The 57,342-nt window shown below is 57.9% G+C and carries 54 protein-coding genes and 1 tRNA gene (1 of these 55 only partly in view); 20 read left to right on the forward strand and 35 right to left on the reverse strand.

Annotation, left to right across the window (positions count from 1 at the left end; translation table 11 throughout):
• Positions 1-175: 175 nt before the first annotated feature.
• The 11 genes from J7394_RS16870 to J7394_RS16920 form a co-directional block, all read right to left on the reverse strand.
• Positions 176-1,405, reverse strand: coding sequence for an acyl-CoA dehydrogenase (locus tag J7394_RS16870; protein WP_209254702.1), 1,230 nt, complete (start codon positions 1,403-1,405; stop codon positions 176-178).
• Positions 1,406-1,531: 126 nt separating this feature from the next.
• Entirely contained in the window at positions 1,532-2,221 is a 690-nt protein-coding gene (phoB, locus tag J7394_RS16875; protein ID WP_209254704.1) for a phosphate regulon transcriptional regulator PhoB, read from the reverse strand.
• Positions 2,222-2,233: 12 nt separating this feature from the next.
• A complete protein-coding gene (gene phoU / locus J7394_RS16880; protein ID WP_209254707.1) occupies positions 2,234-2,941 on the reverse strand; it encodes a phosphate signaling complex protein PhoU in 708 nt (235 codons plus the stop codon).
• A 16-nt stretch (positions 2,942-2,957) separates the two neighbouring features.
• Entirely contained in the window at positions 2,958-3,755 is a 798-nt protein-coding gene (gene pstB, locus J7394_RS16885; protein WP_209254708.1) for a phosphate ABC transporter ATP-binding protein PstB, read from the reverse strand.
• A 13-nt stretch (positions 3,756-3,768) separates the two neighbouring features.
• Positions 3,769-5,100, reverse strand: coding sequence for a phosphate ABC transporter permease PstA (gene pstA / locus J7394_RS16890; RefSeq protein WP_209254711.1), 1,332 nt, complete (start codon positions 5,098-5,100; stop codon positions 3,769-3,771).
• Positions 5,097-6,569 (reverse strand): phosphate ABC transporter permease subunit PstC, encoded by a 1,473-nt coding sequence (gene pstC / locus J7394_RS16895; protein ID WP_209254713.1) that lies wholly within the window; start codon positions 6,567-6,569, stop codon positions 5,097-5,099. The genes pstA and pstC overlap by 4 nt, the downstream gene beginning before the upstream one ends.
• A gap of 87 nt (positions 6,570-6,656) precedes the next feature.
• On the reverse strand, positions 6,657-7,697 hold the full coding sequence (locus J7394_RS16900) for a substrate-binding domain-containing protein (RefSeq protein ID WP_209254716.1): 1,041 nt from the start codon (positions 7,695-7,697) through the stop codon (positions 6,657-6,659).
• 184 nt (positions 7,698-7,881) lie between these two features.
• Positions 7,882-8,928: an ATP-binding protein gene (locus tag J7394_RS16905; protein WP_209254718.1), complete on the reverse strand. Its 1,047-nt coding sequence runs from the start codon at positions 8,926-8,928 to the stop codon at positions 7,882-7,884.
• Between the two features lie 21 nt (positions 8,929-8,949).
• Positions 8,950-9,474 carry a gamma carbonic anhydrase family protein gene (locus tag J7394_RS16910; RefSeq protein ID WP_209254720.1) on the reverse strand — a complete coding sequence of 175 codons (525 nt, stop codon included), beginning with the start codon at positions 9,472-9,474 and terminating at the stop codon, positions 8,950-8,952.
• The gene (gene gmk, locus J7394_RS16915; protein ID WP_209254723.1) at positions 9,471-10,112 is read right to left on the reverse strand and encodes a guanylate kinase; all 642 of its coding nucleotides are present in this window, start codon (positions 10,110-10,112) and stop codon (positions 9,471-9,473) included. The genes J7394_RS16910 and gmk overlap by 4 nt, the downstream gene beginning before the upstream one ends.
• Before the next feature lie 17 nt (positions 10,113-10,129).
• Positions 10,130-11,020, reverse strand: a complete 891-nt coding sequence (locus tag J7394_RS16920; protein WP_209254726.1) for a YicC/YloC family endoribonuclease — start codon at positions 11,018-11,020, stop codon at positions 10,130-10,132.
• A gap of 242 nt (positions 11,021-11,262) precedes the next feature.
• On the opposite strand from J7394_RS16920, the gene J7394_RS16925 reads away from it, so the two are divergent.
• Positions 11,263-11,949, forward strand: coding sequence for a PAS domain-containing protein (locus J7394_RS16925; protein WP_209254730.1), 687 nt, complete (start codon positions 11,263-11,265; stop codon positions 11,947-11,949).
• 54 nt (positions 11,950-12,003) lie between these two features.
• On the opposite strand, the gene J7394_RS16930 is transcribed toward J7394_RS16925, so the two are convergent.
• A complete protein-coding gene (locus J7394_RS16930) occupies positions 12,004-13,374 on the reverse strand; it encodes a class II 3-deoxy-7-phosphoheptulonate synthase (RefSeq protein WP_209254733.1) in 1,371 nt (456 codons plus the stop codon).
• A gap of 168 nt (positions 13,375-13,542) precedes the next feature.
• On the opposite strand from J7394_RS16930, the gene J7394_RS16935 reads away from it, so the two are divergent.
• On the forward strand, positions 13,543-14,547 hold the full coding sequence (locus J7394_RS16935; protein ID WP_209254737.1) for a GlxA family transcriptional regulator: 1,005 nt from the start codon (positions 13,543-13,545) through the stop codon (positions 14,545-14,547).
• 6 nt (positions 14,548-14,553) lie between these two features.
• On the opposite strand, the gene J7394_RS16940 is transcribed toward J7394_RS16935, so the two are convergent.
• Positions 14,554-15,081 (reverse strand): GNAT family N-acetyltransferase, encoded by a 528-nt coding sequence (locus J7394_RS16940; protein WP_209254741.1) that lies wholly within the window; start codon positions 15,079-15,081, stop codon positions 14,554-14,556.
• Between the two features lie 80 nt (positions 15,082-15,161).
• Positions 15,162-16,262 (reverse strand): PQQ-dependent sugar dehydrogenase, encoded by a 1,101-nt coding sequence (locus J7394_RS16945; RefSeq protein WP_209254744.1) that lies wholly within the window; start codon positions 16,260-16,262, stop codon positions 15,162-15,164.
• A gap of 151 nt (positions 16,263-16,413) precedes the next feature.
• On the opposite strand from J7394_RS16945, the gene J7394_RS16950 reads away from it, so the two are divergent.
• From J7394_RS16950 to J7394_RS16980, 7 genes are all read left to right on the forward strand, one after another.
• Entirely contained in the window at positions 16,414-17,595 is a 1,182-nt protein-coding gene (locus tag J7394_RS16950) for an ABC transporter substrate-binding protein (protein ID WP_170487138.1), read from the forward strand.
• A 127-nt stretch (positions 17,596-17,722) separates the two neighbouring features.
• Complete coding sequence (locus J7394_RS16955; protein ID WP_170458187.1) at positions 17,723-18,511, forward strand: ABC transporter ATP-binding protein; 789 nt, start codon at positions 17,723-17,725, stop codon at positions 18,509-18,511.
• Positions 18,508-19,338: an ABC transporter ATP-binding protein gene (locus J7394_RS16960; protein WP_209254747.1), complete on the forward strand. Its 831-nt coding sequence runs from the start codon at positions 18,508-18,510 to the stop codon at positions 19,336-19,338. The genes J7394_RS16955 and J7394_RS16960 overlap by 4 nt, the downstream gene beginning before the upstream one ends.
• A 2-nt stretch (positions 19,339-19,340) precedes the next feature.
• Positions 19,341-19,796 (forward strand): hypothetical protein, encoded by a 456-nt coding sequence (locus J7394_RS16965; protein WP_209254750.1) that lies wholly within the window; start codon positions 19,341-19,343, stop codon positions 19,794-19,796.
• Positions 19,796-20,806, forward strand: coding sequence for a branched-chain amino acid ABC transporter permease (locus tag J7394_RS16970; RefSeq protein WP_209254754.1), 1,011 nt, complete (start codon positions 19,796-19,798; stop codon positions 20,804-20,806). The genes J7394_RS16965 and J7394_RS16970 overlap by 1 nt, the downstream gene beginning before the upstream one ends.
• Positions 20,803-22,116 carry a branched-chain amino acid ABC transporter permease gene (locus J7394_RS16975; RefSeq protein ID WP_170548748.1) on the forward strand — a complete coding sequence of 438 codons (1,314 nt, stop codon included), beginning with the start codon at positions 20,803-20,805 and terminating at the stop codon, positions 22,114-22,116. The genes J7394_RS16970 and J7394_RS16975 overlap by 4 nt, the downstream gene beginning before the upstream one ends.
• Positions 22,117-22,294: 178 nt before the next feature.
• Positions 22,295-22,552, forward strand: coding sequence for a hypothetical protein (locus tag J7394_RS16980; protein ID WP_247748278.1), 258 nt, complete (start codon positions 22,295-22,297; stop codon positions 22,550-22,552).
• A 32-nt stretch (positions 22,553-22,584) separates the two neighbouring features.
• Here the strand turns inward: J7394_RS16980 and J7394_RS16985 are convergent, their stop codons facing one another.
• Positions 22,585-24,132: a helicase HerA-like domain-containing protein gene (locus J7394_RS16985; RefSeq protein WP_209254763.1), complete on the reverse strand. Its 1,548-nt coding sequence runs from the start codon at positions 24,130-24,132 to the stop codon at positions 22,585-22,587.
• 447 nt (positions 24,133-24,579) lie between these two features.
• Here J7394_RS16985 and J7394_RS16990 point away from each other — a divergent pair, with 447 nt between their 5' ends.
• Entirely contained in the window at positions 24,580-25,185 is a 606-nt protein-coding gene (locus J7394_RS16990) for an invasion associated locus B family protein (RefSeq protein WP_209254764.1), read from the forward strand.
• Between the two features lie 57 nt (positions 25,186-25,242).
• Here J7394_RS16990 and J7394_RS16995 read toward each other — a convergent pair whose 3' ends face one another.
• From J7394_RS16995 to J7394_RS17010, 4 genes are read right to left on the reverse strand one after another with little or no spacing between them, the layout of a single operon-like run.
• A complete protein-coding gene (locus tag J7394_RS16995; protein WP_170479505.1) occupies positions 25,243-26,451 on the reverse strand; it encodes a beta-ketoacyl synthase in 1,209 nt (402 codons plus the stop codon).
• Between the two features lie 9 nt (positions 26,452-26,460).
• On the reverse strand, positions 26,461-26,718 hold the full coding sequence (locus tag J7394_RS17000) for an acyl carrier protein (protein ID WP_170373697.1): 258 nt from the start codon (positions 26,716-26,718) through the stop codon (positions 26,461-26,463).
• Between the two features lie 32 nt (positions 26,719-26,750).
• Positions 26,751-27,842: a UDP-3-O-(3-hydroxymyristoyl)glucosamine N-acyltransferase gene (lpxD, locus tag J7394_RS17005; protein ID WP_209254767.1), complete on the reverse strand. Its 1,092-nt coding sequence runs from the start codon at positions 27,840-27,842 to the stop codon at positions 26,751-26,753.
• A 37-nt stretch (positions 27,843-27,879) separates the two neighbouring features.
• A complete protein-coding gene (locus J7394_RS17010) occupies positions 27,880-29,484 on the reverse strand; it encodes a murein L,D-transpeptidase (RefSeq protein ID WP_209254773.1) in 1,605 nt (534 codons plus the stop codon).
• 356 nt (positions 29,485-29,840) lie between these two features.
• On the opposite strand from J7394_RS17010, the gene J7394_RS17015 reads away from it, so the two are divergent.
• Both J7394_RS17015 and J7394_RS17020 read left to right on the forward strand, forming a co-directional pair.
• Positions 29,841-30,410, forward strand: coding sequence for a DUF882 domain-containing protein (locus tag J7394_RS17015; RefSeq protein WP_209254774.1), 570 nt, complete (start codon positions 29,841-29,843; stop codon positions 30,408-30,410).
• Between the two features lie 300 nt (positions 30,411-30,710).
• On the forward strand, positions 30,711-31,292 hold the full coding sequence (locus J7394_RS17020; RefSeq protein ID WP_209254775.1) for a hypothetical protein: 582 nt from the start codon (positions 30,711-30,713) through the stop codon (positions 31,290-31,292).
• Between the two features lie 114 nt (positions 31,293-31,406).
• Here J7394_RS17020 and J7394_RS17025 read toward each other — a convergent pair.
• The 9 genes from J7394_RS17025 to J7394_RS17065 form a co-directional block, all read right to left on the reverse strand.
• Positions 31,407-31,483 (reverse strand) — tRNA-Arg (locus J7394_RS17025).
• 66 nt (positions 31,484-31,549) lie between these two features.
• On the reverse strand, positions 31,550-32,770 hold the full coding sequence (locus tag J7394_RS17030; RefSeq protein ID WP_209254777.1) for a cysteine desulfurase: 1,221 nt from the start codon (positions 32,768-32,770) through the stop codon (positions 31,550-31,552).
• An 11-nt stretch (positions 32,771-32,781) separates the two neighbouring features.
• Entirely contained in the window at positions 32,782-33,342 is a 561-nt protein-coding gene (locus tag J7394_RS17035) for a Yip1 family protein (RefSeq protein WP_209254778.1), read from the reverse strand.
• Positions 33,339-33,824 carry a YIP1 family protein gene (locus tag J7394_RS17040; RefSeq protein ID WP_170373691.1) on the reverse strand — a complete coding sequence of 162 codons (486 nt, stop codon included), beginning with the start codon at positions 33,822-33,824 and terminating at the stop codon, positions 33,339-33,341. The genes J7394_RS17035 and J7394_RS17040 overlap by 4 nt, the downstream gene beginning before the upstream one ends.
• 1 nt (position 33,825) lies before the next feature.
• A complete protein-coding gene (sufD, locus tag J7394_RS17045; protein WP_209254779.1) occupies positions 33,826-35,106 on the reverse strand; it encodes a Fe-S cluster assembly protein SufD in 1,281 nt (426 codons plus the stop codon).
• On the reverse strand, positions 35,106-35,861 hold the full coding sequence (gene sufC / locus J7394_RS17050) for a Fe-S cluster assembly ATPase SufC (RefSeq protein WP_170641573.1): 756 nt from the start codon (positions 35,859-35,861) through the stop codon (positions 35,106-35,108). Before sufC ends, sufD begins: the two co-directional genes overlap by 1 nt.
• Before the next feature lie 72 nt (positions 35,862-35,933).
• A complete protein-coding gene (sufB, locus tag J7394_RS17055) occupies positions 35,934-37,454 on the reverse strand; it encodes a Fe-S cluster assembly protein SufB (RefSeq protein ID WP_170373688.1) in 1,521 nt (506 codons plus the stop codon).
• An 18-nt stretch (positions 37,455-37,472) separates the two neighbouring features.
• Entirely contained in the window at positions 37,473-38,516 is a 1,044-nt protein-coding gene (locus J7394_RS17060) for a cysteine desulfurase family protein (protein ID WP_209254780.1), read from the reverse strand.
• Between the two features lie 51 nt (positions 38,517-38,567).
• Positions 38,568-39,026, reverse strand: coding sequence for an Rrf2 family transcriptional regulator (locus tag J7394_RS17065; protein WP_170373686.1), 459 nt, complete (start codon positions 39,024-39,026; stop codon positions 38,568-38,570).
• A gap of 175 nt (positions 39,027-39,201) precedes the next feature.
• Between J7394_RS17065 and J7394_RS17070 the strand changes: the two genes are divergently transcribed.
• The 6 genes from J7394_RS17070 to J7394_RS17095 all read left to right on the forward strand — a co-directional run bounded on the left by J7394_RS17070 (position 39,202) and on the right by J7394_RS17095 (position 44,740).
• A complete protein-coding gene (locus J7394_RS17070) occupies positions 39,202-39,855 on the forward strand; it encodes an alpha/beta hydrolase (RefSeq protein ID WP_170373685.1) in 654 nt (217 codons plus the stop codon).
• Positions 39,855-40,100, forward strand: a complete 246-nt coding sequence (locus J7394_RS17075; protein ID WP_170373684.1) for a hypothetical protein — start codon at positions 39,855-39,857, stop codon at positions 40,098-40,100. Before J7394_RS17070 ends, J7394_RS17075 begins: the two co-directional genes overlap by 1 nt.
• Complete coding sequence (locus J7394_RS17080) at positions 40,097-41,254, forward strand: HD domain-containing protein (protein ID WP_209254781.1); 1,158 nt, start codon at positions 40,097-40,099, stop codon at positions 41,252-41,254. Before J7394_RS17075 ends, J7394_RS17080 begins: the two co-directional genes overlap by 4 nt.
• Before the next feature lie 373 nt (positions 41,255-41,627).
• Positions 41,628-41,963: a multidrug efflux SMR transporter gene (locus J7394_RS17085; protein ID WP_170373682.1), complete on the forward strand. Its 336-nt coding sequence runs from the start codon at positions 41,628-41,630 to the stop codon at positions 41,961-41,963.
• A 76-nt stretch (positions 41,964-42,039) separates the two neighbouring features.
• Positions 42,040-43,857 carry a translational GTPase TypA gene (gene typA / locus J7394_RS17090; RefSeq protein ID WP_170373681.1) on the forward strand — a complete coding sequence of 606 codons (1,818 nt, stop codon included), beginning with the start codon at positions 42,040-42,042 and terminating at the stop codon, positions 43,855-43,857.
• A gap of 289 nt (positions 43,858-44,146) precedes the next feature.
• A complete protein-coding gene (locus tag J7394_RS17095; RefSeq protein ID WP_209254782.1) occupies positions 44,147-44,740 on the forward strand; it encodes a hypothetical protein in 594 nt (197 codons plus the stop codon).
• A 123-nt stretch (positions 44,741-44,863) separates the two neighbouring features.
• Here the strand turns inward: J7394_RS17095 and J7394_RS17100 are convergent, their stop codons facing one another.
• The 4 genes from J7394_RS17100 to recA form a co-directional block, all read right to left on the reverse strand.
• Positions 44,864-45,487 (reverse strand): transglutaminase-like cysteine peptidase, encoded by a 624-nt coding sequence (locus J7394_RS17100; RefSeq protein WP_209254783.1) that lies wholly within the window; start codon positions 45,485-45,487, stop codon positions 44,864-44,866.
• 339 nt (positions 45,488-45,826) lie between these two features.
• Positions 45,827-46,114, reverse strand: coding sequence for a DUF1330 domain-containing protein (locus J7394_RS17105; protein WP_170705000.1), 288 nt, complete (start codon positions 46,112-46,114; stop codon positions 45,827-45,829).
• On the reverse strand, positions 46,115-48,787 hold the full coding sequence (gene alaS / locus J7394_RS17110) for an alanine--tRNA ligase (protein WP_209254784.1): 2,673 nt from the start codon (positions 48,785-48,787) through the stop codon (positions 46,115-46,117). It abuts the gene before it with no gap.
• A gap of 177 nt (positions 48,788-48,964) precedes the next feature.
• The gene (recA, locus tag J7394_RS17115; RefSeq protein WP_170373677.1) at positions 48,965-50,032 is read right to left on the reverse strand and encodes a recombinase RecA; all 1,068 of its coding nucleotides are present in this window, start codon (positions 50,030-50,032) and stop codon (positions 48,965-48,967) included.
• Positions 50,033-50,224: 192 nt separating this feature from the next.
• Between recA and J7394_RS17120 the strand changes: the two genes are divergently transcribed.
• On the forward strand, positions 50,225-50,818 hold the full coding sequence (locus J7394_RS17120) for a sulfotransferase family 2 domain-containing protein (RefSeq protein ID WP_209254789.1): 594 nt from the start codon (positions 50,225-50,227) through the stop codon (positions 50,816-50,818).
• Between the two features lie 3 nt (positions 50,819-50,821).
• On the opposite strand, the gene J7394_RS17125 is transcribed toward J7394_RS17120, so the two are convergent.
• The 3 genes from J7394_RS17125 to guaB all read right to left on the reverse strand — a co-directional run bounded on the left by J7394_RS17125 (position 50,822) and on the right by guaB (position 55,905).
• On the reverse strand, positions 50,822-53,113 hold the full coding sequence (locus J7394_RS17125) for an ATP-binding protein (RefSeq protein ID WP_209254791.1): 2,292 nt from the start codon (positions 53,111-53,113) through the stop codon (positions 50,822-50,824).
• 110 nt (positions 53,114-53,223) lie between these two features.
• Positions 53,224-54,381, reverse strand: a complete 1,158-nt coding sequence (locus tag J7394_RS17130; RefSeq protein ID WP_209254793.1) for an RsmB/NOP family class I SAM-dependent RNA methyltransferase — start codon at positions 54,379-54,381, stop codon at positions 53,224-53,226.
• Between the two features lie 75 nt (positions 54,382-54,456).
• On the reverse strand, positions 54,457-55,905 hold the full coding sequence (guaB, locus tag J7394_RS17135) for an IMP dehydrogenase (RefSeq protein WP_209254930.1): 1,449 nt from the start codon (positions 55,903-55,905) through the stop codon (positions 54,457-54,459).
• A 219-nt stretch (positions 55,906-56,124) separates the two neighbouring features.
• On the opposite strand from guaB, the gene J7394_RS17140 reads away from it, so the two are divergent.
• Positions 56,125-57,342 carry the 5' portion of an ASKHA domain-containing protein gene (locus J7394_RS17140; protein WP_209254795.1) on the forward strand. Its footprint extends 831 nt past the window's final position, so only the first 1,218 of its 2,049 coding nucleotides appear in the window; it begins with the start codon at positions 56,125-56,127; the stop codon falls past the right edge of the window.

The following is a 57,342-nucleotide window of genomic DNA, read 5'->3' on the forward strand; positions in this document are numbered from 1 at the left end:
CCCGCAAAGCCAGCCAGGGCTGCGATATATGAGGTCTCCGCCCTGCCAGGCTTTGCTCTCCTCAGCGCAGTATAAGTGACATTTCTAATTTGCAGACCGGGTGACATTTCTACTTGGTTGCAACACGTATTAGTGTTGCCCTAGATCAAACCCTACACCTAACCGCCTTTAAGACCTAGAAAAAAGCCTGCAGCCCGGTTTGCGCACGTCCAAGGATAAGAGCGTGAACGTCATGAGTGCCCTCATAGGTGTTCACAGTCTCCAGATTGACCATGTGGCGGATGACCTGGAATTCCAGCGAGATCCCATTGCCGCCGTGCATGTCACGGGCCATGCGCGCGATGTCCAGCGCTTTACCGCAGTTGTTGCGTTTCACGATTGAGACCATCTCGGGCGCCGCTTCAGCCTGATCCATCAGGCGACCGACGCGCAGGCTTGCTTGCAGAGCCAAGGCGATTTCGGTCTGCATGTCGGCCAGTTTGCGCTGGTACAGCTGTGTTTGCGCAAGCGGTTTGTTGAACTGCTTTCGGTCCAAACCGTATTGCAGCGCTGCATGCCAGCAATGTTCGGCTGCACCCATCACGCCCCAGCTAATGCCATAGCGCGCGCGGTTCAGACAGCCGAACGGACCCTTCAGCCCTTGCACATGAGGTAGCAAAGCGCCCTCGCCCACCTCGACGCCATCCAGCACGATTTCTCCGGTGATCGAGGCTCGCAGGCTGAGTTTGTTTTCAATCTTCGGCGCAGAAAGACCGGGCTGACCCTTGTCCAAAACGAACCCGCGGATCTTGCCGTCATGCGCGTCCGATTTGGCCCAGACCACGAAGACATCCGCAATTGGCGCGTTCGAGATCCACATCTTGGTGCCGGTCAGGCGGTATCCGCCGTCGATCTTTTCGGCCCGTGTTTTCATGCCTGCGGGGTCAGACCCGGCGTCAGCTTCGGTCAGGCCGAAACAGCCGATCCATTCGCCCGAAGCCAGTTTCGGCAGGTATTTGCGGCGCTGCTCCTCGGACCCGTAGGCATAGATCGGGTACATCACCAGCGAGCTTTGGACCGACATCATCGAGCGATAGCCGGAGTCCACGCGCTCAACCTCGCGCGCGACCAGGCCGTAGGACACGTAGCCGCTGCCGAGACCGCCATATTCCTCGGGGATCGTGGTGCCCAGAAGGCCCATCTCGCCCATTTCACGGAAGATCTCGGGGTCGGTTTCTTCGTTCTGAAACGCGGCGGTGGCGCGCGGTTGCAGCTTTTCCTGCGCATAGGCGCGTGCGCTATCAGCGATCATGCGTTCATCTTCTGACAGCTGGTCGGACAGACGGAACGGATCGTCCCAGGAAAACTTACCCAGATCCGGCGCATCTTTTGCGCGCAAAGTCGGTTTGGTGGCAGGGGCGTTCATCGGGTGTCTCCGGTTTGTCTGAAGTCGCTCGCACAGTAACGTGGCACTTCACGGAAAAACAGCAAGAGTTTGACACCCGATTATGAGTAAATGTCATGGGTCAGGGGCCGGCACCCCCTTCCCTTTTTATCCCAAGGCGTACCCTGCCCCGCGCACAGTCCGCACAGGATCATTGCCGCCATGCTGGGTCAGCGCTTTGCGCAAACGGCCGATATGCACATCGACCGTACGGGTGTCGACATAGATGTCGCGGCCCCAGACCCGGTCCAGCAATTGCTCGCGGCTCCAGACCCGGCCGGGTTTTTCCATAAAGGTGCTTAGAAGGCGGAATTCGGTCGGTCCCAGTTTCAGCGAATGGCTGCCACGGCTGACCTTGTGGGTCTCGGAATCCAGTATGATATCGTCGAATTCCAGGCGAATACCCACCGTCGCTGGGCGTACACGGCGCAATTGGGTCCGCACCCGAGCCATGAGTTCCACGACTGAGTATGGCTTGACCACATAATCATCCGCGCCGGTCTCAAGCCCACGCACCTTGTCGACCTCTTCCGACCGCGCTGAGAGCATGATGATCGGAATAGAACGGGTGTCGGGCCGCGTTTTCAGACGTCGGCAGACCTCGATCCCGCTGAGGTTGGGCATCATCCAGTCCAGAACGATGATGTCCGGGCTGTCCTCGTCTACCAGCAACAGCGCCTCGTCACCGCTGGCCGCCTTTGAGACCCGAAAGCCTTCGGCCTCGAGGTTGTAGGCCAGCACTTCACGCTGGGCGAGCTCATCTTCGACCACCAGAACCGTTGGTTGATCTACAGACATGGGAGGCGTCTCCTAGGCGGTTTGCGACGTTATGTCGGCCTTGGGGCGCGACTCGGTCGGGCGCTCGCCGGTGACCAGATACACCACCTGTTCGGCAATCGCGGTTACATGGTCGCCCATGCGCTCGATGTTCTTTGCGATGAAATGCAGGTGCATGCAGGACGAAATGCTACGCGGATCCTCGGCCATGAAGGTCAGGAATTCGCGGAACAGGCCGTTATACATCTGGTCCACCTCCTCATCGCGGTCGATGACATCGGCGGCCAGTTCGGCGTCCCGTTGAATATAGGCATCCAGCGCGTCGCGCAGCATGACCTCAACCTCGCGCGCCATCCGGCGCAGCGCCGAGGCACTCCCGTTGATCTCGCCCGAGTTCACCAGCACCGTGGTCCGCTTGGCGATGTTCTTGGAATAGTCGCCAATCCGTTCCAGGTTGGCCGATACCTTCAGTACCGACAGCACCAGCCGCAGGTCGCTTGCCGTCGGTGCGCGCAGAGCGATCAGGCGGGCGGTTTCCTCGTTGATGATATCCTCGAGCGCGTCGATGGCTTTGTCGCCCTGACGCACCTGCTGGGCGAGTTCCTCGTCCCGCGTTTCTAGCGAGCGGGCGGCGCCCATGATCGCGGCTTCGACCAGACCGCCCATCTTCATGATATGTGCCTGGATCGCTTCGAGATCGCGGTCGAAGACAGAGGCAATATGTTGTTCTGAATCGTTCATGTCGGAATACCTGTGCTCAGCCGATCCGGCCGGTGATGTAGCTTTCGGTGCGCGGGTCCACCGGGTTGGTAAAAATCTGTCCTGTTTCGCCGAACTCGACCAGGTTACCTAAGTGGAAAAAGGCTGTTTTCTGGCTGACACGCGCGGCCTGCTGCATTGAGTGAGTCACGATGACCACCGAATACTGAGCGCGAAGTTCGTCAATCAACTCTTCGACCTGGGCAGTCGCAATCGGGTCCAGCGCCGAGCAAGGCTCGTCCATCAGAAGAACTTCGGGTTCTGTCGCCACGGCACGGGCAATGCACAGGCGCTGCTGCTGACCGCCAGACAGGCCGGTGCCCGGAGCGTCCAGACGATCCTTAACCTCTTCCCAGATCGCACCGCGACGCAGGGATTTCTCGACGATCTCATCCAGTTCTGCTTTGTTCTTGGCGAGACCGTGAATGCGCGGGCCATAGGCGACATTGTCATAGATTGACTTCGGGAAGGGGTTGGGTTTCTGGAACACCATCCCGACCTTGGCGCGCAGTTGAACCGGATCAACGCGTTTGTCGTAGATGTCTTCGCCGTCAAGTTTGAAGCTGCCCTGTACCCGAGCAACATCGATTGTGTCGTTCATCCGGTTCAGACAGCGCAGGAACGTGGATTTACCGCAGCCCGACGGACCGATGAAGGCTGTGACAGTCTTGTCTTCGATATCGACATTCACATCTTTGATGGCGTGAGTGTCACCGTAAAAGACTTGGCAGTCCCGGCACTCCAGCTTGATTTCATTGGTATCCACTTGTCTCTCCACTCGTGACATGTCGTTCATGGGTCTGCCCTTCTTACCAGCGGCGTTCAAAGCGGCGGCGCAGAATGATTGCGATGATGTTCATTGTCAGCAGGAAAATCAAAAGGATGATGATCCCGCCCCAAGCTTTTTCGTAGAACCCAACGTCTGCGCGCGCGGCCCAAGTGTAAATCTGGGCGGGCATGGCTGAGTTTGGTTCGGTGAACCCGGCAAGAAATCCGTCTGGGTAGCCACGGGCAACAAAGCCCACCATTCCGATAAGCAACAGCGGAGCGGTTTCCCCCAGCGCCTGCGCCAGTCCGATAATGGTACCGGTCAGGATACCGGGCGCGGCCAGCGGCAGAACGTGATGGAACACCGCCTGCATTTTGGAAGCCCCTACCCCAAGTGCGGCATCACGGATCGACGGCGGAACCGCCTTCAGCGACGCCCGGGTCGAGATGATGATCGTCGGCAAGGTCATCAAGGTCAGTACCAGACCACCGACCAGCGGTGCCGATTGCGGCAGGTGCATGAATTGAATGAAGACAGCCAGACCAAGGATACCAAACACGATGGAAGGAACCGCAGCGAGGTTCGAGATATTCACCTCAATCAGATCGGTAAACTTGTTTTGCGGCGCGAATTCTTCCAGATAGATCGACGCGGCCACGCCAATTGGCAGCGAAAGCGCCAGAACCACCAGCATCATGAAGAACGATCCGACAACCGAAGCACCGATGCCGGCGCCGCCAGGGTTGTCCACGCCCGAGTCTGCCCCGGTGATGAACGGCCAGTTGAATACCTGTTTGATGATACCCGCTTCCTTAAGTGCATCGACCAAATCCAGATCGCTTTTTTGGAGGAAGCGACTATCCTGAATGGTGTCGCGCGACACCCGGCCCTTAAAGTATCCATCGACGCGGCTTGAGGCTGCTAGATCAAACTCGATAGGTTCGCCCAGTTTGTCCGGGTTATCCGCATAGAAGGTTCGGATGGTTCCGCCAACTTTACCCAGTAGACGCTCAATTGCCGCTTCGTCGAAATCGACTTGGAGACCGCTTTCATCAAGCTCCTTGTTCAGAGCAGCAATGAACAGGTCCGAATAGGCTTTGGTCTTGAACAGCGTGCTTTCGGCCTCTTCCTGCTCTTGCTGGGTCAAGGTGAAGTCAACGCTGACAACAGTCCGGGTGAAGGCAGGAATACCCTCGGACAGGATCGATGCGAACAGGACGATCAGGAAGAACAGACCGGTCGCGATGGCAACGATACCATAGGCACGGAAGCGTTTTTCTGCCTTTGCGCGTTTTCGGGTCCGCGCATCATATGCAGTCAGGGAAACAGCTTGGCGACCCGTTTCTGGGGTTTGCATGCTTGTGTCGGTCATTCGTACTGCTCCCGGTACTTGCGCACGATGTAAAGGGCAAAGACGTTCAGGCCCAGCGTGACAACGAACAGTGTCATGCCAAGCGCAAAGGCAACCAGCGCTTCTGGCGAGGCAAAGTCTGCGTCGCCGGTCAGCTGGCTTACGATTTTTGCGGTTACGGTTGTCATCGCCTCAAACGGGTTCAGGCTAAGCCGAGCGGCTGCCCCTGCCCCCAGAACCACGATCATGGTCTCACCAATAGCACGTGAGGCTGCCAGCAGGATCGCACCCACGATGCCCGGTAGCGCGGCAGGCAGAACCACCTGACGAATGGTCTCGGACTGCGTAGCGCCCAGGCCGTAGGACCCGTCACGCATCGCTTGTGGTACAGCGTTGATGATGTCGTCTGACAGCGACGAGACAAACGGGATCAGCATGATGCCCATCACCAGACCGGCCGTCATTACGGCCGTACCAGCCTTCATCCAGCCTAGGCCACCATCCCCGAACACACCCAACAGAAGTGGGCCGACAGTCAACAAGGCGAACAGGCCGTAAACGATCGTTGGGATACCAGCCAGAACCTCCAGCAAAGGTTTGGCAAAGGCACGCACTGCGGGTGAGGCATACTCGCTGAGATAAATCGCAGCAAACAGGCCGATTGGTACAGCCACCAGCAAGGCGACAACCGAAATATACAACGTGCCCCAGAGAAGCGGGAGGATACCAAGATCTGACGCCCCACCCCGGCCCGAGAAACTGGGAGCCCATGTGGTGCCGAAGAAAAAGTCAGATGCTGGGTAGAGCCGGAAGAATTCCCATGTGTTGAAGACCAAAGACAAGACGATGCCGATCGTTGTCAGGATCGCGATAGATGCAGCCGCAAGTAGCAGAACGCGAATGCCCTGCTCGACCACATTGCGTGCGCGATAATCAGCGTTGGTTTGCACCAAGCTGATGGCGGCCCCCGCCAAAGCAACAAGGATCACGGCAATTGACATGATCCGATAGCCGCTCGAATTCATGATCCGGTAGCTTTGAGCCCCGCGGAGAACCGTTTGTGTGATATTCGATGTTACAACTTGACCCGCGTCTTTTAGGCGCTGCGTCATATCCGTAAAATCTGCGCGCGCGTTACGGGCCACATCCTCGGTCAGCGCGCCCTGCGCGACCGCGTTGTCCAGACCCGTCGCCGTCCGGCGGACTTCGGCCAGCACCAGACCCCGAGACGATCCTTCTTTGATCGCGGTGTCGGGGATCATACCAGAAACCTGAGAGTTCACGTAGATAGGTTGAACTAATAGCCAGATCACCAGCAAACCAAATGCTGGAACAATTACTTTAAGCGCTACATTCGCGCCGTAAAATGCAGGAAGGGAGTGCAGGTTTCGGCTGTCGCCGCCAGCGCTTTGAAGCGCGCGAGATCGGCCCAGCACATAACCGACCAAAGCGATCGCAACAACGATCAAGAAAAGCCAAAGTATCGGCATATCACCCCCACTGGTCCGCTTGGGAATTCAAAAGTAGCAAGGGGGCGGCGACAATGGCCGCCCCCGGCATTTAGACCGATGTCAGGCTTAGCTGCCCGAACCCATGGTAACTTCGTTGGCAATCGCTTCCTGAGTTTTTGCCAGCTCAGGGTCAGCAACGAGGCCGTAGTTTGCCAGCGGGCTTGTCGGACCGGCGATTTCGTCAGCGACGAAGAACTGAGCGTATTCTTTCAGGCCAGGGATCACGCCGATGTGGGCTTTCTTCACGTAGAAGAACAGCGGACGCGATACAGGGTATTCACCGGTCGAGATGGTCTCGGTCGACGGTGCGATACCGGACATGGTCGCAACTTTCAGCTTGTCTGTGTTGTTCTCGTAGAATGCCAGACCGAAAACACCGATACCGTTCGGGTTGGTGTCGATACGGGCCAGGGTCTCGGTGTAGTCACCGTCGATATCGACCGATTTACCATCGGTGCGCACATCCAAACATGCATCTTCTGCGTCATCTTCGCTCATGCCGCCAGCAATCATTGCTTCCATCGCGCCAGTTGCTTCACAGCCGATCAGCAGAACTTTTTCTTCGAACACTTCACGGGTGCCGTGCTTGGTGCCGGGGATGAAGCCCGCGATTTCAACGTCAGGCAGGTCGCCGTTGAACTCGGCCCAAGTGTTGTATGGGTTGTCGACGATCTCGCCGTCTTTCAAAACCTTCGCGCCCAGAGCGTTGAAGATGTCCGAAGGCTCGAACGCGTTGAAGGCAGGGCCAGACTGCTGGCTTGCAAAGACGATGCCGTCGTAACCGATACGGACTTCCATGATGTCGGTCACGCCGTTTTCGGCACAGGCTTTGATTTCTTTCTCACGGATAGCGCGCGACGCGTTTGCAACGTCGATGGTGTTCTCGCCAACGCCTTCGCAGAAACGTTTCAGGCCAGCCGACGAACCGCCGGATTCAACAACAGGTGTCGGGAAGTCGGTGTTTTCACCAAACAGTTCCGCAACGATCGAGGCATAAGGCAGAACGGTCGACGAACCGGCAACCTGAACGTTGTCACGCGCAGCAGCAGCAGTGGCCGAGACAGCAGCGATAGCCAGCGCAGAAGCCGACAGTTTTACAAAGGACATTTCAGTCTCCCTGAGGATTGGGTTTTCGATCACCCCCATGATGATCTTGCGCGAACCACTAGGCCCCGTGCGTAAGGCTTTTGTGACAGGTACGTAACAGTTTTATGACAAGCTGCGTTTTTCTTGCGTCCTGCCGTCATAATTCTTTTGGCTCGGCCGTGATGACTTTACGGATACCCGCCCTTCAGCGCGGTAAAATCACCGTAAAAACAGTACCTTTACCCAAATCGCTTTCCACCCGAAGCCGTCCACGGTGACGGTTAACGATATGCTTCACAATCGCGAGTCCAAGCCCGGTTCCGCCCAATTGGCGCGATCTGTGACTGTCGGCGCGATAGAACCGCTCGGTGAGTCGCGGCAGGTGAACGGAATCAATGCCGGGGCCATGGTCGATGATCTGCACCCGTACGGCAGGCCCACGCATGGCCGTGTCCCTCTCTGAGGCTGTCACGCGCAACTCGACACTGCCGCCGCTGCCACCATACTTGATCCCGTTCTCGACCAGGTTGGTAAACACCTGACGCAGCTGATCGCTGTCGCCGGTCATGGTCACCGGATCCTCAGGCGCATCAAGCGTCAGCACAACCTCGGCGTCATCGGCCAGAGGGCGCAAAGAGTTCAGGGTGGATTGCAGCAGGCCGGTCAGTTCCACTTCCTCTTTCGGGCGCACGCGTTCTTCGCTTTCGACCCGGTTGAGCGACAGCAGATCGCCGACAAGGCGGTTCATGCGGTTTGCCTCATCCGTCATGATCTGCAGAAATCGCTCACGTGCGGCGGCGTCATCTCGCGCCGGGCCGCGCAGGGTTTCGATGAAACCCATCAAAGCGGTCAGAGGGGTGCGCAGCTCATGACTGACATTGGCGACGAAATCGCGGCGCATCTGGCTGGCTTGTTCCAAATGCGTGATGTCCTGAAAGATCGTCAGCACCGCCCCGCCCGACACCGCGCCAATGCCCTTCATATAGCGGCAGATCACCTCGAATGTCATATCCTGCGCGCCATCGTTCGAAAGGTGCCGCGTTTTGGCCGGACCCTTGCTGCGCAGGCTTTGTTCGATCGCTTCAATGACCTGAGGCTGCCTGAGGATCGTCGCAAAGTGGCGGCCCGTGATGTTCTGGCTCAGCAGGGTTTTGGCGTCGGTATTGGCGGCGATGATCCGCTCGGTCTGGTCGACCAGAAGCGCGGGCATCGGAATGGCCGATACATATTCTTCCAGAAGGTTCTCAGCCATGTTCGTTTGGTTTCCTGCCGCTTAAGCCAACGGTTTCAGGGTATCCCTGAATTTGCGCATGTTCTGCTGGTAATGCAGCGCGCTGAGTGTGATCCGCTGGGCCGCGGCCTCATCCAACTGCCGCACCACCTTTCCCGGAGATCCCATGACCAGCGAGTTGTCGGGGATCTCTTTATTTTCCGTGATCAGCGCCCCTGCCCCGATCAGGCAGTTCTTGCCGATCTTCGCGCCGTTCAGAATGATCGCCCCCATCCCGATGAGAGAGTTCTCACCGATCGTGCAACCATGCAGCATGACCTTGTGCCCGATTGTGCAATTCGCCTCGATGGTCAGCGGAAAACCAGGGTCGACATGCATGACGCAGTGTTCTTGTACATTGCTACCCGCGCCGACGTGGATTTCTTCGTGTTCGGCCCGGATCGTGCAGCCAAACCAGACCGATGCGCCCTTTTCCAGCACCACCCTGCCGATCAGATTGGCGTCCGGCGCAACCCAGGTGTCTTCGTGGATTTGGGGTGTGTGATTTCCCAGCGCGTAGATGGTCATGACTGCTCCTCGAATTCCATCTGCAGGGTGCGGACGTGGTTTTGCAGTTTCGGTTGCTGAATACGACGCATCCGTTCGGCGCTGACGATGGTTTTCAGTTTTTCCTCTGTCGAATCCAGATCGTCATTCACCAGCACATAGTCGTAATAGCCCCAGTGGCTGATCTCATCCCAGCTTTTCAGCATGCGCTTGCCGATCACATCGGCGCTGTCCTGAGCCCGGCTCTCCAACCGGCGGCGCAGTTCGGGGATCGAAGGCGGCAGGATGAAAATCGACAGCGCGTGTTTGCCGAGGTCCGAGTTGCGGATCTGCACCTCGCCCTGCCAGTCCACGTCAAACAGCACATCCTTCCCGGAATCGATGGACTCGCGCACCGGTCCGGCGGGAGAGCCATAGAAGTTGCCGAAGACATGCGCGTGTTCCAGCATTTGCCCATCGGCCACCTGCTGTTTGAATTCGTCTTCCGACAAGAAGTAGTATTCGCGGCCATGTTCCTCACCCGGTCGCGGCGCACGGGTCGTGGCCGAGACCGAGAATTCGAGGTCGCTATCCCAGGCCATCAGCCTGCGGGCCAAGGTGGACTTACCCGCGCCCGAGGGGGATGACAGGATGATAAGGAGGCCTCGGCGATCTGCCATGTCAGTTCTTCCTACTGTTATTCAACGTTTTGTACCTGCTCGCGCATCTGGTCGATCACCGCCTTCAACTCCAACCCGACCGATGTCAGATCGGCGCTTTGCGCCTTGGAGCAAAGGGTGTTTGCCTCGCGGTTGAACTCCTGCATCAGGAAATCCAGCTTGCGGCCAACCGCGCCATCCTGCGCCAGAAGGTCCCGCGCGGCGGTGACATGGGCGCTGAGACGGTCGATCTCTTCGGTGATGTCGGCCTTGACGGCGATCAGGGCGAGTTCCTGCGCCACTCTCTCTGGCTCAACCCCTTGGGCGTTGTCCAGCACGCGGGCGAGGTTTTCGCGCAGCGCCTCGGCCATCTTGTCTTTGCGCTGTTCCGCCAGTTCGGCGGCCTTCGCGGTCAATTCCGCGACCTGATCCAGCTGAGAGGCCAGGATCGCGGCCAGAGCTTCGCCCTCGGTCTGGCGCATGTCGAGAAACGCCGCCAGAAGTGGCGTGAATTCGGTGGTCATCTGCGCGACCAGCGGGGCTGGATCGTCTGCCTCGGCCCCCGCATCCAGCATGCCTTTGAGAGTCAGCAGATCACTCGCCTTGGAGGGGGCCAGTGCTATCCCCTTTGCCGCGGCCATGGCCTGTGTCTGTTGCAAGGCATCCAAGGCTGCCGACATCGCAACCGTGTTCAAGGCTAGATCCGGCTGGGATTCGTCCCGGCTGATCCGCAATGACAGGGTCACATTGCCCCGGCTCAGCGATTTGGACAGAACGGCCCGCAACGCGGCCTCAAGCCCGGTCAGCCAGTCGGGCACGCGGATGCGCATGTCCAGCCCCTTGCCGTTCACGCTGCGCAGCTCCCATGTCCAGCTATGGGGGCCGAACTCTCCCTTGCCCGAGGCGAACCCGGTCATGGATTTGATCATCACTGCCCTTTCCATCGCTGTCTGTCTTCGTGTCTGCCGCACCTAATGCCATTGCCCGGTGCAGAGCAAGAGTTTGCTGAGACCGCCTCTGTCCGACAGAAGTTAACCATTCGTTAAAGAATTGCTCCAAAATTGACTCAACCCGTGTCAATCATGTGTCTAGCTCGGTCGTTTGGCCGAAAATGCCTCCGATATGTTGCATTTTATGAAAATGACGGTGATTAGGCGCTAGGGTGATGAAAATGAAAACCTTTTTTGGGACTGGCTCGAAGTCCAAACTTGGAAAGATTGTCGCAATGGATCGCTTTGACAGCGGGCGCAGCCTCTCACCGATCCGTCAGGCCGAGGCCTACTGGACCGCGTTGCTTGACGGAAATGGGGTGCCTATGCGGTCGCAGATTGATCCGCGCGGGCTTGAGAATATTCTGGAATTTACCTTCATCCTTGAGCGGATTGCGCCCGGTCTGGCCCGGTTTCGCCTTGCGGGTAGCCACCTGAATAAGCTGGCCGGGATGGAGGTGCGCGGCATGCCTCTGACCGCGTTTTTCGATCCCGAGGCGCGTAAGGCAGCCACGAATGCGCTGGAGCAGGTCTTTGCCAACCCCGCCATTGCCGAATTGGATATGGTGTCGAGCGGTGCATTTGGGCGCGCCCGGATGCAGGCGCGGATGTTGCTTTTGCCGCTGAAAAGCGATCTGGGGGATGTCAGCCGCGTTATGGGCGTCATGGTCAGTGACGGCGCGATCGGAGCGACACCGCGCCGATTCTCGATCCAAGACACCCGGATCAAACCGGTGAGCGAGGTTCAGGTCCCGGCCAAGCCAAAGCTGGAAGTCACAGACGGTTTCGCTGAGGGCTTTGCTGAAGACAAGGCCGAGTTCCAGCGCCCCAAAGGGCACCTCAGGCTGGTTGCATCGCGCGACGATTGATCCAAAGAAAAACGGCGGGCCAAGGACCCGCCGTTTTCTTTGATCTTATAGACCTCAGCTTGCTTCGCGCTTGGTACGATCGCGGCGCAGGTTGGTCAGTTCTTCGGCGACCAGGAAGGCCAACTCCAGCGATTGCGACGCGTTCAGACGCGGGTCGCAGGCAGTGTGGTACCGGTCCGAGAGGTCCTCTTCAGTCACGGCACGTACGCCACCGGTGCATTCAGTGACGTCCAGACCAGTCATCTCGAAATGCACACCGCCGGGGATGGTGCCTTCGGCCTGATGCACACCAAAGAAGTCGCGCACTTCGCGCAGAACCGAATCGAACGGGCGGGTTTTGTACCCGGTGGCCGATTTGATCGTGTTGCCGTGCATCGGGTCGCAGACCCAAGTGACCTTGGCGCCCTCTTCCTTGACCGCTTTGACCAGGCGCGGCAGATGCTCGCCCGCCTTGCCTGCACCGAAGCGGGCGATCAGGGTCAGACGACCCTCTTCGTTTTCGGGGTTCAGTCTGGACATCAGAACCTTGAGGTCCTCGGCCGTTGTGGTCGGGCCACATTTCAGACCAATCGGGTTCTGAACGCCCCGGCAGAATTCCACATGCGCGCCATCGGGCTGACGGGTGCGGTCGCCGATCCAGATCATGTGACCGGAACCTGCCAGCCAGTTGCCCGAGGTCGAATCCAAACGGGTCAGCGCCTCTTCATATTCCAGCAGCAGCCCTTCGTGGCTGGTGTAGAACTCAACGGTCGAGAACTCATGCGTCGTCTCGGCGGTGATGCCCGCCGCGCCCATGAAGTCGATCGTGTCCTGAATGCGGTCGGCAATCTCGGAGTATTTCTGAACGTCCTGTTCATCCGTGAAGCCCAGCGTCCAGGAATGCACACGGCTCATGTCTGCGAAACCACCGGTCGAGAACGCACGCAGCAGGTTCAGCGTGGCGGCTGCCTGCGTGTAGGCCTGCAGCATCTTGGACGGATTCGGAATCCGCGCCTCGGGCGTGAAGGCCAGCTCGTTGATGATGTCACCGCGGTAGCTGGGCAGTTCAACGCCATCTACAACCTCGGTCGGTGCGCTGCGTGGTTTGGCGAACTGGCCGGCCATGCGGCCCACTTTGACCACCGGCACCTTGGCGCCATAGGTCAAAACCATCGCCATTTGCAGCATCACTTTGAACGTGTCACGGATCGCATCCGCGCTGAATTGTTCAAAGCTTTCAGCACAATCCCCGCCCTGCAACAGGAAAGCCTCGCCGCGACCGGCGGCACCCAGATGTTGCTTGAGACGCCGCGCCTCTCCGGCAAAGACCAGCGGGGGATACTGCGAAAGCTGCGCCTCGACTTTGGCAAGTGCTGCCGCGTCGGTATAGTCTGGCATCTGAACCCGGGGCTTGTTGCGCCAGTTCGATTTTTGCCATTCGGTCATAGCCTTGATCTCCGCTGATAGTATTCAGGTGGTCTCTATACAAAAAGCCGGGAAGAGAGACCATATCCGATTTGCGGCTCTTGACGTCGTAAACAAGCTTTGATCATGGTATCTGTCAAATCATGCGCGCCTAGGGCGCATCGGCCACCGAATCAAGGACAAAAACCCATGCAAGAACAACGCCAAGTTGTCAAAGTCGACGGTAACGTCGACAAGCCGATCAATTTTGTATTTGTGTTATTGGATGGATTTTCGCTTTTGTCCTTTGCGTCGGCTTTGGACAGCCTGCGCATTGCCAATCGTATGGCTGATAGGCCCGTCTATACATGGTCCCTGATCGGTGAAGGTGGTGACATGATATCGTGTTCCGCGGGCACGAAGTTCAAGCTGGACCAGGACCTGATCGAGCTGCAGCGTGATGACATCGTTCTGATCTGTGGCGGGGTCGAGGTTAAGACCGCAACCACCAAGAAGATCCTGAACTGGATGCGGCGCGAGGCCCGCAAAGGGCTGCGGATCGGTGGCTTGTGTACGGCAGCCTATTCGCTTGCCAAGGCGGGGCTGCTGGAGGGTAAGCGAGCGACCATCCACTGGGAAAACTCGGACAGCTTCATTGAAGAGTTCGACAATGTGGAACTGACTAAATCCGTGTTTCAGGTCGACGGCAACCGGATGACCACCGCGGGGGGCACCTCATCCATTGATCTCATGCTGAAGCTGATCGCGAATGACTATGGCGAGGGTCTGGCCAGCGCCGTAGCCGATCAGATGATCTATTCTTCAATCCGCACGGATCAGGACACACAGCGCTTGTCGACGCCCACTCGGATTGGGGTCCGACATCCGAAGCTGAGCCAGGTCATCCTGATGATGGAAAAGAACATCGAAGAGCCGATCTCGCCTTCGATTCTGGCCAAGGATGTCGGCATGTCGACCCGGCAGCTGGAGCGTCTGTTCCGCCGCTACCTGAGCCGCTCACCCAAGCGCTATTATATGGAGTTGCGACTGCACAAAGCCCGCAACCTGCTGATGCAGACGGATATGAGTGTGATCAACGTGGCTCTGGCCTGCGGTTTTGCCTCGCCCAGCCATTTTTCGAAATGCTACCGCGCGCACTACAACACGACGCCCTATCGAGAGCGTGGGGCACAGTCGGGGCGGCTGTCCGTCTGACGCGGACTAAAGGGTCTTTTCAAAATAGTGCAGATGGGGTCTCAGCATCGGCTGATCCAGATAAGTCGTCGTCTCAATGGGTTCGGACAGTTCGACAAATCCCAGTTTCGGATAGAGGTCCCGCATTTCGACATTTGGCGTAAGCGTATCGGCCACAAGGCGCTTTAACCCCAGTGCGCGGGCCGCCTCCTCTCGGGCTTGTATCATGGCTCGCCCCGCACCCGTGCCGCGCGCGGCTTCGGTCACGAACACGCGTTTCAATTCGCCAGTGTCCTGATCCAGCCGTTTCATCATGCCACAGCCGATGATCTTAGCCGCGCTGTCTCGTGCCAGAACCAGGCACCCGTTTGGCGGCAGATAGTCTTTTGAGTGCGCCCAAAACTCGGCCAGCGCGCTTTGCGGTGCAGCCTGGTCGATGTCAAACCCCATGGCTGTCATGCGCTCTACGATCAACGCATAGTATTGGGACAGGATGCCGTTCAACTCATCCTGATCCGGCAGCGTGTCACACATTTCAATCGAAAAGTCGGACAATGGATCGTACCCTCAGATGGTTTCTTGACACAGGATCAAGCTCGGTTAGGCGGCAACAGTCAAGGAGGGCGAGCACTGACCTACCTATCCGGGGAAAGCCGGAAAACCGCGCCATTGCCTACGGAAATGAACCAGATCGACCCGTCCGGGGCCTCAACGATGTCCCGGACCCGTTCAGTTTCGGGGCCTTTGATCTGTTCGACCTCGCGCAGTGGGTTGCCGTCAAGCCGGGAGATATAGTCAAACTTCAGCGATCCCACGAAGATGTCGCCCCTCCATTCCGGCCAGAGCGCACCGGAATAGACCATCAAGCCCGAGGGCGCGATGGAGGGGTCCCAGTAGTGGCGCGGCTGTTCCATCCCTTCTTTGGCAGTGCCTTCGCCTATCGCTTTGCCCGAGTAATGCTTGCCATAAGAAATGACGGGCCAGCCGTAGTTCAGCCCCGGTTGCACGAGGTTGACCTCATCCCCTCCGCGCGCGCCATGCTCGGATGTCCAAAGACGCCCCTGCGCGTCCAGATCGGCGCCCTGAGGGTTGCGGTGCCCGTAGGACCAGATCTCGGGCCGAATATCCGCCTGTCCGACAAACGGGTTGTCTGCAGGAACCGAGCCATCGCGGTTGATGCGGATAATCGACCCGATTGGGTTTGAGCGGTCCTGAGCCTGCGGTCGATCCCCCCGATCCCCGATGGTGACAAACAAGCTGCCGTCTTCCGCCTCAACCACCCGGGAGCCAAAGTGACGCCCGCCCGAGCCTCCGGGCGTGGCCTCGAACAGGATGCGCGTGTTGGTCAGGCGTTCGCCGTTCTCAGACAGGCGCGCGACGGCCAGTGCGGTGCCAGCCCCAGTGCTCTGAGGTTTCGAGAAGGTCAGGAAGACCTCGCGCGTCTGTGGGAAATCCCTCGGGATGGTCACATCCAGCAAACCGCCCTGCCCTCTGGCGGCTACTTTCGGAACCCCCTTCACGGTTTGAGATTTCCCGTCCGACACATAAAGCAGATCGCCATCCCGTTCGGTCACCAAAAACGATCCATCGGGCAGGATGCCAACGGCCCATGGCGCATCCAGCCCTTCGATCATAGGGTCGATCTGAACCGGGCCTTGGGATGTCTCAAGCTCTTCTGCGCAGACGAGACCCGCGCTGAACACCAAGGCAAGAATCGCAAAGGGTCTGGGCGTCATGGAACTTCCTTTCGGACTGACAGCGTTATCACCATGAGAACAAATAGGATTGTGGAGCGTAAAAACACGATTGCGTTAGGACTTTTCTTTTCCGGATTGCTTGCCTAGGGTCATGCGCAGAACGAATACGTTCACAATAGGGAGTAACCATATGAAAAAGCTGCTGACTGCAACTGCAGCCTCCGCTCTGCTGGCGGGTACCGCAATGGCCGATGACGTCAAGCTGGGCGTTCTGTTCGGCTTCACCGGCCCGATTGAATCGCTGGCACCTGCCATGGGTTCGGGTGCCGAGATGGCGATGGCCGAAGTCACCGAATCCGGCAAGCTGCTAGACGGCGCAACCGTGACCGCAACACGCGCGGATACCGGCTGTATCGACAACGGCCTGTCCACGTCGAACGGCGAGCGCATGATCGCTGACGGCGTTGCTGGCATCATCGGCGGTGACTGCTCGGGCGTCACCGGCGCGATCCTGCAGAACGTCGCGATCCCGAATGGCATGGTGATGATTTCGCCATCGGCCACCTCGCCCGGTCTGTCGACCATGGAAGACAATGGCCTGTTCTTCCGCACCGCGCCGTCTGATGCGCGTGAAGGTCAGGTGATGGCCGACATCCTGAACGACCGTGGCATTAGCTCAATCGCTCTGACCTACACCAACAACGACTACGGCAAGGGTCTGGCGGATGCGATCCAGTCCTCGTTCGAGGCTTCGGGTGGCGAAGTGACCATCGTCGCAGCGCACGAAGACGGCAAGGCCGACTACTCGGCTGAAGTTGGCGCTCTGGCCTCGGCCGGTGGCGACATTCTGGTTGTCGCGGGCTATCTGGACCAAGGCGGCCTGGGCATCATCCAGTCGGCTCTGGACAGCGGCGCGTTTGACACGTTCGGTCTACCGGGCGGCATGATCGGTGACTCGCTGCCTGCCAATGTCGGTCCGGACCTGAACGGCTCGTTCGGTCAGATCGCTGGTTCGGGTGGTGAAGGTGCTGAGAAGTACTTTGCCATGGCCGAAGCGGCGGGTTTCGACGGCTCTTCGCCCTACTCGCCTGAATCCTATGACGCTGCTGCCTTGTTCATGCTGGCCATGCAGGCCGCAGGTTCGACCAACCCAGCGGACTATGGCTCCAAGATCATGGACGTCGCCAACGAACCTGGTGAGAAGATCTATCCGGGTGAGCTGGCCAAGGGTCTGGAACTGCTCGCTGCTGGTCAGGAGATCGACTATGTCGGTGCCTCCGGTGTTGAGCTGATCGGCCCCGGTGAAAGCGCGGGTTCTTACCGTGAGATCGAAGTCACCGACGGCGAGAACAAAACCGTCAACTTCCGTTGATCCAAGGTAAACAGTCATAAAAACAAGCAGCCCGGGCCTTGTGTCCGGGCTGTTTCAATGACAAAAGCCCGCACCATTCGCACAGGGATGTGGCAACAACGCCGGAAAACGGCGGCTAGGGGAAAAGATGATCGTCGTCGAAGACGTGCATAAGCATTTCGGCGGGTTTCATGCGGTGGACGGGGCATCGCTGGAAATCCAAAAGGGCTCGATCACCGGTCTGATCGGACCGAACGGGGCCGGAAAAACCACTTTGTTCAATGTGATCGCGGGCGTCTTGCCTCCAACCAGCGGCAAGGTGGTGATGGATGGTGAGGATATCACCGGCCTGCCCCCGCATGAGCTGTTTCACAAGGGCCTGCTGCGTACCTTCCAGATCGCGCATGAGTTTTCCTCGATGACCTGCCGCGAGAACCTGATGATGGTGCCCGGTGCGCAATCCGGGGAATCGCTTTGGAACACATGGTTCGGTCGCAAACGGATTGCTGACGAGGAACGCGCGCTGCGAGCCAAGGCTGATGAGGTGCTGGAGTTCCTGACCATCGAACACCTGGCCGATCACAAGGCGGGTCAGGTCTCGGGCGGGCAGAAGAAGCTGCTGGAGCTTGGTCGCACCATGATGGTCGATGCCAAGATCGTGTTTTTGGACGAGGTCGGCGCGGGTGTGAACCGTACCCTGCTGATGACCATTGGCGACACGATCCTGCGTCTGAACAAAGAACGTGGCTATACTTTCGTCGTTATCGAGCATGACATGGATTTCATCGGCAAGATTTGTGACCCCGTCATTTGTATGGCCGAGGGCAAGGTGCTGGCCGAGGGGACATTGGACGAGATCAAAGCCAATGAACACGTGATCGAGGCCTATCTGGGCACCGGCCTGAAAAACAAAGACAAGCTGGAGGCCGGGGCGTGAGCGACAATCCTTATCACGACGACAAGGGCAACAAAGACGCGTCGATCACGAACACGCATGGCGTCGGCACCATGACCCCGGCCCATCGCAAAAGCGGCGCAACACAAAAGGTCGATGGTGGGCCGTTTCTGATCGGCGACACGATGACAGGTGGTTACGGCAAGGGGCCGGATATTCTGCACGACTGCACCATCGCCGTCGACAGGGGCGAGATTGCAGTCATCGTCGGGCCCAACGGCGCGGGCAAGTCAACTGCGATGAAGGCCGTTTTCGGAATGCTGGATGTGCGTTCGGGCGCGGTTCGGTTGGACGGCGAGGATATCACCGCGCTCACGCCACAGGATCGGGTGATGCGTGGGATGGGTTTTGTGCCGCAGACCTCGAACATCTTCACCTCGATGACGGTGGAAGAGAACCTTGAGATGGGTGCCTTTATCCGCCGGGATGATTTCTCGGACACGATGGAGCAGGTCTACGAGCTGTTCCCAATCCTACGCGACAAACGCGATCAGGCGGCCGGAGAGCTGTCGGGCGGTCAGCGCCAACAGGTCGCTGTGGGCCGCGCGCTGATGACTCAGCCTAAGGTTCTGATGCTGGATGAGCCGACCGCGGGTGTCTCGCCCATCGTGATGGATGAGCTGTTTGACCGGATCATCGAGGTCTCGCGCACTGGGTTGCCAATCCTGATGGTTGAACAGAACGCCCGTCAGGCCTTGGAGATCGCGGACAAGGGATATGTGCTGGTTCAGGGGCGGAACGCCTATACCGGCACGGGCAAAGAGCTGCTGGCCGATCCTGAGGTTCGTAAGAGTTTCTTGGGGGGGTGAGGATGAAACTAACCTCCTTCAAGTTATTCCTCACGTTCGCTCTTTCGCTGAATCTGATGTGGCAAAACCCTACGCAAGCCGCCTCGTTTCCTAAGACCTACTGCGAAATGAGAATGTGTGAAGTTAGAGCGATGTGCATGGGTGCCGACTGTCCTGCCACGGACTGTTCAGAAGGAAGCTTTTGGCTGGAAATCTCAATGGACGACGGTGAACTACAAGCTTACGCGGTTCCGTCGACCAAGGACTCTAGAGTTCATTTCGGAGATTTTCAGGCTGACAGTAGACTCTCAAACGATCGCGCGATTGTGGCGAACAGTGTTGTTGAGAACACCCTGACCAATGCGGTCGTTGAATTGTGGACCGACGGCGAACCAAGTGGCATCGCTTTGACCATACAGAGGCTCCCTCATTCTCATTTTGTTGAAGTGGTATACGGCTTCTGCGGAGAAGAAAACTAATGGACTTCCTCAACGCCCTTGTGGCGCTCTCCAATTTCGTCCTTGTTCCCGCAATCGCCTATGGCAGCCAGTTGGCGCTGGGGGCTTTGGGGGTGACGTTGATCTATGGCATCCTGCGGTTCTCGAACTTTGCGCATGGCGACACGATGGCTTTTGGCGCGATGATCGCCGTGCTGGTCACGTGGGGCCTGCAAGCGGCAGGGGTCAGTTTCGGGCCGCTGCCGACCGCTCTGCTGGCCCTGCCCTTCGCCATTTTGGGCTGTATCGTTCTGGTGCTGATCACCGACCGGCTGGTCTATAGGTTCTACCGCGAACAAAAGGCCAAGCCGGTCATTCTGGTGATCGTATCGATGGGTGTCATGTTTATCATGAACGGGCTGGTACGGTTCATCATCGGACCGGATGACCAGCGGTTCTCGGACGGCGCGCGGTTTCTGATCAAGGCGCGGGATTTCAAGGAATGGACCGGGTTGAACGAAGGGCTTGCGATCAAGACCTCTCAGGCCATTACGGTCGTTGTGGCGGTGATCGCCGTGGCCGCTCTGTTCTGGTTTTTGAACAAGACCCGCACCGGTAAGTCGATGCGCGCCTATTCGGACAATGAAGATCTGGCGCTGCTGTCCGGCATCAACCCCGAGCGTGTAGTGATGATCACCTGGATTATCGTGGCTGCACTGGCGACTACGGCGGGCGTGCTTTATGGCCTCGACAAGAGCTTTAAGCCTTTTGTCTATTTCCAGCTTCTGCTGCCGATCTTTGCCTCGGCCATCGTTGGAGGTTTGGGGAACCCTCTGGGCGCCATCGCGGGTGGGTTCATCATCGCGTTTTCCGAGGTGACCATCACATACGCCTGGAAGAAGGTGCTGACCTATCTCGCTCCGGAAAATCTGGAACCGTCGGGATTGGTTCAGTTCCTCTCTACCGATTACAAATTCGCCGTCAGCTTTGCCATCCTGCTGATTGTGCTTCTGTTTAAGCCCACGGGCCTGTTCAAAGGAAAATCGGTATGAGCGAGGTCACCAAGAACACCCTGCTTTTCGTCACAGTTGGCGCGCTGATCCTTTTGACCGGGTTCACGCAAAGCTGGAACGCAGCGATCCTGATCCTGAACATGGGGCTGATCTCGGCCATCATGTCGATCGGTGTGAACCTGCAATGGGGATTTGCTGGCCTCTTCAACGTTGGCGTCATGGGCTTTGTGGCTTTGGGCGGACTGGCGGTCGTCTTGATCTCGACCCCGCCGACGCCCGGGGCATGGTCCGAGGGCGGATATGGCGTCATTCTGGCGCTGCTGTTGGGGGCCGCGACCGTTGTTGCGACCGTCATGGTCGCGCAGAAGATGCCTAAAGGGCGCGCGCGGACGCTGGCTATTGTCGGGATTCTAATCGTCGGGTTCTTTGTTTACCGCGCGATCTTTGATCCGAACGTCGCCGCAATTGAAGCGATTGATCCGGCCGTTGCTGGCAATATCGGTGGTCTGAACCTGCCGGTCTTGCTCGCCTGGCCAGCCGGAGGGTTGCTGGCCGCAGGGGCCGCGTGGCTGATCGGCAAGACGGCTCTGGGTTTGCGTTCGGACTATCTGGCGATTGCGACCCTTGGTATTGCCGAGATCATCATTGCCGTCATGAAGAACGAGGACTGGCTGGCCCGTGGCGTCAAGAATGTCTATGGCATCCCGCGCCCCTCGCCCGTGGTGGGCTATGAAGTTGAGCTGCAGCAAGACCCCTCGTTCCTTGCGCGGGCGGATTGGCTGGGGCTTGATCCGGTGATCGCCTCGACCCTTTCGGTCAAGCTGGGCTATTCGCTACTATTCCTGATCGTTCTGCTGGTGCTGCTGTGGATGGCACAGATGGCGCTGAAAAGCCCATGGGGCCGGATGATGCGTGCCATTCGCGACAATGAGGTCGCGGCTGAGGCGATGGGTAAAGATGTCACCCGCCGCCACCTGCAGATCTTTGTGCTTGGCTCTGCCATTTGCGGTATCGCCGGTGCGATGATGACGACGCTGGACGGTCAGCTGACGCCGGGTACCTACAACCCCCTGCGCTTTACCTTCCTTGTCTGGGTGATGGTGATCGTCGGTGGCTCGGGCAACAATTTCGGTGCCGTGCTGGGGGCCTTCCTGATCTGGTTCCTGTGGGTCCAGGTCGAACCAATGGGCCTTTGGCTGATGAACCTGATTACCTCGGGCATGCCGGATGGCAGTGCGCTGAAGGCGCATCTGATCGAAAGTGCTGCGCATATGCGGTTGTTTACGATGGGACTGGTCTTGCTGATTGTCCTCAGATTCAGCCCCCGAGGGCTGATCCCCGAGAAATAGTCGCATCGCGATCACAATACCGAAGCTGCGCCCCTCATCCGGCGCGGCTTCTTGATTTTTAAAGAGGTTTCTGAGTACACGAGACTACCGCTCGTTGTTCGGACCTTTTGGGTCCGGCCTATGCTCAGAAGAAACCCGACCGATCTTTGCGATCATTCGCACTATGAGAGTATCAGACTTGACCAAGAAAACACTGATCACCAAAGCCGTTGTCATGCTGCCGGTTCTGGCCGCGCTGACGGCCTGTATTCCGTCGCCCGAAGACCTTGAGACCACTCCTGTTCAGGTCAACACTCCGCATGGCGTCGTGACCTGTCAGCTTTATCGCCAAGATCGCGTGACCTGGGACCGTGCGATTGATTTCCCGGCCACCAAGATGTCGGTCAAGCAGGCCGATGCCTATTGCCGTCAGGAAGGCCAGCGCCGCCTGAAGTAAGCCGGTTGGCGCCCTGTGCTGGGCGCCTCCGATCAGCGATTTCGGAACAACCCGCCCAGGATTCCCCGCACGATGCGACGGCCGGTTGTTCCCTTCAGCTCTTTGATGACGGCCTCACTCATAGCCGTTGCAAACGTATCTTTCTTACGCACCACGCGAGAGGTTGAGCGCCCGACCCGGCTGCCGGAATACCGGCGGGCCGAGCTGTATTCACGCTCCATTGGGGTCTGTTGTTCGATGATCTCTTCCGCCTCCGCGGCCTCGGCCTCTTTGGCGGCAGCCTCCGCACGGGCTTGCAGGATTTCAAAGGCTGATTTGCGATCGACCGGTGTGTCATATTTCGCCGCCATCGGTGAGGCTTGCAGAATACGCTGACGCTCAGGTTCCGAAATTGGCCCAAGCTGCGATCCCGGTGGGCGAATCAAAGTCCGCTCGACAATCCCCGGCACGCCTTTCTTCTGCAGCATTGAGGTTACGGCCTCACCGACGCCGACCTCGCGGATCGCGGCCTCGGTATCGAAGGCGGGATTCTCGCGGTAGGTTTCCGCCGCCATACGCAGGTTCTTTCGGTCCCGCGCGGTGAAGGCGCGCAGGGCATGTTGTACCCGGTTGCCCAACTGTCCCAGAATGTCTTCGGGAATGTCGGCGGGGTTCTGCGTGATGAAGTAAACTCCAACCCCCTTGGAGCGGATGAGGCGTGCGACTTGCTCGACCTTGTCGACCAGAACTTTGGGCGCATCATCAAACAGAAGATGCGCTTCGTCGAAAAAGAACACCAGCTTGGGTTTTTCCGGATCGCCGACTTCGGGCAGTTCCTCGAACAGCTCACTCAGCAGCCACAAAAGGAACGTGGCATAAAGCCGAGGCGCGCCCATCAACTTGTCCGAGGCCAGTATGTTCACCATCCCCTGACCGTTTTCGTCGGTTCGCATCAGATCAGCCAGATCCAGAGCGGGTTCCCCGAACAAATTGGTGCCGCCTTGGTTTTCCAATACCAGAAGACGGCGCTGGATAGCTCCGATAGAGGCCGTTGAGACATTGCCATAACGCAGTGACAGCTGCGCCCTATTCTCACCAATCCACACCAGAAGCGCCTGAAGGTCTTTGAGATCCAGAAGCGGCATTCCCTCTTCATCAGCGACCCGGAAAGCGATGTTGAGAATCCCCTCCTGCGCCTCGCTAAGTTCCATAAGGCGCGACAACAGCAGAGGTCCCATTTCGGTCACAGTGGTACGGACCGGGTGCCCCTGTTCGCCGAACAGGTCCCAGAACGTGACCGGACATGCGGCGTAGGAGAAATCGGTAAAGCCAATCCGTTCGGCGCGCTCGGTAAACGCTTGATGCAACTTATGGGTTTCGCTGCCTGCCAAGGCCAGGCCAGACAAGTCGCCTTTGACGTCCGACAGGAAAACAGGAACGCCCGCTTGCGAAAAACCTTCGGCCAGGATCTGAAGAGTGACCGTCTTGCCCGTCCCCGTAGCCCCTGCGATCAGGCCGTGGCGGTTCGCATATTTCAGCGTCAGACCCTGCGGCGTTCCGTATCCCTCGCCCGCACCGCCCAGAAAAATCTCTTTACCCATGTAATTGCAGCCTTTTTTCACTGATCCGCAACCAGCATACAAACTTAACCTTTGGCTGCCATAGTCTATTCGTTCCCTTTGTGGCCCCGGGTTGCGAAGGGGACACTTCCTCCCTGTCGACTGGCCGTGCCTTCGGGCACGGCTTTTTTCAAGGAAGTGAGCGATTGGAACTGTGCTGATTAGTGCATTAAATTTTTCTGTTAGCGGTTGACCCTTGCTTCCCCCTTTCGTAACGTCTGCGCATAACTAAGTCGGCCAGTCCGACGGGGAGAAAAATTTTGGAAAGAGGGCTGCTCCACCAGCCCTCTTTTCTTTTGCCCGTATGGGTTTTTGAGCGAGGTTTGGCTCAAGAAAACGGTCACATTGACCTCAGTCATTCGGTTAACGACTGACAGCCGCGGCGAAGGATGCTAGACGAGGCAAAACAAACAGCAAACCGAGGCATTCATGTTCAAGAAACTCCTCTCGTTTAATACTCTGGCAGCCGTTCTGATGTGCGGAGCGGTTAGCGCGCAGGAAACGACTTCCGAAGGCACGACCGCTGAAGGCACAGGGGCCGATGTGGGCGCAGGCCTCGATTTGGGCCAATCCGGCCCACGTGTGGGTGAGCAATACGTTAAAGAGGAATCCGGCGATTGGGATATCTCCTGCATCAAGGCGCAGCAAGGCGAAGACCCCTGTGCGATCGTTCAGATTCTGAACGGCGCTCAGGGTGATCCAATAGCTGAAGTGTCCATCGGCAAGCTGCCCGAAGGCGGAGCGGCTGTTGCATGGGCCAATGTGATCGTACCGTTGGAAACCTTGCTGCAGGCGCAACTGGCCCTGTCGATCGACGGCGCGCCGCGCAAGCTTTACAACTACCACCACTGTCTGCCCGTTGGCTGTGTTGCGCAGTTGGGCCTCAGCCAGGGTGACGTTGACGCGATGAAGGCAGGCAGCAAAGCGACCTTCTCGCTTGTTCCCGCGCGCTTTCCTGATCAGGTTTTGAACATGGACATGTCCCTGTCGGGCTTTACCTCGGCGTATGAAGGGCTGACCGTCAACGTCAACTAAGACCGTCAAAAATTGAGATCGCCGCCGCAGCTTTGTGGCGGCGTTTTTCTTTGCGGATCAGACGCTTTTAAGCGCCAAGACCGCATTCAACCCGCCAAACGCAAACGCATTGCTGAGCGCTACGTCGACCTTGGCTTCACGCGCGACGTTTGGCACCACGTCCAGCGCACATTCCGGGTCGGGTTCTTCATAACCGATGGTGGGCGCGATCACTCCGTCCCGCAGCGCCATGATGCAGGCCAGAAGCTCCACCGCTCCGGTGCCTCCGATCAGGTGGCCGTGCATGGATTTCGTCGATGAGATCATCAGATCATCCGCATGCGGCCCGAACACATCCGCCACGGCGGCACATTCCGTTTTGTCATTCGCCGCAGTACCTGTGCCATGCGCATTGATGTAGCACACATCGCTAGCGTTCAGCTTGGCATCTGCCAACGCGCCTGCCATAGCTCGTGCGGCACCCTGCTTGCTGGGCATCACGATATCGGACGCGTCCGAAGACATGGCGAATCCCACAACCTCGCACAGGATATCTGCGCCGCGCGCTCGGGCATGTTCGTATTCTTCGAACACGAAGACACCGGCACCCTCGCCCTGCACCATCCCGTTGCGGTTGGCGCTGAAGGGGCGGCAGGCATCCTTGGACATCACGCGCAGACCTTCCCAGGCCTTCACACCACCGAAACATAGCATGGATTCCGATCCACCGGTGATCATGGCAGGCGCGGCACCGCTGCGCACCATCTGAAACGCCTGCGCCATTGCATGGTTCGAGGATGCACAGGCCGTCGAAACCGTAAAGCTGGGGCCTTTAAGGTTATGCTCCATCGAGACATGGCTGGCCGCTGCGTTGTTCATCAGCTTGGGCACAACAAAGGGATGTACCCGGTTCTTGCCGTCCTCATAGACCGAGCGGTAATTGTCATCCCAGGTCGAGACCCCTCCGCCCGCCGTGCCCAGAACCACACCGGATCGTGCCGCGAGCTCGCCGTGGAACTGAATGCCCGACTGGTCGATCGCCTCTTTCGCGGCCGTTAGGGTGAACTGTGTGAACCGATCATAGAGAGACATCTGCTGGCGGTTAAAGCGCCCTTCGGCCTCGAACCCCCGCACCTGACCTCCGATCTTGATCGCCAGACGGTCGACATCGCGGAATTCCAGATCCGAGATACCGCAACGCCCTTCGCGCATGGCCTCGAGCGTGTCGGGGACCGAATGACCCAGCGAGTTGATAGTACCCGCTCCGGTAATGACAACCCGTTTCATTGTTTCGGGTCAGACCTTTTCCGACACAAGCTGTTCGATGCCCGCAATGATCGCGGCCACGTTCGAGATATCGAAATCATTGGCCTCGGGTTCATTGGCGTTGAAGGGAACCGAGATGTCGAACTCTTCCTCGATGGCGAAGATGCTTTCGACCAGGCCCAGGCTGTCGATGCCCAGATCCGCAAGTGTGCTGTCGGGTGTGACATCCGATGGCTCCAGAACGGCCTGCTCTGCAATGATTGCGATGACGCGGTCGCTGATGCTCATGTTGATCCCCTGGCTATCAATCTGAGGATGATTTAATCGCTCGGAGACTGTTTGGAAACAGCCTTTTTCAATGCCTCAACGTCGCGGGCCATGCGCGGCAAGCGGCGCTGCGCCTTGTAGATCTCGGTATGGGTTTCCATCTTGACGCCCGGATAGCCCATGATCACCCGGCCGGCGGGTACGTTGGATAGAATTTTGGTGCCGCCGCCTGCAATCACGCCGTCGCCGATGAAGATATTGTCGACCACGCCGGTCTGGCCGCCAAGCACCACGTTATTGCCGATCTCGACCGAGCCGGACACGCCGGTCTGCCCACATAGAAGACAATCGCGCCCAACACGCGTGTTATGCCCTACATGCACAAGGTTATCGAGCTTGGATCCATCGCCAATCCGCGTGTTTCTGATCGTGCCATTGTCGACGGTGCAGTTCGAGCCGACCTCGACATCGTCGCCGATTTCCACCGCGCCCAGAGAATGAATGCGCAGCCAGCTTTGCGCTTTGGCTTCCCCCTGATCACCCATGGTTTTACGAGCGTTTTCGGCCCCTGACACCTCAGGCGTGACAAAGCTGAACCCGTCGCCGCCAATACGCGCGCCGGGTTGGGCGACAAAGCGGTCTCCGATTTGCGCGCTGGCACCGATGCTGACCATTTCACGAAGCAGGGCTTGCGCGCCCAGCACCACGTCCATTCCGATTGTGCAATGCGGACCGATCACCGATCCCGCGCCAATCTTCGCCCGCGCGCCGATAACCGCCAGCGGACCGATCGAAACACCCTCAGCGATTTCGGCCGTCGGATCGATGACAGCCGAGGGATGAACGCCCGGTTCAACACCCTGCCCCCGGTCCAGCAGTGTCGTGATACCCGCCATCGCCATGCGGGGACGCGTGACAAAAATCGCAGCGCGCAGGCCCATTGCTTGCCAATCCGCGCCTTGCCACAGCACGGCTGCACGGGCCTCACCGCCCGAAAGCGTTTCAGCATATTTGGGGGACATTGCCATCGCCAGATCGGTTGGTCCGGCATCACCCGGTTCAGCGGCCCGCAGAATTGTCAGGTCCGTTTCACCCTGACATTCGGCCCCAAGGCTATCTGCGATCTGTTGGATGGTGAACTGCATGGCGGGCGTCCTCTTGGGCAGGATTTACCCTGAGTGCTTACCCCTGAACGTCCGGCAGGGCCACCCCTGCCTTTTGCAGCGCGTCCCAAATCTTGGCATCGCGGTTATAGACGTCGCGGCGATACTGAACCTCACCCTTCGGGCCGATATAGGCGGTGCGGTAGATCAGGTGGACGGGCACTTTCTTGTCCAACTTCACCGTCGTCTCCTTGCCGGTATTCAATACACGATGGAAGAACGCCTTGGGGTCCTCCTCCTGTTTGGCCAGCAGCGCATAGGCGAACTCGAAAGGTTGCGCCAGGCGGATGCACCCGTGCGAGAACGCCCGCACCTCACGCGCAAACAGAGATTTCTGAGGCGTATCATGCAGATAGATGTTGTACTTGTTGGGGAACATGAACTTCACCAGCCCCAGTGCATTGCTTTTGCTGGGGGGCTGACGCATCGCGAACGGGAAGTTGCGTGCGGTAAACTGGGTGAAGTCGACGGCCCCTCGATTGACCTGACGACCACTGCGATCCGTGATCTGGATATGGCCCACCGCGTTCGGGTTCGATTGCAGTTTGGGCAGGTATTCCTTGGTGATGATCGAGCGTGGCACATACCAGCTGGGATTGATCACCATATGCTCCATTTCATCCGAGAATTCGGGGCTGCGGCGATCATGCACGTTTTTGCCGATCACGGCGCGGGTCTCGAACGTGACCAGCCCGTCATCCACGATCTTTGCCGAGAAGTCGGCCTGATTGACCAGAATGTGCCGCTCGCCCCGCTCACGCGGCAGCCAACGCTCCCGCTCCAAGGCGACATAGACGGCCTTCAAGCGATCCGAGGCAGGTCGGTTCAGCTCGGTGATTGTGCCTTGCCCGGCTACCCCGTCCGAGGCCAATCCGTGCGCTGTTTGGAATGCCTGAACAGCCGCAAGCAGGGCGTCGTCAAATTCCGGGCTGGCGGTGGGCTTAAGGTAACCCATCGCAACAAGCCGGTTGCGCAGTTTGATCACATTCGGACCGGTATCGCCGTATTCCAGTTTGGTGACCGGAACTGTCGGCCCCCACCCGCCCTGACGGATCAGGTTCTCCAACGCGATCTTTTGCTTCATCAACGCGCGATATTGGGCGGTTTGCGGGATCAGAGTTTCAAAATACGCCGCACCCTGGGTGTTCAGCGCCTCAAGATGCTGGTTTGCATCGCGGCGTTCAACCTTGCGCACAAGGCCATCGTCAATACTGGCGGGCCGCAGGGCACCGGAATAGATGTCATCTGCATAGCTTAGGAAGATACGCGTCAACTGCGCCTCGACCGTGCCCAAATCGCGAACCGAACGTGCCTCAGCCATCTGATCGACCAAGGCCTGCACGTCATACGCGGCGGGCAATCCATGGCGCTCGGTCTCGGAAAGGGCTTTGATCAACGCTGCGCGGCGTTTTGCGTGTTCCCGCGTATCGCCGACCCACAGAGGGGTAAAGCCATTGCTGCGGTAAAATTCCGAAATCTGATCAGAGGCAGAGGTATTTTCGGCAACCGCCATCCGAAATGCCGTGTTTGAACCCTCGCCTGATGACGCGTTCGCGATGGATGCCGTCGCCAGAAAACAGGCGGTGAAAACAAAACTGGTACTGGTCCGTAACACTGAGAGCATGGGATGGCCTTGGTTCTTCAATAACTTATGCGATGTCTGCCGGAGCTTTATTTATATATGGTTTTCAGCCATCGGGCATGTCTATTCACAAATACCTTACTTGTTTCCTTCTTTTGCACCCTGATGCGCGTTTGCATCTACCCGATGCCGAAACTCCTCAGTTGCTTAATAAAATGACTCATTTGCATCACCTGCGCAAAAAACTGCCGAAAATTCCCCCTAACAAAGGTGCATTCCAAAGACTTCTTGGCCGACGATTCCAACTGTGCCATACATTCGCCATCTGGGATGGGAAAAAATTAAGATAGCGCGCGTAACATCGTGTGCAGGCAGGAACAGTACGGGACGATACAAAAATGACCAAGAGCAGTACTTCGGGTATGACCCGTCGTGCCCTTCTGGGCGCATTCGCGGCAACGGCCGTGGCGGCAGCACCGACCTATTCCAACGCAGCAGGCTTCCTTCGTGGTGGTGGTGATATTCGCCGCATCCGCATGTATTCCGGTCGCACGGGTGAGCGGATTGATATGGTTTACTGGGTCGATGGCAAATATATCAAAGACGCCGTGAAAGAGGTGAACCACTTCATGCGCGACTGGCGTACCGATCAGTCGAAAGCGATGGACCTGCGCACAATCGACATCATGGCCGCGTCGCACAACCTTTTGGATGCTGATGAGCCGTATATGCTCCTTTCGGGGTATCGCTCGCCACAAACCAACGCCATGCTGCGGTCCAAATCGCGACGGGTGGCGCGGAACTCGCTCCATATGCAGGGACAGGCGGCTGACCTGCGCCTCGCATCCCGTTCGGTCTCGCAGATGGCCAAAGCGGCCATGTCCTGTCGCGCAGGCGGTGTCGGACAATACTACCGCTCGAACTTCGTCCACATGGATTGCGGCGTCGTTCGCACGTGGCGCGGCTAAGTCGCGACCCATTCCAATGTGAGTGCGTATGGCAGGCCGATTGGTCTGCCCAATCCCTTTTTCAGCGCGAAATCTAGCAAAATCCCAATTCCCTGCCCACTCCTGCTATTTTGAGACGCATAGCCATGCTGTTCAACTGTCGCTAAACTGTTTCTGGTAAATTGGATCGCATGTCTTTTGCCCTGAACCATCAGCCTATCTTGTGCTGCGAATAGCCGTCATTGCAGGTTAAGAACGGGTCGGTTTTGAGCCGATTAATTGTGACAGACCGACGATTCCACTGATCGCAGAGGGCAAAAGATGTTCATCGATGGGGACGGAAATGAGCATCTTGTAGGTAGTGCCTACGAGATCGAGCCACTTATAACCGGCAAGGAGAAAAGCTATGTGAGCCGTACTGGTCTGACTTTCTGGTTCGATTTGAACACCAGAACTGTTTGGACAGATCGCGATGACGTTTTCTTACATGAGCACGAATCCTATGACCGAGATGAACCTGGGTTTGTGTTCATTCTACACATTGAGGGGCGCTCAATCGCATTTTCCAAGTCATCCGAGCAAAGGTTCATGCTTACTTCAAGTGTTCGCGAGGATGGGTCAAGGTACTGGGAATTCGGGCAAATTGGTGCGCAATATGAGAACCTTGCCAAAGTCCTGACCAGACCACTTTCACAAACCTTTAAAATGACCAACGCAAAACAGTTTGCGAACGCGACACAGCAAGAGTTCGCGCTCACTTTGGTCGAAGATATTCTTTCACATTTCATGGGAAATTGGTTGGGACTTGCGCATGGTAAAGAGCAATCTGCCGATGTTATTTTTACCAAAGAGCTACAACAAAGAATTGCGCGCGGTGAACTTGTAGAAGACGCCAAGCAATGAAAAATCTTCAGACTTTTTGACCGATATTGAGACAGCATGGAGCAACCAATCTGTCGCTCATCAATGCGTAGAAGCTGCGTAAACTTCTGTATTCTAAAATCTTTCAGGAATTTATGGCGCACCTGAGAGGATTCGAACCTCTGGCCTCTGCCTTCGGAGGGCAGCGCTCTATCCAGCTGAGCTACAGGTGCCTTGGCCGTTAGCTAACCTTGTTCCGAGCTGGGTGCAACTGGAAAACGGCCCGCCTCAACTGAGATTTAGGCAAAGAGATCATGCGCCAGTTCAAGCGCGTCTATCAGGGTGTCGACCTCATCCGTGGTGTTATAGAGGCCAAAGCTGGCACGACAGGTGGCCGTCACCCCAAGGTGATCCATCAAAGGACCGGCGCAATGGTGACCGGCGCGAACCGCGACGCCTTTCTTGTCCAGAATCGTCGAAACATCATGCGCATGCCCCGCCCCATCCAACGTGAAGCTAAAGATCGCGGCCTTGTCTGGCCGTGTGCCCTGAACCTGTAGCCAGTTTAGACCGGTCAGACGCTGCATGGCATAATCGCGCAGATCCGCTTCGTGACTGGCGATATTCGCCATCCCCAGATCCATCATGTAGTCCAACGCAACGCCCAGTCCGATGGTTTGGACGATGCCCGGCGTGCCAGCCTCAAACTTCATTGGCGGATCATTGTAGATGACCTGATTCTTGCTGACCTCTTTGATCATGTCGCCGCCGCCGATGAAGGGGCGCATTTCGGCCATACGCTCGGATTTGATATAGATAGCGCCGGAACCGGACGGCCCATAGAGCTTGTGCCCGGTGATGGCGTAGAAATCGCAACCGATATCCTGAACGTTGACCGGCATGTGAACCGCACCTTGGCTGCCATCGACCAGAACCGGCACGCCCTTGGCATGCGCGCCCTCCGTGATGGCCTTCACGTCGACCACGGTGCCCAAAACGTTCGAACACTGCGTGACTGCGACCAGCTTGGTCTTTGGCCCGATCGCGTCAATCACGGCCTGCGGATCAAGCCCGCCATCCGCATCGACATCGACCCATTTCAGCACCACGCCCTGACGCTCGCGGAGGAAATGCCAGGGCACGATGTTGGCGTGATGCTCCATCACGCTGAGGACGATCTCATCCCCGGCTTCAAGCCGTGGCATGGCCCAGCCATAGGCGACCAGATTGATCCCCTCGGTCGTGCCGGAGTTCAGAACAATCTCATCCTCATCCGCAACACCTAGAAAGCGCGCAACAGTGCCGCGCACGGATTCATATTTTTCGGTCGCGAGGTTCGAGAGGTAGTGCAACCCGCGATGCACGTTAGAGTATTCCTCGGCATAGGCACGCGTTACGGCATCAATCACGACCTGAGGTTTCTGCGCCGACGCGCCATTGTCCAGATATGTCAGGGGTTTGCCGTTCACCTGCCGCGACAGGATCGGGAAATCAGACCGGATTTTCTGCACATCATACATGAGAGATCTTTCTAGACAGGACCCAACGGGTTGAGAATTAGGACAATGGGAACCGCCAGCAATGCCGACAATAAGATGACGCCAAAGGACTTGCCCAGAGATCCAAGCTTGTGCGCCTCATTCAGAAAATGAAGCGTTATGTAGAGGCTGTAGATCGCCGTTGCCAGGATCAAAGGGGCCATAAAAGCTGCCGCGATCAAGCTCAGCGCGAGGGTCGCGACCAGTGCTGCAATTTGCAGGAACTGCAGCCAAATCGTCAGGATCATCAGATCTTCAAAACGCCCCGTTCCGCCCAGAAAACGCCCGACATAGAGAAAGGCCAGAATGCTGAACAACATGGTTCCTGCGGATCGGATCAGCACAACCGGAATCGATTGAGATACGGTTGGGCCACCCGATGCGGCGATGGACAAATCTAAGCCCATCTGCGCAATGCAATTGAGGACAACGGCCAGAAAGAACGCCAGCCACAAAACCTCTCGCCCCGGGTTGAGGGCCAAAATCTGTCGCGCCGCTTCGGCAGGCTTTCTGAGCGTCAGGCTCGCCAGTGGGCCCAGAGGGGGTATCGTCATTCAGCCGACCTTTGTGCTTGTCGCAATCCGGATAACCAGAACCAGACAAAAACGGCAACCCAAATCAATCCGACCAAAGTTTGTGTCGGACCGGGGCCTATGAACCCGGCGACCAGTCCGTTCAGCAAAACCAAAGGTGCTGAGGACAAGAGCGCCCAGAATAATGCCAATCTGGCACCATAGGCACTGCCCTGCCCGCCCACCAGGCGCGCGGCCCAATGTGACACCAAGGCCAGCGTGTAGAAGAACAGTGGCAGGATGAAGACCGAGCCCAAAAGCGCTCCGCCCAAGAGCATGTTCAACTCAACCTGCTCAAGATGCGCGCGGCGGGCTAAGCTGGGCATTTGCGCGATGAAGGCCACCACGCAGAAGGCCATGACGAAGATCAGCGCCCGGTCTTCGCGCGGCCCCATGTCCAGAAGCCGACGCACAACGCGCCCCGGCCCCCGGTATGTAGCGACGATATCTGATGAGACCGGCATATCAGCTGTGACGCGAAAGCCAGCCTTCCAGACGGGTCACGATCTCTTCGGCCAGTGTCTCGTCCTCGATCTCATCCACCGCCTCGGCAAGGAAAGCCAGCGTCAGCATGTTGGTGGCGTCCTTCGTCGGAACCCCGCGCGAGCGCAGGTAAAACAAGGCGGTCTCATCAATCGCGCCCGAGGTCGACCCGTGCGAACAGGCGACGTCATCGGCGTAGATTTCAAGCTCGGGCTTGGCGAGGAACTGGCTGTCATCGTCCAGCAAAAGCGACTGGCTGATTTGGTAGCCATCGGTTTTCTGCGCGCCTTCCTTCACAAGGATCTTGCCTTGGAACACGCCTGTCGCGCCGTTGCGCAGGACCTTCTTGAACACCTGACGGCTTTCGCAATTTACCGCGTCATGGGTGACAAAAACGGTGTCGTCGTGGTGGAAATCACCGTCTCCGACGCAAGCACCAGCCACATGGGCCACGGCATCGTCTCCGGTCAGCTCTACCACCTGCTCGTTACGGGTCAGCACGCCATTGGCTGTCAGAGTGAACGACTTGTAAGTCGATTCCTGACCAAGACGCGTGAACATATGGGTCACAGCCCGGCGTTCATGATCGCGGCCCTGCGCCCGGACGTGGTGCAAGGTCCCGTTATCGGCGATGTCGATCTCCATACACTTGTTGAAGCGCGACGCGGCGGGACCGGCCTCGAGGATCGTGGCCTCGGCATCGCTTTCAACACGGATCACGTGGTGCAGGATCGCGTCGGAATCCTCGGACTCGTGACGGTACACCAGATTGATCGGCTTCGACGGTTTGCCAGTCACATGGATGGCAACGCCGTCAGTCGCAAACGCGGTGTTCAAAGCGGCCAGAGGACGCTGAACCGGGGTTTGGCCCCGCTCCTCGAGCTTGCCGTAGAGATCCTTGGCCCAGTGGATATCCTTGCAGCAAATATCCTCCAGCCGGTCGATCTTGACGCCTTCGAGGCTCAGGTCATCCGAGGCTTCGGCATCGAACACACCATCGACGAACACGATCTGCAGCCGATCGACATCGTTGAACACCATCGGCTCGCCCGACTCGAAAATCGCAGCCTTGGGCGCATCGGCCGAGACCAACGTATCCGGACGCGTGTATTTCCAGTATTCGTCGCGTCGGCTTGGCAGCCCCATTTCACGAACTCGGGCCAAAGCCCCTTGGCGCGCGGCTTTGGTGCATCCGGGATCAGGCATCGTCAGCGAGGCCAGACGCTCTTCGGTTGCGGTCTGTTTTGCTTGCGGTAAGGCCATCAGTTCACCTCGGCAAGAATGTCGGAGTAACCATTGTTTTCAACTTCCAGCGCCAGCTCAGGACCGCCCGATTTCACGATGCGGCCATCGGCCATGATGTGAACGACATCCGGTTTGATGTGGTCCAGCAGGCGCTGGTAGTGGGTGATGACCAAGAAGCCACGCCCCTCATCCCGCAGCGCGTTCACGCCTTCGGAGACCAGCTTCATCGCATCCACGTCGAGGCCCGAGTCGGTCTCGTCCAGAATGCACATTTTGGGCTCCAGCATCGCCATCTGAAGGATTTCATTGCGCTTTTTCTCACCGCCGGAGAATCCGACATTGACCGGACGCTTCAGCATGTCCGCGTCGATCTTCAGCGATTTGGCCTTTTCGCGCACGAGTTTCAGGAAGTCAGCGGCCGACAGTTCCTCTTCTCCACGTGCTTTGCGTTGCGCGTTCACAGCGGTTCGCAGGAAGGTCATGTTGCCGACGCCTGGGATCTCAACCGGGTATTGGAACGCGAGGAACACACCAGCCGCGGCGCGCTCTTCCGGCTCCATCTCGAGCAGGTCTTCGCCGTCCAGAGTGGCCGAGCCTTCGGTGACCTCATAGCCATCGCGCCCCGAAAGCACATAGCTGAGCGTCGACTTGCCCGAGCCGTTCGGCCCCATGATCGCATGCACCTTGCCAGCTTCGACCTTAAGGTCGACACCTTTGAGAATTTGCTTGTCTTCTTCTTCAAGCTGTACGTGCAGGTTCTTGATTTCCAGCATGTTTTGTCCTTTTGCGTATCGCAAGAGGGCGCGCGGCCCCCGCGTAAATTCTGATTTCAGAGAAGCTTGGGTTTAACCCACAGACCCTTCAAGCGAGATAGCCACCAACTGCTGTGCCTCCATCGCAAATTCCATCGGCAGCGCCTGCAGCACGTCCTTGCAGAACCCGTTGACAACCAGCGCCACGGCCTCTTCTTCGTCCATGCCACGTTGACGGCAGTAGAACAGCTGATCGTCATCCACTTTCGAGGTCGTCGCCTCATGCTCAACGCGGCTCGAGTTGTTTTTGACCTCGATATAGGGAACAGTATGCGCCCCGCATTTGTCGCCGATCAGCAAGCTGTCACACTGGGTGTAGTTTCGGCTGTCCTTTGCCTTCGGGTGCATCGAGACAAGCCCACGATAGGTGTTCTGCGCCTTACCTGCGCTGATACCCTTGGAGACGATGCGCGACTTGGTGTTCTTGCCCAGGTGAACCATCTTGGTGCCGGTATCGGCCTGCTGGTAGTTGTTGGCAATCGCGATCGAGTAGAACTCACCCTGGCTTTCTTCACCACGCAGGATGCAGGACGGGTATTTCCACGTCACGGCCGAGCCGGTCTCGACCTGTGTCCACATCACCTTGGAGCGATCCCCACGGCAATCGGCACGCTTGGTCACGAAGTTGTAGATACCGCCCTTACCGTTCTCGTCCCCGGGGAACCAGTTCTGAACAGTGGAGTATTTCACCTCAGCGTCTTCTTCGACGATGATCTCGACCACGGCCGCGTGCAGCTGCGCGGTGTCGCGCTGAGGTGCGGTGCAGCCTTCCAAGTAGCTGACATAGCTGCCTTTATCGGCGATGATCAGGGTACGCTCGAACTGGCCGGTGTTCTCCGCATTGATACGGAAATAGGTGCTGAGCTCCATCGGGCAGCGTACGCCCGGTGGGATGTAGACGAACGAGCCATCCGAGAACACAGCCGAGTTCAGCGTGGCATAGAAGTTGTCCGACACCGGAACCACGGTGCCCAGATACTTCTTCACCAGTTCAGGATGCTCTTTGATCGCTTCCGAGATCGAGCAGAAGATCACGCCGGCCTTTTTCAACTCGGCCTGGAAGGTCGTGCCGACAGAAACCGAGTCAAACACGGCGTCGACGGCCACTTTGCGACCCTCTGCAGGCATATCCTCGGCGCCTTCAACGCCTGCCAGAATCATCTGTTCTTTCAGAGGGATACCCAGCTTTTCGTAAGTGGCCAGAAGCTTGGGGTCGACCTCATCCAGAGATTTGGGTTTCTCTTCCATGGATTTTGGACGGGCATAGTAATACTGGTCCTGAAAGTCGATCTCAGGGTAGTTGACCATGGCCCATTTCGGCTCTTCCATCTTGGTCCAGCGTTCGAAAGCCGACAGACGCCATTCGGTCATCCATTCGGGCTCTTCGTTCTTTTCCGAGATCAGCCGAACGATATCCGGGTTCACGCCCTTGGGCGCGTATTCCATCTCGATCTCGGTTTCCCAGCCGTATTTATAAGTGCTGACCTCGCGCACCGCATCCACGGTTTCCTGATCGACACCCTCTTTTACCTGGGTCTGGTCCAAAGCGGCCATTGTTTACCCTCCGTCAGATCACGCGGCCCGCGCGCGATGCTTTTTCTCTTTCTCAAGCCACATTTCGGCGAAACGCAGCACATCTTCCCTGGTAGTCCGAGGTCCCAGCGACACGCGGATTGCGCTGGCTGCTGTCCCCTCATCAAATCCCATCGCAGTCAGAACAGCACTGGCGCGGACCTTTCCGCTTGAACAGGCCGAGCCCGCACTGACCGCAAAACCAGACAGGTCCATCTGCATGACTTGCGTTTCACCCTTCCAACCCGGTGACGCGAAACATGACGTGTTCGGCAGGCGTGTCTGGTCTTTCCCGACAAAAATAGGTGATCTTTCACCAGCCTCAAGGGCGTTTTCTAGAATATTTCTAAATTCTTCGACCTGCTCCCAAACACCATTGGCAAGATCCTTGGCAGCTGCTTCAGCAGCGGCCCCGAACCCCGCGATTCCAATGACATTTTCGGTTCCAGAGCGCCGCCCCATCTCTTGCCCGCCGCCCTTTATCTGAGCAGGCAGATCCGTGCCACGCTTCATCACGACGGCTCCGATCCCTTTGGGGCCACCCAGTTTATGTGCAGACACAAGCGCCATCTGAACATCCATCCAGTTGAACGCAATCGGCAGCTTGCCAAACGCCTGGGTCGCATCGGTTACCGCCAGCCCCTTGGGCAGAGCCTGAACAATACCCGTTTCCGAATTCGCAACCTGGAGCGTTGCATTCGCAGGTTCGCTCAGAGTGGCCGACCCGTCCGAAGAAACCGAGATATCCTCTGTAATCCATGACCTTACCGCGTCATGCTCAATCGATGCGCCGTGCAGGTTCCGACCCGCCATTGCCAAAGCAGCACCTTCGGTCGAACCAGAGGTAAACACGATATCCGCACCATCCGCCCCAAAAGCCGATGCCACCTGTGCCCGCGCGCGTTCGATCAAAGCCTTCGCCGCGCGCCCCTCGGCATGAACCGACGAGGGGTTCCCGCGGACATCCATCGCCGCGATCATCGCGTCCCGCGCTTCGGGCCGCAAAGGCGTTGTGGCGTTGTGATCGAGATAAACACGATTCATGGAGTCATCTTTTCCCATATATTTCTGAAACTTGTACTCAGAGGCTACGGATCACTCATCCACAACGGCAAACAGGTTCGGAACCGCCGGACAGGGCGCGAGGTCATTCTTGATCACGTCAGACAATCTGGTCTGATGCAGGAACACATACACATGTGCGCTGAGGCTTTCCCAAAGCCGGTTCGTCAGGGATTGCGCGCGGCTGCCCGAGGACGCGCCCGAAGCTCCGGCGCCCTTGGCCATTGCATCCACCGTTTCATCGACGGCCGACAGAATCTCGACCACGCGGATCTCCGATGGCTGTCGGGCAAGGCGATACCCACCACCCGGACCTCGGGTCGAGGTCACAAGCTCAGCCCGGCGTAGTTTGACGAACAGCTGCTCAAGATACGGCAGCGAGATATCCTGCCGTTCCGAGATTTCACCCAGTGTCACGATCTTGTCCGAGGGCTGCAGCGCAATGTCCGCCAGCGCCACCATGGCATACCGGCCCTTTGTCGACAGCTTCATTGTCATTTCCCTTCGGCAAGTTGGACGCGAAATCATTGACGCCGCCGCCGCCAGTGCGTATCTCCGACTGACAGCGCGTTGCGCAGGATATCACATTTAGAACCGTTCTAAGGTGCCCAACGAATACAGTCAAGTATTTCCCGGCGCCCAAGATAAAGACAGGACCAAAGCACACATGCCCGAGGTGATTTTTCCCGGACCCGAAGGCCGCCTGGAAGGCCGCTACCACCCGCAAAAGGAAAAAGACGCACCGATCGCCATCGTGCTTCACCCGCATCCTCAGTTCGGCGGGACCATGAACAACAAGGTGGTCTATAATCTGCACTACGCGTTCTACAACATGGGCTTCACCGTGTTGCGCTTCAACTTCCGCGGCGTGGGCCGCAGCCAGGGCGAATATGACCAGGGTGTGGGCGAGTTGAGCGATGCCGCCTCGGCGCTCGACTATCTGCAGTCGATGAACAACAACTCCAAGCATTGCTGGGTAGCCGGCTTCTCGTTCGGTGCGTGGATCGGGATGCAGTTGCTGATGCGACGCCCGGAAATCACCGGTTTCATCAGCGTGTCGCCCCCGGCGAATATGTACGACTTCTCGTTCCTCGCGCCCTGCCCGTCTTCGGGCCTGATCATCAACGGCTCGTCCGACCGCGTGGCGCCTCCGGCGGATACAACCGCGCTGGTCAACAAGCTGCATGAGCAGAAGGGCATCACCATCACGCACAACGAGGTTGAAGGCGCGGATCACTTCTTCCAGGATCAGCACATGGATACGCTCATCACCGATGTCAGCGATTATGTGAAGCGCCGCCTGACCGAGAATACGCGCTAATGACAGACACCATCAATACCCTCGCTGCAAAACTGGCCGAGGATACATTGAAGGTCATGGATGAAACCGGCGACGATCGGTTTTACATGGAGGTTGGCAATTTGCTGGCGGCCTCCTCCCAATCTCTGGAAGAGGCCTTTCTGACCGAAATCCGCGTGCGCTTGTCCGAGCGCCAGGCCCGCCAATTCGTGATCAAACGCCTGACAGATCACCGCTCCAAACTGAAAGCGATAGAAAAACAATGAATGATCGACTGTCCGCGCAAATCGCGTTTCTGAAACAAGCGGACAAGTTGAAGACGGTGGATCGGGCAAACACCCTGCTGGATCAGTCTCGCCCGGAAAACTCTGCAGAACATAGCTGGCATCTGGCGCTTTGGGCGCTGGTCATGGGGCCTCTGGCCGGGCCGGATGTGTCAATTGATCGCGTCATCCGCATGTTGTTGCTGCATGATCTGGTCGAGATCATTGTGGGCGACCATCCAATCCATCTCGAGACCGACTGGCAGAGCGTCGCCAAGGCCGAACACGCTGCGGCTTTGGATCTGTTCGGGCTATTGCCGCTAGACCAGACCCAGGGTTTTCTGGACCTATGGACGGAATTCGAAGCCGACCAGACGCCTGACGCCAAGTTCGCCAAGATGCTCGACCGGTGTCAGCCCCTGTTTCAGGTGCTGTATGCATCGCCTAAACGGCCTGACCATGTGGAGATCGCCCGTGAGAACCTCGCGACCGGGCGCGCGGCTTATCTGAGTGAGGCGCTGCCTCAAGCCTATGAACACGCGGTTGCGTTATTGTCGGAAGCACCGACCGAGGAAAACAGCTTCACCCAACGGCTGACGTTTCTGGTTGAGGCAGATCAGTTGAAATCCGTGATGCGCGCGTCGCGCCTGATGGCGGTCGATCGGTTCGAAAACTCGGCCGAGCACTCGTGGCACATCATGCTGTACGCATGGGTTCTGGCCGAACATTCCGATGCTGAGGTCCAGTTGAACCGCGTCCTGCACATGCTGCTGCTTCACGATATTGTCGAGATCGACGCGGGAGATCACCCGATCCACGGTCAGGTCGATCACGCCGCCCAAGCTGAAAAGGAAGAGGCCGCAGCGCGACGCCTTTTCGGATTGTTGCCCCAGGATCAAACGCAGGTGTTTTCGGATCTCTGGCATGAGTTTGAGAGCGCCAACTCGGCAGATGCGCGGTTCGCCAAGGCTGTTGATCGGTTTCAGACTCCAATTGCCAATCTTGAAACGGGCGGCGGCTCGTGGGTGGACTATGAAGTGACCTACCCTCAGATCGAAGCGCGGGTACGGCCCGCCATCGAACGCGGTGCGCCCGGTCTTTGGGATTGGTTGCAACCGTATTTGGCAGATTACTTCACTGTTTCAGCGAGGGGCTAGGCAAAAGAAAAAGGGCCAATAAGGCCCTTTTCCCTGCTTGGATCTTGATTAACGCCAAAACTACAAAACAAAGAAACCAACTAACATTTGGGCTGCATCAGAACTGACGGACCCCCCGTCTGCAAGCCACCCTAGCGCCGCAATAAGAGTCGAAGCAAAAACGACGTATTTAATAAACACAGTCATTGAAAAACTCGAAAACAAATCAACAAATACTGTTCTGTTAATTGCATAAATTGTGATCAGATCGTAGTCAGGTATACCCGACCTTTATCTTGTGGTGTCACGCATCCAAGCAACCGAATGTGCTTGCCGGGGCAGCCTTTTTCATGTTGAGAATTCGCGCGTGATTTGCATGCAAAAGGTTGAGATCATGCCCAAAGCCTACCTGATCCTGCTGATGGCCGTCTTTGCCGAAACCGTAGGCACAACGGCCTTGCAGGCCAGTCAGCAATTCTCGCGCTTCTGGCCTTCGGTTCTGGTCGTAGTTGCTTACGGAGTGGCGTTCTACCTGTTGGGACTGACGTTGAAATACATGCCAGTGGGCATCGTCTATGCGATCTGGTCCGGGCTTGGGATTTTTTTCATCGCAATCATCGGCTTTGTGGTGTTCGGGCAAAAGCTCGACCTGTGGGCAGTGCTGGGGCTGGCCCTGATATTGGCCGGAATCCTAATCATTCATCTGTTTTCAAAGACCGCAGGTCACTGAACGCCGGTTTGGGCTGGTATATTGGGTCAAGCCGCGCTATGCGCCGGGCAACTTCCCGTTCAAAGGCTGACCTCTCATGGACCTGCGCAATATCGCAATCATCGCTCACGTGGACCACGGCAAGACGACCCTGGTGGATGAGCTGCTCAAACAATCCGGCGCGTTCCGGGAAAATCAGGCCGTGGCGGAACGCGCCATGGACAGCAACGATCTGGAACGCGAGCGCGGCATTACCATTCTGGCCAAGGCGACCTCGGTCGAATGGAAAGGCACGCGCATAAACATCGTCGACACCCCCGGCCACGCTGATTTCGGCGGCGAGGTTGAGCGTATCTTAAGCATGGTGGACGGTGTTGTCCTGCTGGTTGACGCGGCTGAAGGCCCGATGCCTCAGACCAAATTCGTGACTTCAAAAGCGCTGGCACTGGGCCTGCGCCCCATCGTCGTCCTGAACAAGGTCGACAAACCCGATGCCGAACCCGACCGTGCTTTGGATGAGTGTTTCGACCTCTTCGCCAACCTCGGCGCAGATGACGATCAGCTGGACTTCCCGGCCATGTATGCCTCGGGCCGTTCAGGCTGGGCGGATATGGAGCTAGACGGGCCGCGCAAGGACCTGACCGCGCTGTTCGATCTGGTCGTCGATCACGTGCCTGCGCCGAAGCAGGCGGAAAAGAAGGACGAGCCGTTCCGCATGCTCGCCACCACTTTGGGCAGCGACCCGTTCATCGGCCGTATTCTTACGGGCCGTGTGGAAAGTGGTACGCTAAAAGCGGGCGACAGCCTCAAGGCGCTCAGCCGGGATGGCTCGCTGATCGAGAACTTCCGCGCATCGAAAATCCTGGCCTTTCGCGGTTTGGCGCAACAACCGATCGATGTGGCCGAGGCCGGTGACATCGTGACCATCGCCGGTATGAGCAAAGCCACCGTAGCAGATTCACTGGTCGCACCGCAGGTTGAAGAGGCCCTGCCCGCGCAACCCATCGACCCGCCAACCATCACCGTGACCTTCGGCATCAACGACTCGCCTCTGGCGGGTCGTGACGGCAAGAAAGTGCAATCCCGTGTGATCCGCGACCGCTTGATGAAGGAAGCGGAATCCAACGTTGCGATCCGTATCACCGACACGCCGGGCGGCGAGGCGTTCGAAGTGGCCGGTCGTGGCGAACTTCAGATGGGCGTTCTGATCGAGAACATGCGCCGCGAAGGGTTCGAACTCAGCATCTCGCGCCCGCAGGTTCTGTTCCGTGAGGAAGACGGTCAACGGTTGGAGCCTGTCGAAGAAGTCACGATCGACGTGGATGATGAATACTCGGGGGCTGTCATCGAAAAGATCACCGGTGCCCGCAAGGGCGAGTTGGTCGAGATGCGCCCCGCCGGCGCCGGAAAAACTCGGATCATTGCGCATGTGCCGTCGCGCGGCCTGATTGGCTATCACGGAGAGTTCCTGACCGACACCCGCGGCACCGGTGTCCTGAACCGCGTGTTCCATGGCTGGGCCGCGCATAAAGGTCAGATCCCAGGCCGCCGCGCAGGCGTTCTGATCTCGATGGAGAATGGCCAGGCCGTCGCTTACGCCCTGTGGAACCTCGAAGAGCGTGGCCGCATGTTCGTTGGCCCTCAGACCGATGTCTATCAGGGCATGGTGATTGGTGAGCATTCCCGCGACAACGATCTGGAAGTGAACCCGCTGAAAGGCAAGAAGCTGACCAACGTGCGGGCCAGCGGCTCGGACGACGCGGTGCGTCTGACACCCCACATCCAGTTCTCGCTGGAAGAAGCCATCGCCTATATTGATGACGACGAACTGGTCGAGGTGACGCCCAACGCGATCCGTCTTCGCAAGCGATTCCTTGACCCGCATGAGCGGAAACGGATGGCAAAAGCCGGATAAATCGTCGTTCTCAATTGGGAAACAATGCCATTTTTGTGACATTATTTCCTCAAACCTGAAAAATGGCATTCAAGGTAAGGTCAGCCCTCGGCTGGCCTTTCTTATTGGTTTTACGTGATTTTTGGGATCTTTCCGGTCTTTTGGCAATCTCACCAAGTGGGCGGCAACTTGTAAGTTCGACCTTAAAAAGGTGTAATCTTGTCCAAAGTGTGACGTCGTTCATACAAGCCCATTTGGTTTTGGTGCATAAGTTCGACGCAGAGATTAACGAGTACCAAGGAGTTCCATCATGGGCATCCATTCCAGTAAACTAAAAGTAATCGCCGCAGCTGTTGCCGTTCAATTGGTAGGTGTTACAGCTGCACAGGCCGCGTGTACCGTTTCAACGGCGCGTAAGGCTGCAAGCTCACCTGAAGTTCTGTGTGAATGTTCCGCCGTTACATCCGGAATGATCCGCTACATTCAGCGTCGGGCGGATTTTGGAAACTATCTGGCCCGTACGGGTGCTGAATGCCCGCAATTGGCAGCGCTGCTGTCCGACATTCCGACCGCATCGACTGGGTTAGCGGAACAAAGGTCGGGTGATGGAAATCCAGACGGAAATCCCGAAAACGGGGGTGGTCCATCTGATCCATCTGATGGTCCTGGCGGTGGGGACAGTGGCCCAGACGACAAAGGCGGCGACGACGGTAAAAAAGGCGGCGACGACGGTAAAAAAGGCGGCGACGACAGTAAAAAGGGCGGCGACGACAGTAAAAAGGGCGGCGACGACAGTAAAAAGGGCGGCGACGACAGTAAAAAGGGCGGCGACGACAGTAAAAAGGGCGGCGACGACAGTAAAAAGGGTGGCGACGACAGTAAAAAGGGTGGGGACACCACATAACATAGCTCTGAGACCAAAAGTCCTGCTTAGGACACAATACAAACGGCGTGATAACAAATTTCCACGAGAGTCAAAAAAGGGCGCCCAAGTTGGCGCCCTTAGCACGTCAAGTTGCAGATTTGGTCAGCTGTTCCCGTAAACCCCAACCCAACGGCGGGGCTGCTTTGGGTCTTGCATTCTCAGAAAAAGGTACCGGGTCGCCTTCCAAGGTTTGATACTGTTCGTCAAGTTGTCCAAAACCAAATCACCTTGAGCTGATCGATAGACCAACACGGCGTGTGCGTTCCGACGCCTATCCAGGACAGTGGCAATCAAGAGCTTGTTAGGATCAATGCCTGCTTTGATCAGATTCCGCTTTTTCAACAAAGCAAAGTCTTCGCAATCACCGCCCCTTGTCGTTGGCAAGGCCCAAAACTCGCGCTGTCGGTATTGCGATTGGTCCGTAATCTCACGGGTGGACGCGTTGACCTGGAGATTGACTTTTTTGACGATCTGCATTTCCTGCTTGCTCGTCAGTGAGGCCGCTTTTTGGCTCGAACAGGCCCAACTGTACTGACGGCAAAGCTGCTGCGCTCCAGACGGTGGCGGAGAGGCTGAAATCGCGGTGATGAACGCGCCCTCTGACGCCTGCGCCACAGAGGTGGTAAAGAACGATGTCAGGACCAGAGCGCAAATCCCAACGGAGCGCCCAGAAAATCGAGCGACCGACCGAAGACCTGCCGAAAAACCTACTGCCGAATATTTCATGCCCGTTCCTCAATCCATGTTTGCCCGCGCACATCCGGCCAATCAGGGTGTCGAAGTTTTTCGACTTTAACCGCAACTGGCTCTGTTGACGCAATCAATGTTGAGGATCAGGGGTAAAAAAGGCGGAAATTCGTCACATTCCGAGGCAATTTAGGGCAAGAATTGAGGGCGATCTGCCACATTTTTGACCAAGCCAGAATACGATAGTTCTGCAACACACTGTGTTTATGTTATTTTTGTGGAAAGGCGGCTTCCGAACAAGAGATGGAAGCCGCGCAGAGTTTCATGTGCTGATTTTCGCCGAGACCGTCAAACCGACCCGGCTGAAACAGCCGATTCTCAGTCGGTGATTTCAACAACGACCAATTCGCGCTCGCTTGCCCCGCGGGCGTGATCGAGCGCTTCTTGGTATGCGGCGGAATTATAGCACTCGACCGCGGCCTCGACTGAGGGGAAACGTGCGACCACATTGCGCGGACGCTCCTTCCCTTCGAGCTGAACGTAACGCGCCGCACGCGCAATGAATTCTCCGCCATGCGCAGCGATCGCAGGCCCCGCCAGCTCGGCGTATTTTCCATAAGCTTCGGTGTCAGTCACCGTGACATGTGCAATCCACAGAGCAGCCATTTACCCCTCCAATACCTGTTCGGCGGCTTTGATCGCCGCGTCTGCGTTGGTCGCGTCCTTGCCGCCACCTTGGGCCATATCCGGGCGACCACCGCCGCCCTTGCCGCCCAGTTCAACCACCGCAGCTTTGACCAGATCAACGGCAGAAACCCTATCGGTCAGGTCCGCGGTGACCCCAGCCGCGACAGCCGCTTTGCCGCCTGTATCCGCGATCAGAAGAACCGCGCCAGATCCCAGTCGGCTTTTGTGCTCGTCAATCAAGGCCGGAAGATCCTTGCCGGACACACCGCTGAGTGCCTGGGCCAGAAACTTGACGCCGTTGACTTCGGTCGCTTCCGCACCGCCGCCCTGCCCGGATCCGCCTGCCATAGCGAGATCCCGGCGCAGTTGCGCGACTTCGTTCTGCAAGGCTTTCCGCTCATCCAGCAGCGATTTCACGCGGACCACCACGTCATCCGGCTGCGCCTTCAGCTCCAACGCGACCTGTGCCAAGCGATGATCTTGCGCGGACAGATAGCGGAAGGCTTCATCGCCCGTCAGAGCCTCAATCCGCCGGACACCCGCACTGCTTGCGCTATCTCCCAGCACAACAAACGTACCGATATCGCCGGTCTGACGGACATGCGTGCCACCGCAAAGCTCGATCGACCAGGTCTCGCCATCCTGGCCCTTGCCGGTTGGCGCCTTGCCCATCGAAACTACGCGAACCTCGTCGCCATATTTCTCACCAAACAAAGCCTGAGCGCCCAGCTCACGCGCGTCATCCGGCGTCATGATCCGGGTTTCAACGCTCGAGTTTTGGCGGATGAAGTCATTCACCTCACGCTCGACCTTTTGGATTTCCTCCAGCGTCAGGGCCTTGGAATGGCTGAAATCGAACCGCAAACGGTCCGAAGCATTCAAAGAACCCCGCTGCGCGACGTGATCGCCCAATGTCTCACGTAGAGCTTCATGCAAAAGGTGCGTGGCTGAGTGGTTGGCGCGAATGGCCGAGCGGCGCGCGTGATCCACCTCCAGCTCAACCGCGTCACCTTTGGATAGGGTGCCATGATCCACAGTCACCTTATGTGCGTAGACTTTGCCATCAGCGAATTTCTTGGTGTCTTCAACGCATGAAACATCTTCACGCGCATCGAGGCGGCGCAGCTCACCACTGTCGCCGACCTGACCCCCAGCCTCGCCATAGAACGGGGTTTGGTTCACGACGACCCAGCCACTGCCGCCTTGTTCAATCTTGTCGACCAAGGCGCCATCAACGACCAGCGCTGCCACCTGAGCCTCAGCCTTTTCGGTGTCATAGCCCAAGAAATCGGTCGCACCAGCGCTGTCGGCCACGTCAAACCAAACCGCCTGATCCGCAGCCTCGCCCGACCCGGCCCATGCCGCGCGAGCCTTGGCTTTCTGTTCTGCCATGGCCGCATCGAAGCCGTCGGTATCGACGGTCCGGCCCTTTTCCCGCAGGGCATCCTGGGTCAAATCGAGTGGGAACCCATAGGTGTCATAGAGCTTGAATGCCGCATCACCGGACAGGGCCGCGCCTTCGGGCAGGCCCGCGACTTCGTCGTCCAGCAGTTTCAGGCCGCGATCCAGTGTTTGCTTGAACCGCGTTTCTTCCAACAGCAGGGTCTCTTCGATCAACGCCTGCGCCTGCCCCAGTTCCGAGTATTGCGCGCCCATCAGTTGTACGAGCGAGGGCACCAGCCGGTGCATCACCGGATCCTTGGCGCCCAAAAGGTGTGCGTGACGCATGGCGCGGCGCATGATCCGGCGCAGAACATAGCCACGTCCTTCATTGCTGGGCATCACGCCGTCAGCAATCAGGAACGAGGTTGAGCGCAGGTGGTCCGCGATCACGCGGTGGTGAACGTTCTGATCGCCATAAGGATCAACGCCGGTCGCCTCCGCCGAAGCCTCGATCAGCGTTTTGAACAGGTCGGTGTCGTAGTTGTCATGGCTGCCTTGCAAAAGCGCACCGATCCGCTCCAGCCCCATGCCGGTGTCGATCGACTGCATGTCGAGTTCAACCATCGAGCCGTCCTCGAACTGCTCGTTCTGCATGAAAACGATGTTCCAGATTTCGATGAACCGGTCGCCATCTTCCTCGGCCGATCCCGGAGGACCGCCCCAGATGTGATCACCGTGGTCAAAGAAAATTTCGGTACAAGGCCCGCAGGGCCCGGTTGGCCCCATCTGCCAGAAATTGTCGCTGGTCGCGATGCGGATGATGCGATCCTCGGGAACGCCAACTTTCTTCCAGATTTCAAAGGCTTCGTCGTCGGTGTGATAGACCGTGGTCAGCAGACGGTTTTTGTCGATGCCGAATTCCTTGGTGATCAGCTCCCACGCGAAGGGAATCGCGTCGTGCTTGAAATAGTCACCGAAGGAAAAGTTCCCCAGCATCTCAAAGAACGTATGGTGGCGCGCGGTATAGCCCACATTGTCGAGGTCATTATGCTTACCGCCAGCGCGCACGCATTTCTGCGCGGTGGTCGCGCGCTGATAGTCGCGCGTTTCAACACCGGTGAACAGGTTCTTGAATTGTACCATGCCCGAGTTCACGAACATCAAAGTCGGATCATTGCGCGGCACCAGAGGGCTGGACGCCACCACTTCGTGCCCCTGCTTGGCAAAGTAGTTCAGAAAGGTCGATCGGATGTCGTTCAACGTGGGCATGGGGCTCTCTCAGCGCGCAATCAGAATGGTCTGCGCAGGTTTATCGCTGTGCCCGCAGAGTGTCCACAGCATTGACCTTCCAAACGAAACAAGGCGGCCCCGATGGACCGCCCTGTTCCAGGTATTCTCGGCACCATCGGAGTGCCGGGGGATTTAGGCTGTTCCCGTCAGCGTTCGTTAAGCCTCGAGGATATCGTCATCCTCGGCCGCGCCGGGCGGCATGTCGAAGTCCAGACCATGGGCCGCGCGGATCTTGTCTTCGATATCCAAAGCGATCCGTGAGTGATCGCGCAGATATTGCTTGGCATTCTCACGCCCCTGCCCGATCCGTTCGTCCCCGTAGCTGAACCACGACCCCGATTTCTCGACCACACCGGCCTTGACGCCCAGATCCAGCAGCTCACCCATTTTCGAGATGCCTTCGCCATACATGATGTCGAACTCGACCTGTTTGAACGGAGGGGCCACCTTGTTCTTGACGACTTTGACACGGGTCTGGTTGCCGACGACCTCATCCCGATCCTTGATCGCGCCGATACGGCGAATGTCCAGACGAACCGAGCTGTAGAATTTCAGCGCATTGCCACCGGTCGTGGTTTCAGGGCTGCCAAACATCACGCCGATCTTCATCCGAATCTGGTTGATGAAGATCACCATGCAGTTCGAACGGCTGATCGAGCCGGTCAGTTTGCGCATCGCCTGGCTCATCAGACGGGCCTGAACGCCGACATTGCTGTCGCCCATGTCGCCCTCAAGTTCGGATTTCGGCGTCAGCGCCGCCACCGAGTCGACCACGACCATATTCACCGCGCCAGACCGGACCAGCGTGTCGGTAATTTCCAGCGCCTGTTCGCCGGTGTCAGGCTGCGAGATCAGCAACTCATCCAGATCAACGCCCAGCTTGCGGGCGTATTGCGGGTCCAGCGCATGTTCCGCGTCGACAAACGCACAGACACCGCCGCGTTTTTGCTGTTCGGCAATACAATGCAGGGTCAGCGTTGTCTTACCCGAGCTTTCGGGCCCGTAAATCTCAACAATCCGGCCCATCGGCAGACCGCCGATTCCCAGCGCGATATCCAAACCCAGAGACCCGGTCGAGCTCGCCTCGATATCCTGCTTGGCATCTTCGCCCAGCTTCATGATCGAGCCTTTACCGAATTGCCGTTCGATCTGGGCCAGCGCGCTATCGAGCGCCTTTTGCTTGTCCGCGTTTTTCTTGTCGCTCATCGTCAGAAGATCCGCCATTGTCCTGTCGCCTTCCCTTTTGTCACACCCTTTGCCGGGCGGCAATCGCTGCTTTGTTCGCCTCTTGTTCCTTATGGGACCAAAAAGAGAACATTTCAACTAAAACTTACAGAACTTACTCTTGGCCAATTGTGTTAAAGATCCGTTTACGCCAATCTGCCATCTTGACGACGATCGATATGGGGCCACTAAATGCTTGTTTTCTATAAGGAACGCCTTGCGATTTTATCTGTCCCCAAAACCGGCAGCACCGCATATCACTCCGCATTGCGTGACCGAGCCGACCTTGTGATCACCCACCCGCCCGAGCTGAAACACGCACCGGTGCGCCGATATGACCGATTTATTCAGAACATGTTCCGCAAAATGTACGACACCGAGATGGAGATCATGGCCGTTGTGCGCGAACCCATCGACTGGCTGGGCAGTTGGTACAGGTTTCGTCGGCGCAAAGATCGCATCGGGCATCCGCATTCGACGCGGGATCTCAGCTTTGATGCGTTTGTGCAGGCCTATATGCAGACCCCTCGGCCCGAATTTGCGGATGTCGGCAGTCAGAGCGAGTTCTTCCGCACCCGCAACAATGGTGTCGGGGCCAGCCATGTTTTCAAATATGACAATCAGGACAGAATCGTGGATTTCCTGCAAAACAGGTTGAACTACGAGTTCTCATTGCAGCGCGAGAATGTCTCACCACCCGCAGAAACAACTCTGTCTTCTGCAACCGAGGCCGCGCTCCGAAAGCATTCCAAGGCCGATTTTGCAGTCTATGAGGCGGCGCAATAGGCGTCAGTTCATCTGCTGAAAAACCGCCTCGGTCAATTGCGTCAAAGAGAAGGGCTTGGGCAGAAAGGTCGAGTTGGGAACCTGCGGGCCCGAGTCGCCAAACGCGCCTTCGGTATAGCCCGAGACAAACACGACCCGGACATCCGGCCGCGTCTCCATGGCCTTGGCAACCCAGGTCGGGCCATCCATTCCGGGCATGACCACATCGGTCACGAACACATCCACGTTCAGGTCGACATCTTCCAGCAAGGTCAGGGCGTCCTCGGCGGATTCGGCCTCAAGCACCGTATAGCCTTTCAGGCGCAACGCGCGGGTTGCGAAGGCGCGCACGGGTGCTTCGTCCTCGACCAGTAGCACCACGCCCTCGCCCTGACGCGCCGTTTTGGAGTCTGGAACATCTTCGGGCTGCACCTCGACGGGTTTCGCTTCGACGCAAACCGGCAAGAGCAGTGAAAATTCGGTGCCACGACCGACGGCGCTGTCGACAAAGATGAAGCCACCCGTCTGTTTGACGATCCCGTAAACAGTGGAAAGGCCAAGCCCCGTGCCCTCGCCCGTGCGCTTGGTCGTGTAAAACGGCTCGAACACTTTTTGCAGTTTGTCGGCGGGAATACCGACGCCGCCGTCGATCACCTTGACGGTCATGTAGTCACCAGGCGGTACTGTGGCTCGGTCGCGGCGCAAAGGCTCCGTCAGGCTCAGCACCTCGGTTTCGATGCGAATCTCACCGCCCTCGGGCATTGCATCGCGCGCATTGACGACTAGGTTCATCAACACCTGCTCCAACTGGCGCTTGTCCGCGCGCACCGGTTTGAGGACAGGATCATGGCTGAGCGTCAATTGAACTTTCTCACCGACCAATCGATTCAATAGGTGGATGAGGTCCGAGATGGTGTCGCGCACGTCCAGAACCTCAGGCCGCAAGGTCTGTTTGCGCGAAAAGGCCAGAAGCTGGCTGACCAGAGCCGCCGCGCGATTGGCATTCTGATTGATTTGAACGAGGTCACCATAGTTGGGATCGTTTTGATCATGGCGCAGCAACAGCAGATCGCAATGACCTGATATCGCGGTTAAAAGGTTATTGAAATCATGCGCAACCCCACCGGCCAACTGGCCGACAGCCTGCATCTTCTGACCCTGAACAAATTGCGCCTCAAGTGTTTTTAGCTCGGTTGCGTCGTTCAAGACTGCGATCAGGTGGGTTTTCCCGTCGATCTGAACCCGGTCCAGAGTGACCTGAACGAACAACTCTTTGTCATCGCGGGTCAGTCGCTGGAATTCGGATCGAGCGACTTCTTCACCCGATGCCGTTTGCGCCAGCCACTCCAGAATCGGATGGCTCAGCCCCTGCAGAATCTGGTCGATATTGGTCTGGTTCAGACTAAGATCACCCAAAAGCGCCCGCGCCATTTGGTTTGCCCGCAGTATGATCCCCTCAGGCGTCATGCAAAGGATCGGGACGGGCAGTTCAGCAAGTGAGGATGCTTGCTGGGGTTGGACAGTCTGAGAAACCGGCATCAAAACGAGGTGCCGCACCGCCCCCGATGCTGAAACACCCGTGACCGCGACGCGCGTTTCCCCTTCATGCGCAAGGACCGAGCAGATCTGACCATCCTGTGGCAATCCGTCCGGAAACACCTTTTCGATCGAGCCCGGTGCCGCGCCGAAAAACACCTTGGCCGCGGTGTTGCAGTGCAGCAAGCACCCACCCCGACCGATGGTCAGCACGGGAAGGACAATCTTGTCCCACTGCCCTTGGTGGCCAAGCTTGAATTGCCAACAGAACAGATGGTTCCCCAAGCGGATCACCGAAACCGGAACGCTCTCACCACCGGTGATGATGTCCTCATCCGCCGAACCTTTTGCCTGGGCCAGCGTTTGTAACCTCAGCAGCAAGCTCGACGGGTTGGCGAAGACCGAGCGCAGAACCTCGGGCAGCGTAGCCTCCGGGCTGGTATTCAGCTGTTTGCGCGCAATTGGGTTGGCGACCAGAACCGTTCCCTCTGCATCGGCGATAATGCTTGCGCAATCGTCCTGATCCACAAAAGTTGCCAGCATATCAAGAGTTTGCTGTGCAGCCTTGTCGGCAAAGAGACCCCTGACCAGAATCCAGAGTGTCGCAAAAAGGACCGATACTCCTACGACGATCATACCCTGCGTCCAGTCCGCAGGCACCCGGCCTGTATATGGCGCAACGTATAAAAGTGCGGCTAGTCCAACCAGAGCCAAAACACGTGCAGCAGACGGCGTTCTCCGCGAGCGGGGATCGGAGAACGAAAATGTAAAATCGGACATGAACGACCCGGGTAGCTTTTTTGAGAGCAATAACGATCCAAAATGGTTAATGCCCGCTTAACAGAGTTAAGGGGTTAAGAAAACTACCTGTAGTTGTTTGCGGTGAGCTGCTATTTTGTCAGATGCGCCGTGAAAAACCCATCAACGCCGTCGGTGACGCGCCAATTCCGCTCTAGCGTCACTGTCCATTCGGGGTTCTCAGACACAAAGTTCTCGACAACTTGTGCGTTTTCGTCCTGAAGCATCGAGCAGGTTGCATAAGAAAGAAGACCCTCGGGGTGAACCAGTTCCGCGACCTCACCCAGAATCGCACGTTGCAGATTGCTCAATTCGATCAAACGCTCTTCGGTCAGAGCCCATCTTCCGGCCGGAGCGCGCCTCCACGAGCCGCTGCCCGAGCAAGGTGCATCGACCAGTACGATGTCAAAGGGCGCGAAACCGGCAAGTTTCGCGGTCTCAACGCAGGTTACTCTTACGCCCGCGCGGTCAGCGCGGTTCGGCAGGTCCTGCATGCGCTTCGGGTTGATGTCATGCGCAAACACCTCGACGCCCTTATGGGCTGCGAGCGCCAGCGATTTTCCACCACCACCAGCGCAATAGTCAAGAACGCGCAAACCGGGTTTAAGGGGCAAAGCCGCCACAACCGCCTGACTGGCTGCATCCTGTAGCTCGACCAGACCGTCCAGATAAGCCCAGCTTTGCGCAACCTTGCGTGCGCCCTCAACCACGGTCAGGGCTGTCTCGCAGGCGGGATGGAGTTCAGTTTGCACTCCGTCAGCCGCCAAAGCACGGGCCGCACCCGCCACGTCTATTTTGCGCAAATTGACCCGAAGATGCACCGGAGCGCGGTTTTGCAGCGCCGCTGCCGCCTCCGTGGCTGCGTCGCCCAAAGACGCCGAAAACCGGGGCCAGAGCCAGTCTGGAATATCAAACTGCTCGGCCAGTGATACGAAATCCCGACCGTCCTCAGAGGCTTCAATCGGCGCAGGCGCGTGGCGTTCGCCGGTGAACAGAGTGTCCGGCGCTTGCCCTGCAGCACGCAGCGCTCCGATCATCAGGCCCCGGCCCGTCTCAGCCCCTCCAAGCGCCGCAAAGGACCGTTTGCAGCGCAGGGCTGTGAAAACGTGATCCCGCACCGCTGCGCGATCCTTGGAACCTGCGAACCGGCTGCGCCGCGCCCACCCAGTCAGGGCTTTTTCAACGGGCGCGCCGTCCAGAATCTGGTCAAGGATCTCGATTGAGGCCTGAACGCGGGCTGCCGGGGTCATTTTTCCCTCCGTCGGGTTTTCCGGGAACGCAAAACGGCGCCCGCGTCGGGGCGCCGCCTGCAACAGATCACCAGATCACATGATCCGGTAGTTCGGGCTTTCACGCGTGATCTGCACGTCATGCACGTGGCTTTCTTTCAGACCCGCCCCGGTGATTTTGACGAAATTGCAGTTCTTGCGCATCTCTTCGACCGTGGCACAGCCGGTATAGCCCATGGCCGCGCGCAGACCGCCGACCAGCTGGTGAACAACCGCTCCGGCAGAGCCTTTGTAAGGCACCTGTCCTTCGATCCCTTCCGGCACCAGCTTGTCATTGGCAGCATCCTTCTGGAAATAGCGATCCGCCGAGCCGCGCGCCATCGCGCCCAAGCTGCCCATGCCACGATAGGATTTGAACGAACGGCCCTGGTACAGGATCACCTCACCCGGGCTTTCATCCGTACCTGCGATCATCGAACCGACCATGGCACAGGACGCACCCGCCGCGATGGCCTTGGCGAAATCGCCCGAGAACTTGATGCCACCATCGGCAATCACCGGCACATCTCCTGCGGCAGACGCGCAGTCCATTATCGCCGTCAGCTGAGGCACACCAACACCGGCCACCATCCGAGTGGTACAGATCGAGCCCGGCCCGATGCCCACCTTGATCGCATCCGCACCTGCATCAATCAGCGCTTTGGTGGCGTCAGCCGTGGCAACGTTGCCCGCAATGATCTGGACCTCGTTCGACAGTGCTTTGGCGCGCTTGACCGCCTCCAGAACACCTTCGGAATGGCCGTGAGCGGTATCGACGACGATGATATCGACACCCGAGTCGACCAGCAGTTCCGAACGCTCAAACCCTGCATCCCCGACCGAGGTCGCGGCGGCAACGCGCAGACGGCCCAGGTGGTCCTTGCAGGCCGTTGGGTTCAAAACGGCTTGTTCCGTGTCTTTCAGGGTAAGCAAACCGGTCAGTTTGCCCTCACCATCAACGACCAGCAGTTTTTCGATCCGGCGGGCGCGCATCAAGGATTTGGCCTCTTCCCGATCGGCGGGCTCTTGCAGCATCGCCAGATTTTCCGAGGTCATCATGGCCTTGATCGGCGTGTCGTCTGACGTGGCAAAACGCATGTCCCGGTTGGTCACGATGCCGACAACGCGGCCCTGCTCATCCACAACCGGGAAACCGGTGAAGTTGTAGCGCTGAACCAACGCCTGCGCGTCTGCCAGCGTCTGATCGGCGCGCAGCGTCACCGGGTTGTAGACGATGCCCGATTCGAACCGCTTCACCCGGCGGACCTCGCGGGCCTGTTCTTCGGCCGAGAGGTTCTTGTGGATCACACCGATCCCACCGGCCTGTGCCATGGCGATAGCCATACGCGCCTCGGTCACTGTGTCCATGGCCGAGCTGAGCAGCGGGATGTTCATGGAAATCTGGCGCGTTACGCGCGTTGTTGTATCCGCCGTTGCAGGCAGCACCGAAGATGCGCCCGGAACAAGAAGTACGTCGTCAAAGGTAAGTGCCTCACGAATCTGCATCATCAAACCCCATGCAAAAGCCCGTTTGGCGGTGACCCTATTGCATGGATTGACCCGAAGGAAAAGCCCCAGAGCCCAAGTTGTTGGCCCTTGGGTGGGGATAGCACGTCATAAAACGACGCTCGTTGTGCAAAACGTGCCGCTGTCAGGGCTTTCCCTTTGTGAATAAACTCATATCTTCCCCGGCATACGCGCGAACACTTTAAAGGCAGGCCGACCATGACCACCGACCCCCTTGTCGTCTTTACCCCCTCGGGCAAACGCGGGCACTTTCCCGTTGGCACCCCGATTCTGACCGCCGCCCGACAGCTGGGCGTCGATCTGGATTCGGTTTGCGGAGGGCGTGGCATCTGCTCGAAATGTCAGATTACGCCCAGCTACGGCGAGTTCCCCAAGCACGGCGTTACCGTCTCGGAAGACGCTTTGAGTGAATGGAATGCGGTCGAGCAGCGCTATGACGACAAACGAGGTCTGAAACCCGGCCGTCGTTTGGGCTGTCAGGCCTCGGTTCAGGGCGATGTTGTGATCGACGTGCCACCCGAAAGCCAGGTCCACCGTCAGGTTGTCCGCAAGGCCGCAGCGGCGCGTGCCATCACCATGGACCCGGCCACGCGGCTATATTTCGTCGTAGTCGAGGAACCCGACATGCACTCGCCCACCGGCGATCTGGAGCGTCTGGAACGCGCCCTGCGCGAGCAGTGGAAGATCGAGGCTGTCACCGCCGATCTGTCCCTGATGTCGAAGCTGCAACCGGTTCTGCGCAAAGGCAAATGGGAAGTCACAGTCGCCGTTTACAAGGGCCACAAAGACCCGGTAGCCCGCATCGTCGAAATCTGGCCCGGCCTGCACGAAGGGGGCCTTTATGGTCTGGCCATCGACCTCGGCTCGACCACGGTTGCGGCGCATCTGACCGATCTGGAGACGGGAGAGGTCAAGGCATCCTCGGGCCTGATGAACCCTCAGATTCGCTTTGGTGAGGACCTCATGAGCCGCGTTTCCTACGCCATGATGAACCCCGGGGGCGATCAGGAGATGACCAAGGCCGTGCGTGAGGCGATCAATGACCTGACCACCTCAATCGCTGAAGAAGCGGGCATTGACGCCAGTCTGATCGTTGAGACTGTATTTGTCTGTAACCCGGTCATGCACCATCTGCTGCTGGGTCTGGACCCGGTCGAACTGGGGCAAGCTCCGTTCGCGCTGGCAACGTCAGAGGCGATGTCCCTGCCCGCGCGTGAGATGGACCTGACCACGATGAACCCGCGCGCGCAGATCTACATCCTGCCCTGTATCGCCGGTCACGTGGGTGCGGACTGTGCCGCCGTTGCCCTGTCGGAAGAACCCGGCAAGTCCGAGGACCTCGTACTGATCGTGGACGTGGGCACCAATGCCGAAATTCTGCTCGGCAACACCAGCCGCGTTCTGGCCTGTTCGTCT

It is taken from the genome of Ruegeria sp. R13_0, from assembly GCF_017743995.1.
Lineage (GTDB): Bacteria > Pseudomonadota > Alphaproteobacteria > Rhodobacterales > Rhodobacteraceae > Ruegeria.

Bases quoted from the DNA above. Each gene is read 5' to 3' on its own strand.
- J7394_RS16870 (WP_209254702.1), bottom strand. From the start codon at position 1,405: ATGAACGCCCCTGCCACCAAACCGACTTTGCGCGCAAAAGATGCGCCG.
- phoB (WP_209254704.1), bottom strand. From the start codon at position 2,221: ATGTCTGTAGATCAACCAACGGTTCTGGTGGTCGAAGATGAGCTCGCC.
- phoU (WP_209254707.1), bottom strand. From the start codon at position 2,941: ATGAACGATTCAGAACAACATATTGCCTCTGTCTTCGACCGCGATCTC.
- pstB (WP_209254708.1), bottom strand. From the start codon at position 3,755: ATGAACGACATGTCACGAGTGGAGAGACAAGTGGATACCAATGAAATC.
- pstA (WP_209254711.1), bottom strand. From the start codon at position 5,100: ATGACCGACACAAGCATGCAAACCCCAGAAACGGGTCGCCAAGCTGTT.
- pstC (WP_209254713.1), bottom strand. From the start codon at position 6,569: ATGCCGATACTTTGGCTTTTCTTGATCGTTGTTGCGATCGCTTTGGTC.
- J7394_RS16900 (WP_209254716.1), bottom strand. From the start codon at position 7,697: ATGTCCTTTGTAAAACTGTCGGCTTCTGCGCTGGCTATCGCTGCTGTC.
- J7394_RS16905 (WP_209254718.1), bottom strand. From the start codon at position 8,928: ATGGCTGAGAACCTTCTGGAAGAATATGTATCGGCCATTCCGATGCCC.
- J7394_RS16910 (WP_209254720.1), bottom strand. From the start codon at position 9,474: ATGACCATCTACGCGCTGGGAAATCACACACCCCAAATCCACGAAGAC.
- gmk (WP_209254723.1), bottom strand. From the start codon at position 10,112: ATGGCAGATCGCCGAGGCCTCCTTATCATCCTGTCATCCCCCTCGGGC.
- J7394_RS16920 (WP_209254726.1), bottom strand. From the start codon at position 11,020: ATGATCAAATCCATGACCGGGTTCGCCTCGGGCAAGGGAGAGTTCGGC.
- J7394_RS16925 (WP_209254730.1), top strand. From the start codon at position 11,263: ATGAAAACCTTTTTTGGGACTGGCTCGAAGTCCAAACTTGGAAAGATT.
- J7394_RS16930 (WP_209254733.1), bottom strand. From the start codon at position 13,374: ATGACCGAATGGCAAAAATCGAACTGGCGCAACAAGCCCCGGGTTCAG.
- J7394_RS16935 (WP_209254737.1), top strand. From the start codon at position 13,543: ATGCAAGAACAACGCCAAGTTGTCAAAGTCGACGGTAACGTCGACAAG.
- J7394_RS16945 (WP_209254744.1), bottom strand. From the start codon at position 16,262: ATGACGCCCAGACCCTTTGCGATTCTTGCCTTGGTGTTCAGCGCGGGT.
- J7394_RS16950 (WP_170487138.1), top strand. From the start codon at position 16,414: ATGAAAAAGCTGCTGACTGCAACTGCAGCCTCCGCTCTGCTGGCGGGT.
- J7394_RS16955 (WP_170458187.1), top strand. From the start codon at position 17,723: ATGATCGTCGTCGAAGACGTGCATAAGCATTTCGGCGGGTTTCATGCG.
- J7394_RS16965 (WP_209254750.1), top strand. From the start codon at position 19,341: ATGAAACTAACCTCCTTCAAGTTATTCCTCACGTTCGCTCTTTCGCTG.
- J7394_RS16970 (WP_209254754.1), top strand. From the start codon at position 19,796: ATGGACTTCCTCAACGCCCTTGTGGCGCTCTCCAATTTCGTCCTTGTT.
- J7394_RS16975 (WP_170548748.1), top strand. From the start codon at position 20,803: ATGAGCGAGGTCACCAAGAACACCCTGCTTTTCGTCACAGTTGGCGCG.
- J7394_RS16985 (WP_209254763.1), bottom strand. From the start codon at position 24,132: ATGGGTAAAGAGATTTTTCTGGGCGGTGCGGGCGAGGGATACGGAACG.
- J7394_RS16990 (WP_209254764.1), top strand. From the start codon at position 24,580: ATGTTCAAGAAACTCCTCTCGTTTAATACTCTGGCAGCCGTTCTGATG.
- J7394_RS16995 (WP_170479505.1), bottom strand. From the start codon at position 26,451: ATGAAACGGGTTGTCATTACCGGAGCGGGTACTATCAACTCGCTGGGT.
- J7394_RS17000 (WP_170373697.1), bottom strand. From the start codon at position 26,718: ATGAGCATCAGCGACCGCGTCATCGCAATCATTGCAGAGCAGGCCGTT.
- lpxD (WP_209254767.1), bottom strand. From the start codon at position 27,842: ATGCAGTTCACCATCCAACAGATCGCAGATAGCCTTGGGGCCGAATGT.
- J7394_RS17010 (WP_209254773.1), bottom strand. From the start codon at position 29,484: ATGCTCTCAGTGTTACGGACCAGTACCAGTTTTGTTTTCACCGCCTGT.
- J7394_RS17015 (WP_209254774.1), top strand. From the start codon at position 29,841: ATGACCAAGAGCAGTACTTCGGGTATGACCCGTCGTGCCCTTCTGGGC.
- J7394_RS17020 (WP_209254775.1), top strand. From the start codon at position 30,711: ATGTTCATCGATGGGGACGGAAATGAGCATCTTGTAGGTAGTGCCTAC.
- J7394_RS17030 (WP_209254777.1), bottom strand. From the start codon at position 32,770: ATGTATGATGTGCAGAAAATCCGGTCTGATTTCCCGATCCTGTCGCGG.
- J7394_RS17035 (WP_209254778.1), bottom strand. From the start codon at position 33,342: ATGACGATACCCCCTCTGGGCCCACTGGCGAGCCTGACGCTCAGAAAG.
- J7394_RS17040 (WP_170373691.1), bottom strand. From the start codon at position 33,824: ATGCCGGTCTCATCAGATATCGTCGCTACATACCGGGGGCCGGGGCGC.
- sufD (WP_209254779.1), bottom strand. From the start codon at position 35,106: ATGGCCTTACCGCAAGCAAAACAGACCGCAACCGAAGAGCGTCTGGCC.
- sufC (WP_170641573.1), bottom strand. From the start codon at position 35,861: ATGCTGGAAATCAAGAACCTGCACGTACAGCTTGAAGAAGAAGACAAG.
- sufB (WP_170373688.1), bottom strand. From the start codon at position 37,454: ATGGCCGCTTTGGACCAGACCCAGGTAAAAGAGGGTGTCGATCAGGAA.
- J7394_RS17060 (WP_209254780.1), bottom strand. From the start codon at position 38,516: ATGAATCGTGTTTATCTCGATCACAACGCCACAACGCCTTTGCGGCCC.
- J7394_RS17065 (WP_170373686.1), bottom strand. From the start codon at position 39,026: ATGAAGCTGTCGACAAAGGGCCGGTATGCCATGGTGGCGCTGGCGGAC.
- J7394_RS17070 (WP_170373685.1), top strand. From the start codon at position 39,202: ATGCCCGAGGTGATTTTTCCCGGACCCGAAGGCCGCCTGGAAGGCCGC.
- J7394_RS17075 (WP_170373684.1), top strand. From the start codon at position 39,855: ATGACAGACACCATCAATACCCTCGCTGCAAAACTGGCCGAGGATACA.
- J7394_RS17080 (WP_209254781.1), top strand. From the start codon at position 40,097: ATGAATGATCGACTGTCCGCGCAAATCGCGTTTCTGAAACAAGCGGAC.
- J7394_RS17085 (WP_170373682.1), top strand. From the start codon at position 41,628: ATGCCCAAAGCCTACCTGATCCTGCTGATGGCCGTCTTTGCCGAAACC.
- typA (WP_170373681.1), top strand. From the start codon at position 42,040: ATGGACCTGCGCAATATCGCAATCATCGCTCACGTGGACCACGGCAAG.
- J7394_RS17095 (WP_209254782.1), top strand. From the start codon at position 44,147: ATGGGCATCCATTCCAGTAAACTAAAAGTAATCGCCGCAGCTGTTGCC.
- J7394_RS17100 (WP_209254783.1), bottom strand. From the start codon at position 45,487: ATGAAATATTCGGCAGTAGGTTTTTCGGCAGGTCTTCGGTCGGTCGCT.
- J7394_RS17105 (WP_170705000.1), bottom strand. From the start codon at position 46,114: ATGGCTGCTCTGTGGATTGCACATGTCACGGTGACTGACACCGAAGCT.
- alaS (WP_209254784.1), bottom strand. From the start codon at position 48,787: ATGCCCACGTTGAACGACATCCGATCGACCTTTCTGAACTACTTTGCC.
- recA (WP_170373677.1), bottom strand. From the start codon at position 50,032: ATGGCGGATCTTCTGACGATGAGCGACAAGAAAAACGCGGACAAGCAA.
- J7394_RS17120 (WP_209254789.1), top strand. From the start codon at position 50,225: ATGCTTGTTTTCTATAAGGAACGCCTTGCGATTTTATCTGTCCCCAAA.
- J7394_RS17125 (WP_209254791.1), bottom strand. From the start codon at position 53,113: ATGTCCGATTTTACATTTTCGTTCTCCGATCCCCGCTCGCGGAGAACG.
- J7394_RS17130 (WP_209254793.1), bottom strand. From the start codon at position 54,381: ATGACCCCGGCAGCCCGCGTTCAGGCCTCAATCGAGATCCTTGACCAG.
- guaB (WP_209254930.1), bottom strand. From the start codon at position 55,905: ATGCAGATTCGTGAGGCACTTACCTTTGACGACGTACTTCTTGTTCCG.